Below are 57671 nucleotides of genomic sequence, written 5' to 3'. Positions count from 1 at the left end.
GGATATGTATATCAGTATTCCCTACAATAGGACTTTACTATGTATCAATATACTTTTATCAATCAATTGAAGAAGCAAGAACAAGTTTTATACTTTCAATATATAGACAGTTAATATTATTTATACCTATAGTAATACTTCTAGTAAATTCATTAGGAGTAACAGGAGCTTGGATTACTTATCCAATAACTGATATAATTTCAGCGGTAACTGGATGTTATTATATTAGAAAAGCAATAGCTTTAGTAAATGAAGAAAGAGAAGCTCATATAAAATCTAAAGAGATAGAATCTCTAAATTTCTATTAATAATTTAATATTACAAATTAAGGTGTCTTAAAAAGCTAGTTAATATTCTGGTTATTTTATTTCAGATGCCTAAAATGTGCAATCTATAGTTAGAGTATGTATTTTAATTCTTCCTTTGCAATGTTTGTTTAATATTTAGTAATTTAGCACCTACTAAATATTAACTTAAAATATACTACTGACTATAGTTGCACTTTTTTTATGTACAGACAAATATTATACAATTGAGAACTTAATTTAATTCACAATGCAAAGTTCACAATTATAGATATTTCTTAGCAAAAGCTGAGAAATTTAAAATTGATTATTTTTTAAAGTTACGCAGTAATTTTTTTGAAAAAACTAGCAATATAAAATTGCTAGTCAAAGAAATCTGTTTAAAGAAATTATTTTGCTAAAAAATAATTTCTACCTCAATTGTGAATTATGAACTGTGCATTGTGCATTGATAAATCCCCAGAAGTGAAAAAATAGCAATTATATTTCTAATAAGAAATTTATCTAAAGGGATTAATTTATAAAGTATAGAACTAAATAAAGAATAACTTATAATTAGAGCAAAGGAGTTATATAAAAAATATGAACAGTGTTTTAAAATATATAGGAATGAGAAATATTAAAACAGCGCTAGCAGTAACTTTTAGCGTAGCGGTTTCAGAGCTTTTACACTTAGAATATCCGTTTTTTACAGCTATTGCTGCTGTTCTCGCAATGCAGGGATCTTTTGTCAGAGCTTATGAAGTAGGGCGAGATAGACTATTAGGAACAATAGTAGGTGCAGTAATTGGACTTATTGCAGCTTTAATTGCACCAGGAAACTTAGTTATGATTTTTATAGGCATAGTAACAGTAATATTTTTACTAAACGTACTAAAATGGCAGAATTCTTCTTATGTAGGATGTTTAATGTTTTGTGCCATAATGTTAAATTTAAATGGAGATAACCCGTATATATATGCATTCTACAGAACACTGGATACTTTTATTGGGATAGTAATAGCTTCCTTAGTAAACTATTTTATATGTCCTCCTAAGCATATAAAATTAATAAAGAAACAGTGTATAGAACTTATAGATGAGGCTATTAATATTGTAAGTGAAAATTTATATGATGGTGAACTAGAATTAATTTCTATTGAAAATAAAATAAAGACTTTAGAAAACTATTTAGAACTTTATTTATCAGAACATGAACTTTTAAAAAAAGAAAAGAACAATGTAAAACATATTGAAAGTGTTTTAGAACATAGTAAAAACATACTTTATAATAGTAAAATATTAATGAATTTATCTGTGGATAATTCTACTGATGAAATAGCAGCTGAAGATAAGAAAAGTTATATATCAGAAAATATTAGTGTTAACTTAAATGAAGTTGTCTATAAGCATCATATAGATAACATTATAAAAAATAGGAACAATTTAGCTTCGTTAAAAATGGAATTTGAATAGGATGTGTAAATTAAATATAGTAAAAATTATAATAGTTTGATATAAAAACCAGCAGGTATTCTGCTGGTTTAAAGTTACATATAGGTAAATAATATCATATATATAGGTATAAATATTAAACTAAAGGCAGTAGAAAGTGCAGAGATAGCTGTAGCATACCTGTAATCTCCATTATAATTTTTTGAAACAATAGCTACTTGAGTCATCACAGGAAGGGAAGCTTCAATTATAAATACTTTCTTCATAAGTAAAGGCAAGTCCACAAATTGAAGAAGAGAAATCATTATTAAAGGTGATATAATAAACCTTCCAATTAATATTACAATGGTACTTAAATCTAACTTTAAATCCTTTAATTTAAGCTCACTAAGGGTAATTCCCATAAATAAAGTAGAAAGTGGTGTAGTTAGATTGCCCATATATTTACAACTATCTAATATAGCCTTAGGAAGCTTTATATTTAAGAGTATACAAAACATAGAAAATATGAAAGCAATGAGTGGTGGAGAAAATATATTTTTAAAATTATCTTTGTTTATAAAAGAATTTGTCAGAAAACCACCATCTTTTTTAATTCCATAAACTCCTATGGTCCAAAATGTTAAAGTATTTATTATATAGTATAAAAGTACATAAGTTATTACATTTTCACCAAACAATGATGTGCATATAGGTACTCCTAAAAATATAGTGTTAGAAAGAGAAAACATAACACTAAAAGTACCACGTTTGTTTTTATCAATTTTTAAAAGCTTAATAAATATAAGGCTTAATAGATAGTTTATAAGCATTGTTACTAAAGGTACTAATAAACCTATAAGTGATTGAGAAAGTGTTTCCTTCGTAAAGTTAGTTACCACATTAGAAATCATAAAAGCTGGTAGAGATATTTTTATTACTAATTTAGAGAATAAGTTCGACACTTCATTATTAAACCATTGCTTTTTAGTAAGGTAAAATCCTAATCCCATCATTATAAAAATGGTAAAAACGCTTTGAAGTGCATCAAAAATAACCATTAAAAACCCTTCTTTCTATAATGCATGTTAAAAAATAGCTAGTCAGTGTATAAAATAAAATATCATATACAATTTATTTAATCATTTTCTTTTCTAAGCTTAAGTATGTATTGTAGTCATCTTTTAATTATAATGGAAAAGACAGAATTATGAAATAATTTCATTGTAAGAATATGTTCAGGGAATAAATTCTATTCTTAATAATATTATACTGAATTATTGAAGATGGTGTTATAATTGGAATGTGTTACAGACAGCATACCAAAAAAGCTTGTGGCTACTTAATAGAAAAAATAAATGTATTTTGTGTAGGGGAGAACAATGTTCTCCAGAAAACTTAACTGCATTCCATTATAAGATATTGGATGTCAGTTGATTAATAAATTAATTTTAACTATAATTGTATATTCTTCATTTTCAATTTTCTATTGGCTAACTATTCGCCTCTATAAAAGTACATTGAAAGTGATATTATGATATTATAATGTTATCTTAAAAATAGATATTAATTTATTGGAGGGATTAAAATTGAATATTTATTTGATTGCTTTAAGCGGAATATTAATGATTCTTTTGGTATTAGAAAAGACATCTAATTCTAAGAGTGTTTTAAAAAGAAGGATTGAACAATTAGAAAATGAAATTTTATTACTAAAAAGAGGAGAAAATAATGAATTAGATAGCGAAATTAGAAATTTATTAAGTGCAAATAAAGATGTAAAAGCAGTAAAATTAGTGAGAGAAACGTTAGGTTTTGATTTATTACATGCAAAAAAGTATGTAGATAATATAAAAGCTAATAATGATTTACATATTGGTTAAGTAGTAAAGGTTGGATATAAGATTAAAGATTCAAATATTTTATTAGAATACCGTATTATTCAGTAATGAATTTTACGGTATTTTTTAATAGAAATATAGTTTTATATTAAGCTTAAGTAACTAACGTATTAATGTTATTTTTGTTGCTATAAGAAGAAGGAGAAAAGTATTTTCAACGGAATATAGTAAATGTGAAAAATATATAGATAAAAACTAAGTTGAAAAATAAAAACATATAGGGAGAAGTATATGAGAAATAGATTAGGGATGTCAGGAAGTACAATTTATTCAAATCCAGAATTATATTCGGAATTATTCATAGAGGGTATTGATCATATTGAAATTGGAGAATTCCCTAATGAAGAGGGAGTAAATAAATTTTTAGAAATAAATAAAGTAAAAGGACTTTCATTTGGGATTCATTCACCATTATTACGTGATAGGAGTAAATATGATTTACTTGAAAAAGTTAAATATGAGCCTAGTGATGCATGGGACATGATAGAAGTTGAAGCGAAAAGAATGGCAGATTTAGGTGCAGAATATCTTTTAGTTCACTTTCCATATTTTAAGGATGAGATATCACTTAATACTAATCAGTTAATTGAAGAGGGATTAAAGAAATTAAGTTATATACAAGAAAAGTATGGTATTAAGCTAATATGTGAGCCAAAGCTTGGACTAAATCGTTCTGGAGCAGGCATAAAATACCTTCAAAGTTTTCCAATAGAAGTATGGGAAAAATATAATATACAGATATGTATAGATATTGGTGATTATCTTATTGCTACAGGAGATGAAATTTTAGATTATTTAGAAAAGTGGAAGGATTTTATAATAGAAGTTCATTTACACAATATTCATTATGAAGGAGAGGATTATATTTGGATACCAGTTCATCCAGATCAAGAGCATAATGGATACAGTCATAAAGTTGAACATATAATAAGATTTTTGGCACAATGTAAGGATATAACCTTTATTTTTGAGCATACGCCAGAAACTAATCCAAGCAAAAAGGTTGTGGAAGAAGGATTAAAGTGGGTGAGAGAGATTATAAGGTAGGATATATTAGAAGCTTGGATAAGATATAAATCATAATGACGGTTGTTTTTAGGGGTGAAATTACAATGAATATATTTGTTTTAATGGGCAGTATGAGAAAGAATGGCAATACTGAAATGCTAACACGACCATTTGTAGAGCAACTAAAATCTAAAGATGTAGAAGTTCAATATATATGGCTTTGTGATAAACATATTGAGCCTTGTAAGAGCTGCTTTGTTTGTCAAGATATTGATAATAAGCCAGGTTGTTCTATAAAAGATGAAATGGAACAAATTTATAAATTAATTTTGCAAGCAAACTGCATAGTTTTTGCTACTCCAATTTACTCTTGGTCCTGTACAGCACCAATGAAGGTGGTTATGGACAGACTTTTCTGTATGAATAAATTTTATGGAAATACTAAAAAGCATTATGGATTATGGGAAAACAAAAAGTGCGCAATTATAGCTACCTGCGGTTATGAGATAGAAAGTGGTGCAGATTTGTTTGAGGAAGTATTAAAACGACTTTCAATACACTCACATCTTGATTATTTAGGCATGTTAGCAGTTAGAGATATTAATGGAATTATTGATTTTCAAACTGAAGAGGTTATTGAGGAGGCTAAAGATTTTGCATTAAAAATTTATAATGAATGTAAATAATATAGTGATATAATTTTCTTGGGGCAATTATACATTGTAAGATTATAAGAAGTAATTTAAAGTACAAAGGGGATAATAATATGGAATATAATAATCAAAGTGTACCAACATTAGAAGAAGCAATGAAATTTTTAAAGGAAGCAGAAGAATTAAATTCTGGTCCTTGGGTTAAACATTCAATGAATGTGGCTAAAGGTGCAAAATTAATTGCAGAGCAAACAGACAATCTAGATCCAGAAGTAGCATATATTTTAGGAATGTTGCATGACATAGGAAGAAGAGAAGGTGTATATGCTATGAGACATGGGCTGGATGGATATAACTATGCAATTGAAGTTTAGTAGCAAGAACTTGTTTAAGTCATACAGCATTTAGATATAACAATGAAGTTGTTATTGTAGGAAGATGGGATGGTACAAAAGAAGAATATAATTTTGTAAAAGAATATTTATCAAAAACAGAGGAAACAGACTATGATAAATTAATTAAGTTGTGTGATTATTTGTCATTACCAGAGGGATTCTGTTTAATTGAAAAAAGACTTGTAGATATAGCATTACGAGGTGGAATCAACGAATATACAATACCAAGATGGAAATCAACCTTTGAAAATCAACGTTATTTTGAAGGTAAAATTGGTAAATCAATCTATAGCATATTACCTAATGTAGCGGAAAATACATTTAGATAATATTCCGTTAGATACTACTACGTAATAATTAGAAAAGCGAATAATTTCTTAAGATACCGTATTATTCATAAATGAATGTACGATATTTTTATGTTATTATTCAAAATAGCTTACGACTTTATATTTAGTTTAATAAGTAGTTAGAGACCACGATAGGTGTTAGATTTGTTGAAATAAGAAGAAAAGTATTTCCTAAGAAATATATTACGAATGAAAAGATATTTAGATATGACATAAATTTTACAAAATCAATACAGTATTATTCATTAAAGGTATTATTACTTTATATGATTACACAAATTGATTATATTACGAAGCTTAATAAAAGGAGTGCTGTTACAAAACTTTTGTTTTGCAACAGCTACTTTATTGTTTTTTATTGTTTATACATGACGAGTCTGGCTAAAGCTCTTTAGTAATCTAATATAGTGATTAGCTTCTCTAACGACATGGTCACCGAGCAGTGGATACGCTATGGATCTAATAGTACAGTTAAGTAATCCGTTAGTGCCTTGTTCTTTAAAATCTCTAATTCCAACGGTAGCTCTAAGTGATCTTCGAGTTACATTAGGTAATAAACCAAGACTTTCCGCTAGATTTTGAGATTCAATAGTTAATTCATCAAATTTCTTGCCATAATCATTTGCAATATTAAACAATTTAACTTCTGTTGGGTCTAATAATCCTCTTATAAACTTTGCATGTTCAGCCATAATTCTATTCCAGAATGTTTCTTGGTTTACAGCCTCTTGTACTATGTTAATCTCCTGTCTATTTTGCAGCATAGTTAGCATCCTTAAATAGAATTGAGCCTCTCTAAGTATGTGATCTATAAGCAGTGGGTAATTAGTAGTAAATACTTTACAAGATAGAACATCTTTTAACAGTCTGCTTTTAAATGAGGCAATTTGATTGGCAGCAACCATTGCTCGTTGGTTTAATTCAGTTACACGCGTAACAATGTCAGAATCTTGTCTAGCATTAGTACACTCAATTAAATTAGCCTCCATTTTAGTTATATTAGTATCAATTGGTATTGCAGTATAATATTCAGTTTCCCTTTCAGCATCAAGAGTCATATCAGTAATTAGCTCTCCAGAGTTTGCTACTTCTGGACTTATAATTCCATAAGAAAGCTGAATAGTTTCTACTAAGAGTTGGCTAAATTGGTTTTTTAACATATCTGCTTGGTAAGCTAAGCCAGGATTTTTTTGTGTGAAACCTACCTCAAGAAAAATAGCATGTTCTTTAGCGATTCTCATAAAGAATAGATTTAATTCTAAAGAATGTCTAACAAACTCAATATTAGATAACATTATAAACTCCTTTTGATTTGTTACACTTTATTATATGAATTGAATGTTTAAATAATCACTGTTGACATAATTAAATTTTGTCTAAATATCTATATTTTCAAAGCTTGTTGCAAATATGATGCTAAAGACCTATTGTAATAGAATTAGATAGTATGACAGAATGAAATAGGATAACAATTATAGGTAGGAATAGGGAGAAAAATGATAGCAACAGTAATACCAGAGAAACCAAAAAGAAAGGATAAAAATAAATAAAGAAACTATTAAATTTATTATGACTTTATAGTAAGTTCTAATAAGTAGATTATAGTACTATGTTAGGTAATAGTTTTGTTAAAATGAGAAGGAAAACAATAGTCTCTAGGGAATATATTAGAAATGAAAAATTATGTATTAAAACTAAAAAATAATTTTATATGAAAGTGAGTTGGTTATTTTGAATTATAGATTACTTGAGAAGTCAGAACTTAAATTATTAAGTGAAATTGATAGAAAAGAAATAGTAAATGAGGTTTATTATTTTAGACATAATAAACTTGAAATAGTAAATGAATTTTATAATATTGAAGGTTGGATTTTGGAAGAACTCCATGATTATATTGATAGATTAGAAGATATATATGATAGAAATGGAACTATATATGGTGCATTTGATAATAATACAATTGTAGGATTAGGAGCTTTAGAAAGTAAATTTATTGGCAAAAATAATGACCAACTTAAACTTGATATGCTTTATATAAGTAGTAATTATCGTAAAAAAGGTATAGGCAAAAATTTAGTAAATTTATTGTGTGAAAAGGCAAAAGATTTAGGAGCTAAAAGTCTTTATATATCAGCAACACCATTTAAAAATACAGTAAACTTTTATTTTGCTGTAGGTGCAAAATTAACAGATGAAATAAATAAAGAGCTATATGAACTAGAACCATATGATATACATATGGTATTAGAATTATAATTATTTCATAATTATTTAATATATGTTTATAAACATATAGAAAGGTTGATTTATATGAATGAATATGCTTTTAAGAAAATAAGAGATGTCATTGAGAATAAACAAAAATCTCATCCATTTCGAATATTGATAAATGGAGCTCAAGGTTCTGGAAAAGCTATGTTTGCTTCTGAGCTTGTTGATTTTCTTAACAGTGAAGGTTTTGAAGCTTTTCATGTTACTATTGATGGATTCCATAATCTATCTAACATTAGATATCAGTTTGGTAGAGATTCAGCAAAAGGATATTATAAATTTGCATATAATCTAGACTCATTTTATGAAAAGGTGCTTAAGCCATTAACAGAAGATAAACCATACTATATTCCTGCAATTATGAATCTAAAAGAAGATAAAAAAATAAAATTAGATCATGTTTATGTAAGTTCAATTCAGTATGTGTTGTAGGCAGAGCATTTTTATTAACTCCAAAGTTATATGATGGATGGGATTTAACAATTTATCTACAAGTTCCAATAGAAAAAGCAAAAGAAAGAGGAGTTTTAAGGGATGCTTATGATTTAGGTGGAATGGATGAAGCAAAAAGAAAATTTGAACAACGATATCATAGAGCTTATTCAATGTACATTGAGGAAAATCAACCTGAGAAATTTGCGGATATAGTAATAGATAATTCAGATTATACAAATAGAAATATAAAACTGATAAGGTGTATGGAGAGTAATATAGATTAGTAGGATAATCTATATTAAAATTAGTTTTGATTTTGAGAATAGTTTATATGTGAAAATTAAATAGTTTTCTCATTAGGGGGTAAAAATGCGTGAAAAAACTTTTGGAATAAGATTAGAAAATGAGAAGTATAAAGATAGAATAGGCGTTTATGCAATAATTTTTAATAGCAATGGTAAAGCTGCTACGGTAAAAACAGAAAAAGGTTATTTTCTTATTGGGGGTGGCATAAAAAATGAAGAAACACATGAAAAATGTCTTATAAGAGAATGTCTTGAAGAAACGGGATACGATATAAAGATTAAAGAGTTTATATGTAAAAGTGATAGGTATCACTATTCAGATCCACTTAATTGTTATTTTCATCCTATTGGGTATTTTTATCTTGCAAACTTAAAGAGTAAGGTGCAAGAGCCAATAGAAATAGATCATAAACTTGAATGGATTTCTATCAAGGAATTAGAAGAAAAAATGTATTTAGAGCATCAAATATGGGCTATAGAGCAAGCGATTAATTTATAAAGATTATTTTAATAGGGAAGCAAAGAGAGTAGAGAAGGAAGTAAAAGAATTATTTAATATATAAGTTTTAGAAGAGTTCGCAAGATGATTGGGTATAGATATTTCTAGACTAAATTTAAAATGATCGATTATATTTTGCGGAGTAAATATAGAATTGAACAAAGAATTCCTATAGTAAATGAAATTATAAATAACTAGTATTAGAGTAGGAGTAACAATTAAAATTATTTAAAGATACGCTAATATTTAAAAATATTAGCGTAAAGAATTAGTTATGTTTTAGATTTTAGGAACCCAGGAAGCTACCGCCATCTACATGAATAATTTGTCCAGTAACGTAGCTAGAATCATCAGATGCCAGATATACATAACAAGGAGCTAACTCTACAGGTTGGCCAGGTCTCTTCATGGGAGTATCTGTACCAAAAGTTGTAATATATTCCGCTGGATAGCTTGAAGGTTGAAGTGGAGTCCAAGTAGGTCCCGGAGCAACTCCGTTAACACGTATTCCTTTTGATACAAGTGAAAGAGCTAGTGAACGAGTAAAACTTACAATAGCCCCTTTTGTAGCTGAATAATCTATGAGAATTTTATTGCCTCTATATGCAGTAACTGAGCTAGTATTTATAATTGTACTTCCGCTTTTAAGGTGAGGTAGTGCAGCCTTAGTAACATAAAAAAGTGGAAAAATATTTGTGCGAAATGTATCTTCTAATTGATCAGAAGTAATATCTTCTAAGCCGCATTGTGGAAATTGTACCCCAGCATTATTAACTAGCACATCTAAGCGTCCAAAGGTAGAAATTGTGTCAATAATTATTTTTTTACAGAAAGCTTCTTCTCTCAAATCACCGGAAATTAAAAGACATTTTCTTCCTTGCTCTTCTATAAATTTTTTTGTTTCTCTTGCATCCCTATGCTCATTAAAGTATACGATAACGATATCTGCACCTTCTTTAGCAAAGGCTAAAGATACAGCTCTTCCAATACCACTATCTCCACCAGTAATTAGAGCAACTTTGTTTTTCAATTTACCGATTCCAGTATAATCTGGATTATTAAAGATTGGTCTTGGATGCATAAGTGTTTCTAATCCTGGCTGTACAGGTTGGTGTTGTGGTGGAAATGTTATTGGAATCTTTTTGCATTCCTTTTTGTATCCTAAATATGGATAATAAAGTTTCAAATATATTCCTCCTAAATATTGCTCATTCAAGTATATGTAGATACATAATATAATATTTCATTATTTCATTAAGGCATCATATTATGTAGAAAATGAATTGTATTATAGTATAAATGATAAAGTAAATTTTATTAATTCATATGGTAATAAAATAAGTATAATCAAATTATTTGATTTTTAAATAAAACCAAAGCTGTGTATAGAACATTTTCTTATGATGAAAAATAAAGTTAAAATATTTATCGAACTAAAAATGATAATGAATTAATCAAAAGTATATGATATGATTACTAATAATTGAGTCAGAGTTTTTTATAACATTAAATAAGGATAAAGCTATAATCCTTATAAATAAAGGGCTGCAACTGTCAGTTGCGAACATTCAAGGTTTGTTTGGTAGAGTGCAACCGAGAAGAAATGATAGTATAAAGACATCAAATAAAAGGAGGTCTTTACATGACTTTAGGTGAAAAAATACAACAGCTTAGAAAGACTAAAAACTTATCACAGGAACAATTAGCAGAGAAACTTAATGTTTCAAGACAGGCAGTCTCCAAATGGGAGATAGGAGAATCTCTTCCTGATATTAATAAAATAATTCAATTAAGTAAAATATTTCAGGTTTCAACTGATTATTTGCTTTATGATGAAATTGACAGTGATATGAATATTCCAGCAGTAAAAAACAGCAACGACTCTTTAAAGAACCAATATGGTATGAAAACACTATTTATTGTAACTACTGGTACGATTATAATTGGATTAATTATGTCAATTGTGGCTCAATTCACTTGGCAGACTCCATTTTCTATAAGTATTGGGTTTATTGTTCAAATTATTAGTATTATGATCATTGAGAGCTTAAAAGACCGTTATGCCACTGAAGAAGGAAATCAATTAACGAGAAAAAAATTTTATGCACTTAATGTCTGGTTCATATTACCTTTTCCTATAATAATTTTATCTGATATTATTTTTAGATTTATTCCATGGTCTTATAGTGTTATAGAAAAAGCATTATTTAAAGCAGTTTTTTATTTCATAATTTGTGGAATTACTACATTTATCCTAAAAAAGAACTCTAAAATTGATTAAGATTAATGAACGTAATCATTAGTTATAGCTAAGGCACATGCTTCTTATTTATATAACAGCAATAAAACTAAACAATTAATTAAAACATCATAAAATTCAAATTTGAATTTTACGGTGTTTTTTATTAAAATACATCGTAAATGTAGCGACGAACAGTGTTCACCAGAAAATCTAACTTGCTTTCTAGTTATTATGTATTGAATAGAAAGCCAATATTTCAATGAATTATACTTCAAATTAATATATGATATAATTTCTATAGTATTTCAGTAGTAGTTATTGGATGCTTTGATAATAGTGGCTTTGCAAATTTTCTTGAGCTTTTAAAAGACAATTTAGGTAGTGAAAAATGTAAATCTGCTTCAACTCAATTAGAAGTTCATAGGAAGAAATCAATAATCATAGCTCTACAATTAATGAAGCTCTATAAATAATAAGCTATTTAAATATCTTATTATTTTATAAGGTAGTTTTTGATAATCATCATACTGTTCTTTATAGAAAATATGAAAATCATTAAAATTACAAGTGTAAGGTATATATTAGGTAAAAGGAGGCTTTACTGTGGAGATAAAATATACAATAAATTTACCAACAGAAAGGGAGCTCTATTCCTTATATGAGTGTCTTGGGTGGAATGATTTTTTACAATTAAGCCAAGAACAATTACTAAAAGCAATGGAGCAGAGTTGGTATTCAGTCTATGCATATCACCAAGAAAAACTAGTTGGTACTGGTAGAATAGTTTCCGATGGTATTATAAATGCATATCTATGTGGATTAGGGGTAGACCAAAATTATAGAAATAAAGGAATTGGAACTGAGATTAGCAAGAGATTAGTGGAATATTGTAAAAGTTGCAATTTACATATACAATTTTTTTGTGAAGAAAAATTACTTCCTTATTATAAAAATATGGGTCTTGAAGTTTTTGCAATTGGAATGAAAGTAAAATAAATTTAAGAACAGGAGAAAATATAAAAAAATAAAATTAATTTTAAGTATTAACTAAAAATATATTTTAGCTTAAAAGAAATTAAACCACTATAGGATAAATTTATCCTTATAGTGGTTCTTATTGTTTATGAAAGACTTTTTTATAATAATGTTATAAATAAGTAGTATAATTAGAGGTGTAAATATGAATTCAAACATTAGACCAGTATGGGCTGAAATAGATTTAGATACAATTGCATATAACATGAAGCAACTTAAAAGTTTATTAAAGGATAAAGAAATAATAGCAGTAATAAAAGCAGATGCATATGGACATGGAGCTATTGATGTAGCTCCTGTATTATTAGAAAATGGAGCTACAAAATTAGCGGTAGCAGTTATAACAGAAGCTATGGAACTTAGGAATGCAGAAATTGTTGAGCCAATAATAATCTTAGGATACACACCTATAGATTTTGCAAAGGAAATAATAGAAAATAATATAGAGCAAACAGTATATAGTCTAAGCTACGCAAAAGAATTATCAAAGGAAGCAATAAAAAGAGGGAAAAAAGCTAAGATTCATATTGCAGTTGATACAGGTATGGGTAGATTAGGATTTTTGCCTAATGAAGAAAGTTTTAAAGAAGTTTTAGAAATATGCTCGTTGGAAGGGCTTATAATAGAAGGAATATTCACTCATTTTGCAAGTTCTGATGAAGAGGATAAGGGATATACTTATGAGCAGTTTAGAAAGCTACAAGAATTCTCTAATAGACTTTCTCTTAAGGGAATAAACATACCACTGAAACATGCAGCTAATAGTGGAGCCATAATAGATTTACCAGAGACTTATTTAGATGGAGTTAGAGCTGGCATATTATTATATGGATATTATCCATCTCATGATGTAGATATAAAGAAAATAACTTTAAAACCTTCTCTTACTTTAAAAACTAAGGTTGCACATGTTAAAAAAGTAGAGAAGGATATGTATATAAGCTATGGAAGAACCTTTAAAACAGAAAGAGAAAGCATAATTGCTACTTTACCAATAGGTTATGCAGATGGATATTCAAGGCTTTTAAGTGGAAAGGCTAAGGTTATAATAAATGGGAAGTTAGCAAAAATAGTAGGAAGAATATGTATGGACCAATGTATGATTGATGTAACTGATATAGGAGAAGTCAAAATAGATGATGAGGTTATACTTATTGGACAAGATGGAGATTTAAATATTGATGCAGATTATATAGCAGAGCTTATGGAAACTATTAATTATGAAGTGATTTGTATGATTAAACATAGAGTTCCTAGGGTATATATTAAAAATGGAGAGATTATAAAGATTAGAAATTATTTTTAATTTCTAATCTTTATTAAAATTATCACTTCAGATTCTTAATTTAGATAGATTATTCTTAAATTGTTAATGTTATAAAAGATTTTAACAATACTGTAATGATTTAGTGATACAATAAGAAAAAGATGTATAAGAGAGGAGAGAGGTAGATGAGTTTTACTAAGATTACCGTTAGATATGCAGAGACTGATGCTATGGGAGTAGTACATCATGCCAATTATTATTTATATTTTGAGGTGGCTAGAGAGGACTTAATTAAGGAATTAGGAATTTCTTATAAGGAACTAGAAGAAAGTGGAGTTATGCTGCCACTTGTAGAAACTCAATGTAAATATATGGAAGCCGCTAAATATGATGATAATTTAGTAGTAGAGGCTACTATTAGCCAATTGACACCAGTTAAGGTTAGGGTTGCTTATGTTATTCGAAGAGAAGAAGATAATAAAATATTAGCTAAAGGAAGTACTCTTCAAACCTTTGTAGATAGGAAAACCTTCAGAATAATTAATTTAAAGAATTTCAATAAAGAGCTATGGGATAATCTTATGAGTAATTATCAGTGTCAATAACTTATGCAATTAAGAATTGACGATTGACAATAGAAAATTGTTTATACTTCTCTTTTATAAGAGAAGTTTTAAATTTATATACTTTAAAAGTGAGGAAGTCACTTTTATTAAAAATCTATTAAAGAAATTAGGTTGTAAATTATAATATTTAAAGACATAGGTATATTGGAATATACATTATTTTACCTATAGATTAAAATATCTTAAAATGTTGATATGAAAAACTCCTCCTTAGTGAGATGATTAAATTATAATTAATCATTAATCTCTCTAAGGAAGAGTTTATGGGGTAATTAGGCATCTTAAAGAAAATAATAAACTAAAGATGCCTTATGGAATTTACTATTTAGTGTAATTATCGAAATAACCTTGAATATATATAATAGGTGTACCTTTATCTCCACTTCCTGAAGTTAAATCAGAAAGAGAACCGATAAGGTCAGTAAGTCTTCTAGGAGTAGTACCTTGTGATTCCATAGCACCTACAAGATCTGACTCTTTATTTTTAATATATTCAGAGATAGCTTTTTTAAGTTCTTCTCCTTTTAAATCAGCGAAGTTATTATCAGCAAGATATTTTAATTTAACTTCATTAGGTGTACCTTCAAGTCCTTTAGTGTATGCTGGTGATACAACAGGATCAGCTAGTTCCCAAATTTTTCCCACTGGATCTTTAAATGCACCATCTCCATAAACCATGACTTCAACAGTTTTTCCAGTCTTTTCTTTTAATGCAGCTTGTATACTATCAACAACAGGTTGGCAGTCACGAGGGAAAAGTTTAACACTTTCTTCTGTAGCCTTATTTGAACCTAAAAGACCATAGTTTTCATTATAACCACTACCATCTACTGATGTTGATAAAATATTATCTAGGCTATAAATTTTTTCTCCGCCATTAGCTTTTAAAATTCTTTTAGTTCTAAATCTTGTATGAATATCGCAAGTAAGAACATTTTTTGTATAATCTAAAATTGTTTTTGGATTATTTGAGAATATTATTTCGCACTCAGTACCATATTCTTCAATTAGAGATTTATAATAATCAATATAGTCAACACCAGTAAAAGGATGTTTGTTATATCCAAAATGGTCACGGAATTGTTTTTCAGTTAAAACATCTGTCCAAGGATTCACACCTTTTTCATCAAGCATATCTATATCTACTAAATGATTACCTACTTCATCAGATGGATAGCTAAACATTAATACAATTTTTTTAGCTCCTTTTGCAATACCACGTAAGCAAATTGCAAAACGGTTACGGCTTAAAATTGGAAATATAACACCAACAGTATCATCACCAAATTTTGAATTTACATCTTTTGCAATTGCATCAATGCTTGCATAGTTTCCTTGAGCACGAGCAACTACAGATTCAGTTACAGTAACCACATCTTTATCATTGATAGAAAAACCTTCTATTTCTGAAGCTTTTAATACGCTATCTACAACAATATCTGCTATATTGTCTCCTTTATTTATAATTGGGGCACGAAGACCTCTAACAACAGTTCCAACTATTCTTTCCATTTAGAATCTCTCCTTAAGTATTATTTATTTTAATTAAAAATGTACTTTACTCTTTTACTATATACTATTTTTATGGTATAAGTAAAGTAAATAGATATTATATTAGATATAAGGAGAGCTTATATGATAAACAAATTAGATTTATACAAGATTTTCTGTCAAGTAGCTGAATGTGAAAGTTTTTCTAAAGCTTCTAAAATACTTTATATGACACAACCAGCTGTAAGCCAAGCAATTATGCAACTTGAAAAAGAACTAGATATAAGACTTTTCACTAGAACACCTAAAGGAGTTAATCTTACCAAGGAAGGACAACTGCTATATGAATACACAAGTTCCGCTATTAATTTAATTAGTGTAGGAGAAAAAAAATTAGAAGAGGTTAAAAATTTAATGGTTGGAGATTTACAGATAGGTGTTGGAGATACTATTTCACGATATTTTTTATTACCTTTTTTAGAGAAGTTTCATAGTAAATATCCAAATATTAAGTTAAAAATAATTAATCGAACAACTTTAGAACTTTGTGAAATGCTAAAGTCAGGGGAAATTGACATTGCAATTGGTAATTTGCCTATTAAAGATTCTTCTTTGGAGATAAGAAAATGTATAGATATTAGAGATGTTTTTGTTTGTGGAGAAAAATATAAAGAAAAATTATCTGAACCTATAAGCCTTGAAGAGTTAGCTGAGCTACCACTTATATTACTTGAAACTAATTCAAATTCAAGATTGTATGTAGAAAAGTATATGTTATCAAAGGGAATCAAAATGAAACCAGAAATTGAACTTGGTTCTCATGAATTGTTATTAGAATTTGCAAAAATAAATTTAGGTATATCCTGTGTTATTAAAGAATTTTCACAAGAATATTTAAAAAATGGATTATTATATGAAATAAAGCTCACTGAAGAAATACCTAAAAGAAGTATAGGAATTTGCTTTTTAAAAAATATATCTTTATCACCTTCCTCAACAAAATTTGTTGAAATATTAGAAAGTGAATAGAGTTAAAAGAGTAGAGATTAAAGAAGCTCTAAAGTTATGCTAGGTAAAAATTATTGATGTATTTCTAGAACATAGGGCTTATCATGCAGGACAAGCCCTATGTTATGTCTTATTTAGTTATTATGTTGTTTTTTATATATAATAAAAATTATAAATACTATTATAGTTATTAAAGCTGACAATAACATAAATATATTATTAATTAGGAAAGTCTTTATTGATTTATCTTTATAGTTATTTTGATTTGTGTCTCTATCTTGTATGCTTACATTAGTTGCGGTAGCAGATTGTTTTTTATCTTCATCAATCTTTTTTTGTGCTTCAAAGTACATTCCTTCATTTATATATTGTTGGTAACGAAGTACCATTTCATATGGTTCGCTTATAAGTTCTAAAGTTTTATAATCTTCAGATGTGCATTTAAATATCCAAGTATCATTAATTTTATTATCATCTAATAAAACTGCTACAATAACATCTCCAATTTTAGGATTGTCATTTGTTCCATAATATTTATCGAATTTTTTTACTTGAACTTCTGTTTCTTCAATACTTCCCATCATAATGGTTAATGGCTTAATGTTATATAAGTTAGTATCAATATCAGTGATTTTACCTATAAAAAGTGATTTTTGTTCACCTAACATAATTGATTCTGGCATATCTCCTGCAAAAACGTTTGTACTTATAGATAATAATAAAATAAGAATGATAACAGTAACTTTTTTAATCATCCGAAACCTCCTAAAAATATTCATAATATATAATTGAAATATTAATAAAAGACCTATATTTTACATATATGCAACTAATTATAACATAAAATACTAATTTCTTTATTTATATGAAAATATTCTTATTGTATAAAAGAATACCACAGGTTATACCTGTGGTTCTAAAAAGCTTTTAGCTATGAGTATAAAAAAAGATCCTCCTTTAGTAAAATAAGTATTAGGTTTGCCGACCAATACTTGAAATACAAAGGAGGAGTTCATAATGAACAATAACAGTTTAGCACATAGCAAATGGAATTGTAAATATCACATAGTGTTTGCACCTAAGTATAGAAGACAAATAATATATGGAAAGATAAAAGTTGATATTGGAGTAATATTGAGAAAGTTATGTGAACATAAGGGTGTAGAAATAATAGAAGCAAATGCATGCAAGGACCATATACACATGTTAGTTAGTGTTCCACCTAAATTAAGCATAGCTCAGTTTATGGGATACTTAAAAGGAAAAAGTTCTCTTATGATTTTTGATAGACATGCTAATCTAAAATATAAATATGGAAATAGACAATTTTGGTGCAAGGGATATTATGTTGATACAGTTGGGCGTAATAAAAAAGTAATTGAAGAATATATAAAAAATCAAATACAAGAAGATATAGCATATGAGCAATTGAGTTTAAAAGAATATATTGACCCGTTTACGGGTGAGCCAGTAAAGAAGAGCAGATAAAATAAACCCCTTTAGGGGTAGTTAGTAAAAATTTGCGGTTGGCAAACCGTTCGGCGTGCGAGCAGCACAGCCAGTAATATGCCCTTATAGGGCTAAAGCAAACCACCCGTTTTACGGGTGGTCCTGATTTTAGTAAATATAATCTTTGAATTATATATTTTAAGTAGTAGATTTATGAAATTCATATAAAAGGAGCTACAGAATTTTCAGAGTATTAATTAAAGGTTGACTCTTAAGATAAGGAGAAAATATTAGATGAAGCTTTGAAAAACAAAAGGAATCTTAAATGAAAAAATATTGTTCTTTATGATGGTGGTTGGAATGAATGGAGTGGAAACAACGGAAATCCAGCGGGATCTATAGAAACAGTGTATATGATAAATTATCCTTAAGACTAAAGATAATTTATGGATTAATCTTATTAGTAATAATTTTAATAATTTTAGGTGTTAAAACTTATAAAAAATTTAATAAGCTTAAGTATCCTATTGGAGTTATAGCAATTACTTTATGTTTAATTTTCTTTGGAGTGGTCTTTAATTCAGAAGTCTTATTATCTTGCTATGTAATTTTAATAGGATTTTCAATAGTATTGATCATAGAACTATTAAAGATTATATTTCTTTAATTTTTACTATAGAGCTGTATTTTTGCTGAGTTTCTTTTGAAGCTCAGCCTTTTCTTTTAAACTAAGAAATAAATTATATTTTCTTTACAATATGAAGAAGATTAAAGTATAAAATATATTTTAATAACTTATTGCTTTAAATATGATTGAAGGAGATTGCATAAAATCATATCACATTATATTTATGATACAATCTCCTCTGTTAATAACAATAGATAACAAGTATATATATTTATTTTGTATATATTTTTTGAACAATACTTGGCAAATCATTGTATTGTATTTCCTGCCAATAAGTGACACCACGGAATGGTGCAACATATAATTCTAAATAAGCATTTTCTCCCAGCTCTTTGCTTGCAGTAAATGTTAGAGTTTTCACATTGCCTTTATTATCATATGAATCTAGGGTATATTCATATCTATTATCGTCATTTAGAAATGTATTTTTATTATTTATAACAGTATAGTAAATACTTTTGCCTGCTGGGTTTTCTGGTGTTAATTTATCTGGATTAAGAAATAAAATTAAGAAAGAAACTATCATAAGTATTATTAAGCATATAATAGAAAAAAACTTTTTCATTAAAATCCCCCTTTCTATTTTTTAAGCTATTATGTCAGTCTTAGTAAGTTTAGTGATTGTAAGATAAGAAAATGTACTTATGAAAATTAAGTTCATTAAAATAAATGTAGTATTTTCCACAATAGTTAAGCTTTCTTGGCTTAAAACTCCCATACCAATTGTGAAAAATGAATATGGGAAAAACATACCAAATTTCATGACATATACTCCTAACCCTATAAAAGTTGCACAAACACAAATGCCAATAGGCGCTGCAAAGCTGCGGATACGGATAGATATCCAAAGTTGTATTGAGCCTATAGATATAGATGCTAACCAACCACGAAACATCCAACCAAAAAGTTCTTTTGGAAGTGGTGATGAAAATTCAAAAAGTTTTCCAGAAAGAAGATAAAAGCTAATAAAAAAGGTTTGTACTAAAAAAGTTAGAAATCCAACTATTAATAATTTAGATATAAATATACTTGAGATTGACACAGGAGCTGTCATTACTGTATTCCAATTTTTATTCATATGTTCTAGTCTACAGACATAAGCACAAAGAATAGAAATAAGGATAGGTAGAAAGAATTCACCATAAAATAGACTTACTTGTGTCCAAAGACTATACCATTCATTTTGCAAAATCCCCTGATTAAAATAGAAATTTGCTCCTCCAATCAATATACTGACAATTGGAAGTATAATTAGGATAAGCCATATATGAGAATGGCGAAGTTTAAGTAATTCAGCCTTAATACATTTTTTAATCATTTAAAATCCCTCCTTTATATTTCTTGTTTAGAAACATGAGCGTTTCCAGCAACATAAAAAACTATTCCCATTAATAAAGCTATAGCTATAATTTTAGGGTCAATAGTACGTATTATGTATTCTGCTGACGTACCATTATATATATAGGTTACAGGGGATAACTCTGTGTAATAAGACCAAATAAAGATACGACGTAAAGATGTTGGGAAAAGTGCTGCTGACATTCCTAAAAATCCACCAATCATTCCTAAACATAGAGCAAAAGCTTGATTTTTAATGGAGAAAGATATCCATTGCTGCAATGTAAGTATAGCCATATTGGTAAGCATAGTAGATATTATAAATCTTATTAATAATGCAATAGGTATATAGCCTGGTACGTTTTTTACTATACCAAAGATTGAGATAGCAAGAACTTGAATAATAACTCCGTAACATAGTAGTATGGCAGAACATAAATATTTGGATGCGTAGATGTGACTAATTTTCTTATTTGTGGATAATAAGAGTTTCCATGTATTGCCTTTATGTTCCATATCACAAATACGAGAAGCTACAATTGCTGAAATAATTGGTAAAAATAGTCCATTTATAGAAGATATAGCTGCAATAATTGCTTCCCATTTTACACTTTCTGGATTACGACTCATGGACATACTTATAGCCATAAATGCCCATAATATTTCTGCACCGATGAATATGGTAATCATAGATAATATACGTTTCCGACGTAATTTATAAAATTCTAATATAATTGTTCTCATTATAGGCTTTGCCCCTTTCCTGTTAATTCTAAAAATACACTTTCTAAATTCCTCTTATGCTCTTCAATACGGAAAACATCTATACCAGACTCAATCAAAAGTTTGTTTACTTTTGCTATCTCATTATCTTTCATATCTCCTAAAGTCAGAGAATGATTATTAACAACTGGTGAAAACCCTTTATATTGAAGTAAATTTGCTGCTACTTCATTATTTTGTGTTTTAATAGAGATATAAGGCTTGCTCATATTTTTTAATAAGTCCATGCTGCCTTGAAATAAAAGTTCGCCATGGTTTATGATGCCAACAGATGTAGCTATTTGCTCAATTTCTGATAGCAAGTGGCTAGAAATTAAAACAGTAATTCCATATTGTTGTGGTAAGCATTTAATAAGTTCACGAATTTCTCCTATACCAGCAGGATCAAGGCCATTTGTGGGCTCGTCTAATATAAGCAGTTTAGGAAAATTGATTAATGCCATTGCAATGCCAAGACGCTGTTTCATACCTAATGAATATTGTGATACTTTTTTATCCTTCTGATTTTCTAATCGAACAATTTGTAAAGCTTTGTGAAGATTTTTATCTGGCGCACCACAGAGATGTTGCATAATACGCATATTTTCCATTCCAGTAAGATGACCATAATAGGAAGGAGACTCAATGAGAGAACCTGTATTGCTTAAAATATAGTGACGATTTTTAGAAAGTTCTTTTCCAAAAACGTTAATCTTACCATTAGTAGGTTTTACAAGACCTAATAACATTTTGAGAGTAGTAGATTTTCCAGCTCCATTAGGACCGACAAAACCATAGACATCACCTTCATAAATTGTTAAATTTACATTGTTTACTCCATAGATTTTATCGTAGCATTTTGAAAGATTATGTGTTGACACAATTGTGTTCATTTTTTTCACTCCTTTTATTTTAAAAAATTTTCTCTAGGAGTAGTGTAGCATCACAACCTTTCTTTCCACTTACAAGAACCTTACGACAACCTTAAATTTATGTAATGAGAAGAAGTTTATTAGAAATTACAGAATTTGTATTATATAATAAAGTTGGGTGATGAAATATGGAAGATTTAAAATATAGAAAGATACTCATTGTTGATGATGAGATTGAAATAAGAAATATGGTAGAAATTTTTTTACGTAAAGAAGGATTTTCACGAATATATCATGCATCAAATTGTAAAGAAGCTTTAATGCTATGCCAGACTGAGAAGCCTGATGTTGTTATTTTAGATGTGATGTTACCAGATGGTGATGGTTTTTCTTTGCTTTCCTCCATACGTAAATTTTCACAATTACCTGTTCTCTTTTTATCAGCAAGAGGAGAGGATGAAGATCGTTTGTTAGGACTGGGCTTAGGAGCAGATGATTACATTGTGAAACCTTTTTTACCTAGAGAGCTTACACTTAGGCTTATGGCTATATTAAGACGGGTTTATAACTCATCAATTAAGGAGAGCTTACCTATTTTTACTGTTGGTGATTGTATTGTGGATTTGGAAAGTGCAATGGTACGCAGCGAAAAAGGTGAACAACCATTGACTGCTAAAGAACATGCTTTACTTTTAAAACTCTATGAAAATAAAGGACGTATTACTACAAGTGATGCCCTGTGTCAATCTGTATGGGGAGATGATTATTTTGGTTATGAAAATACTTTAATGGTTCATATAAGGCGTATTAGAGAAAAGATTGAGTCAGAACCATCTAAGCCTAAATATCTAATTACTGTTAGAGGACTTGGGTATAAACTTATAGTAGAGGAAAAAGAAATATGAATGGCGCTTATAAAATTTTAAGGCATTTCATAAGAGCAACCATACTCATATCTATTGCCTTGGTAATTTTAAATTTTATTATGCTTGGAACACTGATATTTAAAGGAATGAGTGAACCAAAAGAACAATCGCCTTTTAATACAGTTAAAATGGTTTCAGAAGGATTAAATAATAATGGATTAAGTTATAACTTGAATAATGAAGCTAAAAAACTATTAGAAGAAAAAAAGGCTTGGGCTATGTTAATTAATAAAGAAGGCAATGTAATATGGAATGAGAGAGCGCCAAAGGAGGTTGCTAATACTTATTCCCTCACAGATGTAGCACAATTTTCACGAAATTATTTAATGGATTATCCTGTTTATGTATGGGAACATAGCGATGGACTTCTTGTTGTTGGATACCCAAAAGATAGTTTTGCTAAATATCAGTTTAATTTTCCTGTAGAGTGGGTAAGTGCTTTGCCTTTAAGAATATTATCTTTAATAATAATAAACATTCTTTTAGCATTGTTATTATCACTTTTGATTGGTTCTCGTTTAATAAAATCTATAAAGTCTATTATTGGTGGCATTCATGCACTAACGGAAGAAAAGCCTGTAGATATTGAGTCTAATGGCGTCTTAAGTGATCTTGCAGAAAGTGTTAGTTATACTTCTAAACTTTTAGAAGAAAAAAATACTGCATTAAAGGCAAGAGATGAAGCACGATTCAATTGGATTGCAGGTATATCTCATGATATACGAACACCACTTTCAATAATGCTTGGCTATGCAAGTAGCCTTGAGGAAAATGAAACCATAACTTTGGAGCAGCGCCAGCAGGCAGGTATTATCCGTCATCAAGGGGAAAAATTACGCTCTCTTGTGGCAGATTTAAATATGGTATCAATGTTAGAGTATGATATGCAACCACTAAATAAAAAGATACTTAAATTATCTTCACTTGCAAGAAAAGTAGCATCAGAGTTTTTAAATAATGGATTAGATGAAAAATATACTATAGAACTAAATATTTCAGAAGAATATATAAAAATAAATGGGGATGAGAAGCTATTAATTCGTGCAATAACCAATCTTGTTCAAAATAGCATTATTCATAATAAAGAAGGATGTAGAATATTATTACAATCAATTTTAGATGAAGATAAAAAAACTTGTTGGTTTATTGTATCAGATAATGGCAGAGGTATTCCACAAAGTGAAATACCAAACTTATTGGAATTACCCTATTCTTCTAAAAGAAAAAACTTTATTCATAATGGACATGGACTAGGTTTACCTATGGTTTCAAGGATTATTAAAGCTCATAATGGTGAATTTATACTTGAAAGTGAGGAAGGAAAAGGATTTAAAGCAATCATTATTCTACCGATTATAGAATATTAAATAAAATTAAGTGTAAGTAAATTAAGCAGGATAAAATTTACTTACACTTTTTATAATTGTTTAGATAATATATTCATAATTTAGCTATTTTTTATTTTTATAAAAGCACTATTTAAGGCAGAATCTACATTTCCATTATTTTTTCCTCCACCCTGTGCTAGGAACTCACTTCCACCACCTCTACCGTCAATTAAAGTTATAGTATCTTTAAGAAGATCATTCATACTTATATTTTGTATATCTTTTGATTTTGCAAATATTAAATTGGCTTTTTCAGAAGATGTAACAGCCATTAGGGCAATGGTTTTAGGATTATCAGTAATTTTTGAAACCAATTTACTTACATATTTCAGATCTTCATTATCATAGATTTCTTTAACTATAGAAATATCACCTATTTTTTCAGCAGAATCTATGATTTCACGGGTTTTATAATTAGTAAGTTCAATTAGGGCTTTTTTATTTTCTTCCGCAGTATTCTTAAGCTCTTCATGTAAGTTTTTTATACCCTTTATAGCTTCTTCTTCATTGGTATTTAAATATCTACATATAAGATTCATATAGTGATCTTTTTTTATATAATCTTCAACAGCTCTGTTTCCTGCTAAAAATTCTATTCTAGTTGCTTTCTTATGCTTTTCCCATCTTTTTATTTTGATTACTTGAAGTTCTAGTGTTGAAGAAGGATGCACACCACAACAAGCATTTATGTCTAAATCTTCTATTTTAACTACTCTTATTTGTTCATCTGTTTTTGGAAGATCTCTTCTTAGATTTAGTTTTTTTATTTCCTTTTTATTTGGCAATAGAAATTCTACCTTTAAGTTGGTATGAATAATTTCATTTGCCATAGCTTCAGCTTTTCTAATGGTTTCCTCATCTAAAATACCTTCTATGTCCACTGTACTAACGAATTGTCCTAAATGAAATCCGCAAGTATTGGCATTGAAAAATTTAAAGAAACAGCCAGAAAGTACGTGTTGGCCTAGGTGCTGCTGCATACCATCAAATCTTCTTATCCAATCTATAGAACATTTAACTCTATGTATTTTTATAGGTTTCTTTTCAGTGACATGATATATAACTCCATTTTCTTCATATACATCTATAACATTTAAGTTTTCTATTAAACCTAAATCGCAAGGCTGACCACCACCACCAGGAAAAAAAACTGTTTTATCTAGTACAATATGAAATTTATCATCAATTTCTTTAACGTCTATAATTTCTGCTATAAAATCTTTAATATATTGATTTTCATAATAAAGTCTCTCCATTTAACATTCTCCTTTATTTAACACTTATACAATTGAAAATTGACTATTGACAATGGCGAATTATGGATACTTCTCTCATAAGAGAGAAGTTTTAAATTTCTTTTAAAAGTAACAAAGTCACTTTTATTGAAAAGCCTATTAAAGAGATTAATTCGTAGAGAATTAATTTCAACTATAATTGTCAATTGTTCACTTTTAATTGTTAATTTCTTTAAGTTTCAAACTGAAATATCTAAAAGAATAGATACTTAGTTATATATTAAATTTTAAAATGGTTTATTTATATTGTATATGGAAAACTGAATTAATTAAAGTATATATAGAAAAGGATAAGCTAAAAGATCTATTATAAGAATTTTATAGAATATACATTTAAATGTATTGTTTATGCAAAAAATTGACAGTTAATTCTGAAAAGTGCTAAAATACCTTTATTGATGGGATAAATCTATAGATTGATAAAAACAAAATTATATAATTATGGATTTATGAATAAAAGGGGGGAATATAAGAAATATGATAAATAAACAAGTCTTAGATAAGATTAGTATAAATATTGATAATTATTTAAATGACCTTGTGGAAAAAGAGAAGTTTAGTGGCGCTATGTTAGTTTCTATAAAAGGTAAAAAAATAATTAGCAAAGGATATGGTATGGCAAACTATGAATTAGATGTTTTAAATACATCTAAAACAAAATTTCGTATTGGCTCTATAACAAAGCAGTTTACGGCAGTAGCAATAATGCAACTTTTTGAAAAGAGGCAATTAAATTTAGATGATACATTGGATAAATATATTCCAGATTATCCTAAAGGAGACAAAGTAACCATTCATCATTTATTGACTCATACATCAGGGATATTTAACAATACTAGTGTTGAAGATTTTATGGAGAGTATTATAAGAAAAAAATATAGTTTAGAGACGTTGGTTGATGATTTTAAATATGTTCCATATGATTTTGAACCTGGAACAAAGCATTCTTATTCAAATTCTGGATATATTTTATTGGTATATATAATTGAAAAAGTATCTAATAAAAGCTATGAAGAATATTTACAAGAGAATGTTTTTGATAAGCTTTTAATGAATGATTCAGGATATGATGATTACTATAAAATAATTAAGAATAGGGCCAGTGGTTATGATTTAAAAGGTGAAGAGAGAAGACTTACAAATTGTGATTTTATAGATATGAGCATACCTTATGCTGCAGGAGCATTATACTCAACTGTTGAAGATTTATATATTTGGAATAGAGCATTAATTGGAGAAAAACTTATTGGTAAAGAAGCGCTAAATCAGATGCTTAGTAAACATATTGAGGTTGAAAAAGATGATTATTATGGCTATGGGATACGTTTAGGCGATGAGGAACTTGGAGGAAAAGCTAGAAAGAAAATATCACATGGTGGAGGAATACCAGGATTTTTTTCATCTAATGAAATTTTTCAAGAGGAAGATGTTCAAGTTATTATGATAACTAATATTGTAGATGAGTATTTTTTTGAGGTAATACCTAAAGTAAAATCAATCATTTTCGAAGAAATATAGTAAAGCAATTGTTAAATTTATTTTATAAATTAAAGGAATGTAGGGAGAATAGTTGAATATTATTCTCCTTTTTATAATAGGTGAGATAAAATGATACAATAAAAAATTAAAACTAAAAGCTATAATAATATTAAAACTTTATTTATGTAGAAAGGGAGGAGTATAAGAAATATGATAAATAAACAAGTTTTAAATAAGATTAGTATAAATATCGATAATTATTTAAATGACCTTGTGGAAAAAGAGAAGTTTAACGGTGCCATATTAGTTTCTATAAAAGGTGAAAAAATAATTAGCAAAGGATATGGTATGGCAAACTATGAATTAGATGTTTTAAATACATCTAAAACAAAATTTCGTATTGGTTCTGTAACAAAGCAGTTTACAGCTGTAGCAATAATGCAACTTTTTGAAAATGGGCAATTAAATTTAAATGATACATTGGATAAATATATTCCAGATTATCCTAAAGGAGACAAGGTAACTATTCATCATTTATTGACTCATACATCAGGGATATTTAATTATACTAATATTAAAGGTTCTATTGAAAATACTATAAGGAAAAAACATAGTTTAGAGATGCTCATTAATGAATTTAAGTATGCTCCATATGATTTTGAACCAGGAGCAAAATACTCTTACTCAAATTCTGGATATGCTTTACTAGGATATATAATTGAAAAAGTATCTAATAAAAGCTATGAGGAATACTTACAGGATAATATCTTTAACAAACTTTTAATGGTTGATACTGGATATGATGATTATTATAAAATAATTAAGAAGAGAGCTAATGGTTATGAGCTGAAAGGTGAAGAAAAAAGGATGATAAATTGTGAATTTATAGATATGAGTATACCTCATGCTGCAGGAGCATTATACTCTACCGTTGAAGATCTATATATTTGGAATAAAGAAGTAATTGGAGGAAAAATTATTAGTGAGGAATTATTAAAGAAAATAACTGAAAAATATATTAAGGTTAAAGAAAATGATTATTATGGATATGGAGTACATTTAATCTCTGAAGAACTTGGAGGCAAAGTTAGAGAAAGGGTAGACCATAGTGGAATAATACCGGGATTTCTTTCATCTAATGAAGTTTTCCTAGGGGAGGACATTCAAATCATAATGATAACAAATGTTCCTGATGAGCATTTTTTCAAGAGAGCGTCTAAGGTAAGAACGATTATTTTCGAAGAAATATAGTTAAGTAATTTTTAAATTATAAATTAAAGAGATGAAGGGAGAATAGTTGATATTATTCTCCTTTTTATAATAGTTTAGATAAATTGATATAATGGAATATTTGTATAATTAAAATAAGAATATCTATAGTAACTTTATTTTAATTATTTATATTCAGCAGGAATTACTTAAAAATCAATTATTTGTTTTGTATAAAAATATTTTTAAGGTTTATGGATAATTTAAAATTCAAGCTTGTATCTTTATAGAACTTTTGTGGTTTAAATTAATGTAGTCTTTAACAAGTCCTTATAGCACCGTGATAGGTGCTTTTTTGTTGTAGAGAAACAGAAATATTAGTATGTTAGATGTAAAATTAAAATTTTGTTTAAAGATAGGGTTACAAAGGTACTATTACATTCTCTTTATATAGTGTAAAACAAATTTTAAATTAAGGAGAGGATGTTATGTTATTAAAAAAGGGTAGTAGAGGAGAAGAAGTAAGAAAACTTCAACAAAAACTTATTTCGCTTGGTTATAGTGTTGGTCAATATGGAGCTGATGGAGTATTTGGACAAGGTACTTACGATGCGGTAATAAAATTTCAAAGAGCCCATGGATTATCAGTAGATGGAATAGTAGGGCAAGCAACTTGGAATGCACTTAATAATTCTTCTAGTAACACTTCTGGTGGAGAACTATTAAGAAAAGGATCAAGAGGAGATAAGGTAAGAGAACTACAGCAAAAATTAATAAATAAAGGATACAGTGTTGGACAATATGGAGCTGATGGAGTATTCGGACAAGGAACTCATGATGCAGTGATAAAATTCCAAAGAGCTAACGGATTATCAGCAGATGGAATAGTAGGACCAGCAACTTGGAAAGCAATTAATAATTCATCTGGTAATAATTCTTCTGGTGGAGAACTATTAAGAAAGGGATCAAGGGGAGATAAAGTAAGAGAACTACAGCAGAAATTAATAAATAAAGGATATAGTGTTGGACAGTATGGAGCTGACGGAGTATTTGGACAAGGTACACATGATGCGGTAGTAAAATTCCAAAGAGCCAATGGGCTATCAGCAGATGGAATAGTAGGACCAGCAACTTGGAAGGCATTAAATAGTTCTTCGAATTCGAATGGTGGTGAAGTTGTAGGTGGATCAGGCGTTAGTAAATTTATTGAAGTAGCAAAACAAGAACTTAAAAAAGGATTTAAAGAAACTAATGGGAATAATATAAATCCTTATGGTGAATGGTACGGAATGAATGGTCAACCATGGTGTGCTATGTTTGTGTCTTGGTGCGCTAATAAAGCTGGAATACTTGGAAGTATTGTACCAAGGTATGCTCTTTGTTCAGATGGAGTAAATTGGTATAAAGCTCGTGGAAGATACAAGACAAGAATTTCAGGATACAATCCAAAACCAGGCGATGTTATTTTCTTTAAAAATTCATCAGGTTCTTATTATCATACTGGCATTGTAGTAGAATATTTACGTTCTGAAGGAGCAATTCGTACTATTGAAGGAAATTCTAGCGATGCTATAAAAATGAACTATTATAAGCTTAATAAAACTATTATAGATGGCTATGGAGTAAATTAAATTCAGAAAGTTTTAAAAGAAGTACAAAGTATTGCAGTAGCTGTATAGAAATAACTTATATAGTTATTTATCCTTAAGAAGTTTTAACAGTTTTACTAAAAATATATTTTAAAAATCAAGGACTATTCAAAATACATTTGAATAGTCCTTAATCTTTTTACAAAAAGGAGGGGAAAAGTATTTGTTAGGGAATATATTAAAAATGAAGGAAATTTTAATATTATATTTTAATGGAGGAAATTAAAAATATGATTAAAGAAATTGAAAATCGTAGAAGTATTAGAAATTACATTGATAAATCTATTGAAGATGAAAAAATAATTCAGATACTTGATAGTGCAAGACTTGCACCATCTGGTAGTAACACACAGCCATGGCATTTTATTGTGGTAAAATCTGAATCTACTAGAAAAAGGTTAGCTGAAACATCCCATAATCAAAAATGGATGCTTTCCGCTCCAGTCTTTATTGTATGTGTTGCAGATATACGCTCTAGAATTAGAGAAGATATAGATATAGTATTAAATGAAGATAGCCCACAGATGGAACTGAAGCAGATAATCAGAGATACATCAATTTCCATAGAACATATGTTACTTGAAGCTACTAGTTTAGGATTAGGCACCTGTTGGGTTGGGTGGTTTATTCAAGAAGAGATTAGACCAATATTAAATATACCATCTGATAAGTATGTAGTAGGTGTTATAACTGTTGGGTATACAAATGAAACTCCAAAAGCTCGTCCACGAAAGAAACTTGAAGAAATAATACACTATGAAGTTTGGTAAAAAATTATATAAAATTAAATTATAAACATACAATAATGAACAATAGTTAGATAGTGTAAACTAAGAATAATATTTAGTATATTAATGGAGACTGGTTATGAGTAGTAAAACTAAAAAAAGATTTTAATTGACTCTGTAATTTTTGCTATTATACTTGTAGTTTTTATGCTTTATATTTCTAATAATTCCCAAGCATTAGAGTTTAGAAGTGGAAAGTATTATTGCAAAATAGATATTTTAAATGAAAACAGTATAGAAATTTTAAAATGGAATGTGGCAATATCTAAAAATAATATTAAAAATAATATTATTGAAAATGATTTTAATAAGGAAACACTTAGGAGCTTTAGAAATAATATTAATGAGATTAGGTTTAAAAGATTTTATTTATTTTTATTTCTACTATATTTAATTTTTATTTTAAAAATTTTTAGAAATTTACGAAAAGATAGTCAACTATGTAAAAGAGAAAACAATAAAAAATCTTTGGAACCATTTATTACAATCATTATGATTTTTCTAATTTACAAGATTATTATTTCCTCTATTGAGCTAAATCAGTTATGTAAAGATATAGTTTATTATTTTAATTTAATTAAATAGATTACAAACTATCTATAGCATGTATGTTTCATTACTAATATGATTAAAGCCTTACATAGCTAATAAGCTTAGATTATCAAAAGCTTTTCAATAAGCTTAAAAAGCTATGGAATACAGCTATGTAACTTGTTTATTGATGTAAGGTTATGTTTAAGAGTGATGAATATTTGACATACTAAAATCTTATATAAAGTAATATACACTCTAGAATGAGCATAATCTTTATCTAGAGATATTATAAGTTGTGTTAGTTTTAAAATATTTATTAAAAAATTATATAATTAGAGGGGAATATGGTTAGATTAGAAAAGATGAATGAATTTGATTTTAGCAACTATATTAATAACGCTATTAAGGAGTATGCTGCTGAAAAAATTAAAGCAGGTGCTTGGGCTCAAGAGGAAGCAGAAAACCTATCTAAAGAAACTTTTGCTAGATTACTTCCAAAGGGTATTTATAGTGAAAATCAATATCTCTTTTCTATAATAGATGCTGATAAACAGATAAAGGTTGGATATCTATGGTTTCAATGTTATGAAAAATTAATTGGAAAAGAAGCCTTTATATATGACTTCATTGTTTTTAAAGAATTTCGTAGTAAGGGATATGGTACTCAAGCACTTAAATCTCTTGATGACGTAGTTAAAGAACTTGGCATTAATAAAATTTTATTGCATGTATTTGCACATAACAAAAGAGCTTTATCATTATATGAAAAGACAGGCTTTATTGCTACTGATATAAATATGTCTAAAAATATTTAATAGGTAGCTTTAATGAACAGCAAATTATTATAAGAATTTATTAATACTAATATAAAAAGTGAATATAAATTGAGATACCGTATTATTCATAAGGGAATTTACGGTGTTTTTTATTTTGTAATATGAATGGTTTACAAAGCAAGCTAATTCATTTGTCAAAGTATATTAGATGTCTTTTTGCTGGAATATGAAGGAAATTGAAGTGTTAAAGAGAATGTATTATAGATATAAGTTTAGGTGGATATAAATATTAGATTATATAAATTAAATTATTATAAATAAATAGAGGAGAGAGTAATTTTGAAAAACAATTATAAAATTATTTCAATAATACAGTGGATATTTAATATTATTACCGCAATTTTAGCTATTTTATATTTTTTACATTTTGTTGAGAAGAATGTTGTTTTTCTATTTTTAGGTGTAAGTAATATTATTAATGGATTAGATCGAATTAATATTATAAAGAGAACAGATTTAAAAGAAGATAAGAATTATTATAAGATTACTGGAATAGGTTGGATTATTTTAGGCATCTTATTTATATTTTTATCTGTTTCTGAATTATTAAATTAGCTGTTTTTAAGTTATAGGATGATTATATTACAATATAGCTATCAACTTTTAAGGTAAGGATTAGGAGGATAATATTTTTTAAGAATATAATTCATAATTATTATATTTTGCGAAGAGTGCATTATAATAGGAGGCTATAATATGGAATTTATTAATTTGTTAATTAGTGCAATTATTCAAGTTATATTATTTTTAATTTTACCATTTATTTGGTGGCTTACAAGAGATAAAAAACAGTCAAACTTCTTAAAATACTTAGGCATAAAAAAGCCAATAGTAAAAAATAAAAGAAATTATATGATAACTTTTTTATTTACTATATTTGTTTTATCTTTTTCAGCATTTATAATTGTGCCATTATTTATAGACAGTTCTAATATGGCAACTTCTAAGTTTGAAGGAAAAGGTATTTCTGCTCTTTTCCTAGCTCTAATCTATGCTTTTTTACAGACAGGCCTTTCTGAAGAACTTTTCTTTAGAGGATTTTTAACAAAAAGATTTGTAAAAAGATTTGGATTTAAAATTGGAAATTCTATTCAAGCACTATTATTTGGACTAATGCATGGAATTATGTTTAGGGAATTATCGGGAATATTAGGAGCACTAATAGTTACTTTAATCACTGCTATGGCAGGTTGGCTGATGGGAGTAATTAATGAAAAACAATCAGAAGGATCTATAATTTCAAGCTGGTTACTTCATGGTTGTGCTAACACTTTAGCATCACTCATGGCAATGTTTAACATAATTTAAAAGCAGAGTATTGCATATTAAAAATGCGCTTTCTGTAGGGGAGAATAGTGTTCTTCAGAAAATCCAAAGTGGTTCTACTATTAGGTGTTAGGTAGATGATTGATGTTTAAATAATATTTTTTTAATGTTATTTACATGAATGAAAACCAGCGAACATTGTTCGCACCTACGACATCATACACTTCATGGGATAGCTGATGGATATGATAAAAAGTATTTATATAGTGAACTCTATAGAAGAGCTTCTGATTTGTGGGTCAATTCACGTTGTTATACACATGGTGTTGCTGTACGTTAATGATAAAAATATAACTGATTCTTGGGTGATGAATAGATTTGGTATGTTGGTTATTGACGCTGTACGTCCACTTGAAGAAATAGCTATACCCAATATAGATAATAGCATATTGATAAGAAAAGCTGATATAACAGACCTTATTAATATGAAACATCTTTTTAAAGGAATAGACAAGCATCTTTCATCATCACCAATATATTTATATAATCATATTAGTGAAAACTATATAGATGAATATAGCGATTGGCTTAAAACAGAAGGTAATAATTTATGGATTGCCGAGATTAATAGCAAAATTATAGGTTATTTAAAAACAAATACAACTGAAATTAATATGGATGAATTAGATGATGGTTATACAATGGCAATAAATGGAGCGTATGTATTACCAGAATATAGAGGACGACATATAATGTCAAGACTATTAAATGTCGCAACTGATTGGGCTATTGAAAAGGGAGTGAAACGCTGTTCTACAGATTTTGAATCTGCTAATATTGAAGGAAGACGCTTCTGGCTTAAACATTTTACCCCATATTGTTATTCAATGATTAGAAGAATTGATGAAAGAAACCATTTAAATTCAATTAGTATTGGAAATAAATAATATGAGCGAAATTATAATTGAAACGGAACGTTTATATATAAAACCTTGGTTATTAGATTATACTGATGAGTTGTATAACTTAATGTCAGACAAGCGAGTTCATATATACACTGGGGACACTGTTTGGACCAAAGAAAGAACTAAGGGATATATCCAATTTAGTATTAATAGAGAAAGTTTATCATTAGATAACTTTCATGGAGCAGTTATATTAAAAGAAAGCAATAAAATTATAGGATTAACAGGGTTGAATCCATATTTGATGAAGCAACCAGAAATTGAATGGCAATTAGGGTGGATTTTTGGAATAAAGGATATGCTACTGAAATTGGAAAAGCTGTTATAGAAACTGCTTTTAAAAATAGTAATATAGCAAAAATATATGGTATGGCTAACCCTAAAAATATTGGATCTATGAGAGCTATGAAGAAAATTGGAATGACTTGTCTTGGAATTAGAGATTTCAGGGGTGAGCAGTATATGTTTTATGAAATATTGTGCTAAATCTAATATATTTATGATAAGAATATGTTATAAATAAAGTTCTAATAACTATAAAACTAAATAATTTTCTAAGATACCGTAGTATTCAGAAATGAATGCTATGGTATTTTTAATATATAATTTGATTATATTACAACTTACATATTAAAATTTAAAATACAAACAATGTTATTTGAAAACTAAACATAAGGTTATTACAAAATGTTACATAGTAAGAGTGTATTTGGAGCAACTAAGTTACAATAATAAATCTCAAACTAATAAATTTTAGATTATTTTAATATATGATATAATCTATAGTTAATATAAAACTTTAGGAGGAAATAGAAATGGAGTTTGTAAGAATAAATTCTAGTGATAATAATTATTTTGGTGATGTAATGAATATATATAAAGTGAGTTTTCCTATATTTGAGCAAAGAACTATAAAAGATCAAATGGACGTTTTAAAAGATGATAAATATAATTGCATGGCCGTTTGTGAAAATAATAAATTAGTTGGAATATTATTATATTGGGATTTAGATAATTGTAAATACATTGAACACTTAGCAATATCGCCTAGTCTACGAGGAAAAAACTATGGTTCTAGAATTTTAAAGGATTTTTGCGAGAATAATGAAACTATAGTTTTAGAAATAGACCCACCAGTAGATGATATATCAATTAAAAGATTAGAGTTTTATTCTAACTTAGGATTTAAGCTTCAAGAATTTGAACATATTCATCCACCATATAGAAAAGAGTATAAAGGTCATAAATTAAAGATTATGAGTTTTAATAGAAATCTATCTTGGGATGAATACAATGAATTTAACGTATTTTTAAAAGAAAGAATTATGAAATACTCAGAGCATAATGATTAAATAGTACTGATTTATAGTTGTTAATTAATTCATAATTTTAATATTAATTGATATGATATATGATTTAATTAACAGAATGCATTATACGTATATATTAGATTTAACAACTTCAAAAGTGAATAAATTTTTAAAACACTGTATTATTCAGAAATGAATTTTACAGTGTTTTTTATAGCTTAATTTAAAATGTTTTACACTTTATACTAACTTTATAAGCAACTTATAGCACTATGTTAGTTACTATTTTTGTTGAAATAAGAAGGAGAATAGTATTTCTTAGGGAATATATTAGGAGGGAAAAATCAAATATGACATAAATGTAAAATATTACAATAAAAAATGATTTATATAATTGGAGGAACATAATGAGTAATGATTTAAAAACATACTTAGAAAATATGAAAAAGCCTTGGAGTGCATTATACTATAGATTGCTTTGGGAACAACTATCACAAGTAACTAATTGTAAAATCCTCGATTTTGGAAGTGGGTTGGGAATTACTGCAAATCATTTAGCAAAGAATAATGATGTGGTAGCAATAGAACCAGATGCTAATATGATAGATATGAGAATATGTGACAACAATTATAAACAGATTATTGGTAATATAGAACAATTAAAAGAGCAAGATGATAATTTCTTTGATGTTGTAATATGCCATAATGTTTTTGAGTATGCGAAAGAACGAAAAGAAATATTTAGAGAATTATGCCGAGTTCTTAAACCAAATGGGATAATATCTATAGTAAAACATAATCATGCAGGAAGAATCATGCAAAAAATTGTTTTTGAAAACAATGTGGATGAAGCAATATCTCTACTTGATGGGGAAGCAGCTAAGGTTATGAATTTTGGACAAGTGGATTATTATGATGTAAATGATGTTAGAGAGTGGATAGGGGATTTAGACGTTAATATTGAAAAGGTTCTTGGAGTTAGAACGTTTTTGGGTTTGCAACAAAATAATGAAATTAAGTATGAGCCAATGTGGCAAGAAAAAATGTTTGAAGTTGAAATGAAAGTGTGTAACATAGATGAGTATATAAATATATCTTTTTATAATCACATTTTGTTAAGGAAATTAAGTTGAATGCATTGAATATTAAATATCATGTGCACTGTGAAAATTTTATAGTGAAAATTTATTATAAAAATAAAATGATTTTTATTTTTAGTATTATATCAAGTCTAGTATTCATAATATTGTTACTATTTATAGGAAAAGTAATTAATTGCTATTAGTTATATGATTTAATGGCTTATATTTAAATGTAGAATAACACTTTGAAGTAATTTTAAATAAAATAGAATAGTGATTCTGGATTTTAATCAACATTATAAGAGTAGTATTTCGCTACTCTTATAATATTATATAATTCTATTTTAGTATATCTTATATACACTTGTACCATTATATAAATATGAATATATACAATAATTGACTTTTCTATTCTTCAAATCTGAGAAAAATATACTTACACATACCTGATTCATCTACTTTATCCATGTTAACACGGGTAGTTTCTTGCCATTTTTTGCTACGTGGAATATCTTTAAAATATGGATAGGAAGCAATTAATTTTATTTTATGTGACCAATCTTCCATTGAAGATGGATCGTCCACGGAAAATGTCATCAATGCATTATGATTACCAGAAGAACGAACAATCTGGTTAGATATTTCAAGACCTTCTTTCGAATTAGCATCAAAAAATATTTCTCCCTTTGGGAAGTGTTTAGCAAGCTTACAGAATAAATCTATAAGCTTTTTTTCTTCAAAATAATGAAAAACACCTCCAGCTATAAATAATATACCATTGTCCTTATTAAATTGAATATCGTCAAACCAACTAGTGTCAAAGACAGATTTTGCAATAAAGTGATTTCTATCCGAGTGCTTAATGATACTTTCGCGAAAGTCAATTGCATCCGGTAAATCCAGATCATACCACTTTATTATACCATTGTCCACCCTGGAAAAGGTGGTATCCAAACCGGCGCCAATATTAACAATTGTAGCTTTAGGATATCGCTTAATAAAATTTTTAATTATTGTGTCAGTATGAATGGCACGTGCAATATAGCTAATTCCTCCGAATTCACCGAAGGCCTTTTCTATACCAGAAAAATCATAGTCTAATCTTTCAATAATCTCTATTGCTTTATCATCTATAAAAATTTCAGGATATAACCTGCTCATTTTTGCCCGTCCCCACAGTGGGATTAACATGGTTGACTGTACACTTTGTAAACTAGTTATATTATTTACTGACATAAATACCATCCCCTCTATAAATCTATAAAAATATTTAAGTTAGTCACAACTAACTATATTAATTATACCATGCTCTTAAGACTCGTCAATATAATTACTATTTACTTTATCCATATAGTTTTGGGATATTCACTCAAATTATTTCTTAAGATATCATATTATTTAGAGATAAATTTGATGGTGTTTTATGTCATAATTTAATTAAAATGATACAGTTATAACCAAAAATATGAACACTGTTCTCTAAAAGTTGAATAATGCGGTATTTAAGAAAAGAAGCAAATTAATGGTTATGTAATGTATAATTGTATTATACGCAACAAGATATATACAGTGTAATTGTGAAGGTATAGATACTTTAAGTTTTAGAAGCGAACTGTCCTATTTTGGTTAACTAAATTATACATTCGGAGGTAAAAATAATGAATTTCAATGAGATGAATATTTCAACAGAAAGATTAGCATTAAGAAGGATTAGAATTTCTGATGCAGAGTCTATATTTAAATATCGCTCAAATCCACAAATATATAAATTTCAAGGCTGGAAACCGCAAACGGTCGAAGAGGTAAAAGAATTTATTAATGAAAAAATTGTTAAAATTCTGAATATACCAGATACTGGTATCAACTTGGAATTTTTATTAAGGAAACTGATGAGTTAGTAGGGGATATAGGAATTCATTTTATAGATTTAGATAACTTACAGGTAGAAATAGGATTTACATTATCTTTAGATCATCAATGCAAAGGATATGCTACCGAAGCTATCATTGCTTTAATAGATTACTTATTTAATAATTTAAAAAAGCATAGAATAATTGCTTCAGTTGATCCCAGAAATATAAAATCTATAGCATTGCTTGAAAGAGTTCAAATGAGAAAAGAGGCACATTTTAAAAAAAGCTTTTGGTTTGATAATGAATGGGCAGATGATGTAATATACGCAATTTTAAAAGAAGAATGGATTAATCAAAAAGCAAAGAGTAACGATGAATAAAATGTAGCAATTTTATATCACTAGGTAATGTTCTTATAAAATAATTATAAACAACGCATTTCATATAATATGTAATATATTGTTTAAAAGATAAGGAGATAAATAGTAATTGAAAGGTGCACTTAAAAGAAAATAGGTTAGAGAATCATGATTATTCACAGTTTAGATATTATTTTATAAGTATATATGTTTAAAATAGGATATATATTTTATGTAGCAACATGTAGTGGTGAACTGTGTTTGTCAGAAAATTTAAACTAGTTTCTACTATCATATATTGGATATAAATTTAATATTTTAATAAATAATACTTAAACATGTTGTAATAGTACTGAATTTCATAAATATATTATTATGTAAAAGTACATTCATGCAATCATGTGGTTTAATTAAATGATACCAATGTGGAAAGGAAAGCTGGCGGACAATGTTCGCCTCTACGATATTATAAATAGTAAAGCAGAAAAGATATTATTACCTTATATAATGATACAAATTAATTAGATTAAAATCTAAATATTGAACTTCAAAACATGAATAGTGTAGTTTAAAAATTAAATAGTATGATTTTAGAAATATTTACTACCAAATTTATGAAATATATAGATATATATTTGGCATAATATGGTGAAATTCTCTTAAGATTAATCTTTTATTGTAATAAATGATATATAAATCAAGGAGGGATAATAATGGGAGAAAAAATAGTTTATTTATTGATAGGATTTATAACATTTTGGATAGTAGAATTTTTAGCTACAAATGTGGGTTCAGCAATTGGGTCTGGTGCTTATGAGATAGGTCTTGTAGTTACTGCAATTTCAATATTATGTGCAATAGTAGTAGTATGCACATTTATAATTGTTGATGAAATAAAAAAACATACCAATACGAAATAATTAATATTAGACATAATATTCTTATAAGGCATAACAACTACAAAATTCAATACTATTACCCCAAAAAGTAAATTTTGTAATATTATTCCAAATTCTAATGTTAATAGCTCTTTAATGTCCATTATTAAATTCAATGCTGAAATATTAATAAATAGGTATTATTCCTTTGATATTTCTTATTTCTCAAGACTAAATGCTCTATATGGTTGCATAATAAAGAAGGTCAGTAATCAAGAAATGATAGATGATATTTTATTTTGTGATTTACAATCCTTTGAAAACTGAATGCACAGTATTAAAGATTATATATAATTAACAAATATAGTGATGTGTAATGTAAGAAATTGTGTAATAAAGGTTATTTATATGACACACAGACAAAATAAATTTGTAAAAATGGAGCTTTAAAAAATGAAAGAGGATATATTTAATTATTTAGAGAATTTTGATGAACAAACAAAGCAAAGATTTTATATGTTTTATGAACTTATTTACAAAAGTACATCTCGAAGTATTGATGAGAAATTGTGGGCTAAATTACCGTCATTTTATGTAGGTAATAATTTTATTCGTCTTATTCCCTTTAAAGATCATATTAATATTGAAGCAAAAGCAGTTATTTTTCATAAAGATGAGTTATCAGGATATAAGATAACGCCAAAAGGGATGCTGCAAATTTTTCATAATCAACAAGTTCCAAGTGAATTATTGAAAATAATATTTGTGGAAAGTTTTGAGTAAGTTACAATTTATAACCTTTAATTGGTATTATTCTTAAAAGACGAATTAGTTGATGAATTTTAAGATATAAAAATTAATTTCTTTGAAAACTAAATAATACGGCGTTGAAATAATTTATTTTAATAGAGAATCCATATTATAATTTGGATGTAAATTAAGTTATAATATTAGAATATTATAAACCTAGGCATAAGGATATTAAATAGCAAATATAATAGTAGAAGGTATATACATGTAATATTTAATTATACTCATAACAATCATTTACTACTCGCTTTACTATTGTTATTATTTGTGATATTATTTATTGTAAAAATATTTTATTTTTGGAGGAATTAATAATGGAAACAGATCCTGAACCCGCGAATTTAACTTCACAATTAATTTTAATAGTCATTTTAACATTGATAAATGCATTTTTTGCATCAGCTGAGATGGCTATAGTATCTTTAAATAAGAACAAGATGAAAATTCTTGCAGAAGAGGGAAACAAGAAAGCAAAACTACTATTAAAACTTATGGAGGAGCCAACGAAATTCTTATCTACTATTCAAGTAGGAATAACTCTTGCTGGTTTTTTTTCTAGTGCTTCTGCTGCTACTGGATTATCAGGTGATTTAGCACAATATCTAAATAGATTTAATATTCCTTATAGTGGACAAATAGCCTTAATAGTAGTAACTATTATACTTTCTTATATAACATTAGTATTTGGTGAATTATTTCCTAAGAGAGTAGCACTACAAAAATCAGAGACAATAGCGATGATTTCCGTAATACCTATACTATATATATCTAAAATAACTGTGCCATTTGTAAAACTGCTTTCAGCATCAACTAATATTTTGATTAAATTATTTGGTCTTGAAATAGACGGTTTAGATGAAAAGGTATCAAAAGAAGAGATTAAGTCTTTGGTAGAAGTTGGACAAGAGCATGGAGTTATAAATGAAACTGAGAAAGAAATGATAAATAGTATATTTGATTTTGATGATAAATTAGCAGATGAAGTAATGACACCAAGAACTGAAGTATACTTAATTAATATAGATACTCCTTTAAGTGAAATCTTAGATGAGTTATTAGAAGAAAGATATTCAAGAATTCCTGTGTATGAGGGACAGATTGATAATATTATTGGTATTCTTTATATGAAAGATTTCTTCATTGAAGCAAGAAAGTATGGTTTTGAAAATGTAGATATTAGAAGTATATTACAACAACCATATTTTGTTCCAGAAACAAAAAATATTGATGAATTATTTAAAGAATTACAAGCCTCTAGAAAGCATATGGCAGTATTAATTGATGAATATGGAGGGTTCTCAGGAATAGTATCCATAGAGGATCTTATTGAAGAAGTTATGGGTAACATAGAGGATGAATATGATGAAGATGAACCATCTATAAATAAAATTGATAACAATACTTTTATAATAGATGGTATGTTTTCTCTAGATGATTTTAGTGATTATTTTCATATAGATATTGAAAATGACAATTATGATACAGTAAGTGGATTTGTTATTGACCTTCTTGGACGTATTCCTGAGACTACTGAGGAAGAAAATATTGAATATGAGAATTTAATATTTAAGTTAGAAGAAATAAAAGAAAAAAGAATTGAAAAAATAAAGGTTTATGTTCAAGCAAAAGCTTAGTTTTGTATTAATTATATAAAATTATAATCTTATATAATTAATTATTTAATATAAAAAATAAATAGTAATAACTAATACCGTATTATTCAAACTTGAATTTTACGGTATTTTTACATTATAACTCAAATATTTTATGTAGTAACATGTAAGGGTAAACAATGTTCGTCAGTTCTTTTTAATACCTCTTATAGTTTAATATTTATTCAATAATATATGGCGAACACTGTTCGCCGCTACGGTTAATTAATTTTAAATTTCTCAGTAATAATTTAATAGCACAATTTTATGAATTCATAGATTAAATTTGGAACTGATATATCTATATATACATTGCATACTCATTTTCATTGGCGGCTGTTAAGCAAATTATGAATCATTGATAAGTGAAGTAACACGATGTTTTAAAATAGAAAAATTTATATTCTTATACAAAGGATATAAGTAATAATGAGTAACTTCGTATAATATTCTAATAATAATGAAACGAAGTTTTAGTAATTCCACAAGTCTAAACTTCCTGTCCGTGGGGGAGGATAGATATAAATAGCGACAAGGAGTAGTTTTTACGGAATTGTAAGATTATATATTATTAAGTTATTTAGAAGGTGAATGAGTATGGCAACGAGACCACAAATTTTACGTGAAGGAGATACAATCGGAATAGTTACTTTAGGGAGTCCATTATCTGCGAATGCCATTAATGCTGGTATACAGACTCTTAATAATATGGGATTTAATGTAGTTTTAGGAAAATACGTATATTCTTCTAATGGATATCTTGCAGCCACAGAAGAAGAGAGGGCCTCTGATTTAATGGATATGTTTAAAAACCCTGATGTGAGGGCTATCATACCCTCAAGGGGTGGAGTAGGTGTTGCAGGTATTATACCATATCTTGATTACTCTGTCATTGCACAGAATCCTAAAATTATCACAGGGTACAGTGATATAACAATTTTATTAAATGTTTTATATGAATGGTCTGACTTAATTACTTTTCATAGTCTTCTTTTAATAGACTTTAGACCGACTACTCCTGCATACAACTTCAATCAGTTTTTCACTGCTACGTCTACACTTACCTCACCAAGGGAGCTTGAAAATCCTCCTGGAATGCCTCTAATAAGTAGAATCCCTGGAAATGTAACAGGGCCTATAGTAGGAGGTAACCTTACATCCTTTGTAGATAATCTTGGCACTCCATTTGAAGTTGATACCAGAGGAAAGATAATATTAATTGAAGAAGTTCATGAGCCTATTAACACAGTTTACAGGTATATAAACCATCTAATATTAGCAGGTAAATTTAGGGATTGTGCAGGTATCATTATGGGTGAATGTACGAGTTGTACAATTGCATATGGTAAGTCATATGAAGATTTAATTAATGAAGTTATAATGCCATTGAATAAACCTCTTATGACAAATTTAGCATCAGGACATGGCAGATACAAGATGGCTATACCTATAGGTGCTCAAGCTAACCTTAACACTTATAACAATACATTGACAATACTTGAGCCAACAGTGAGTATATAAAAACACAGAACGTCTTTGGATTCTTCTGGAATAAGCTAACTATTTTATTCCAGAAGATTATTTATGTCTATTCACGGAATAAATAATTTAATCCTGCATATCAAATTCTGATGGACGTCACTATAGACACATCAATGCTCACGATTCTGATTTAGCGCCACAACTAAAAAAACGAAGTATTTATAAAAGGCCGTATTATTCATAACTGAATTTTACGGTTTCTTTACGTTATATTTCATACTAACTTTAATAAGTAGATTGTAATAATATGATAGATAATGTTATTAATAAAATAAGGAGAGTAATTATTTTTATTAAGATAGGAAGAAGGAGAACAGTACTTTCTAGTGAATATATTACAATTAAATATTGAAATTAGACCTAAATTTATAGAAATAAGCTTTGAGTAGAATTTAGCACAATAAAAATAAAACTTGCATTATAGTAGAATTTTTATGGAAGGATGAATTTTATGGACATAATGCTAAAAACAAGAGGGAAGAATCATGTAGTGACCTTCTGGGAAAAAACTCAAGATGAAGAAATAAAAAAATTATTTCCTTTTAGTATTAAATCTTTAGAAGAAGCATTAAGATTATTTGAGGAGTCTCTAAAAGAAGATGCTTTAAGCTACGGCAAAGTAATATATTTTGAAGGAAAATATATTGGAGATATTTGGTGTTATGGTATAGATGAAAATAATGAAAAAATGTCTATGCTAAGTGTTGTCATCTTTGAAAAGGAGTTATGGGGTAAGGAGATAGCAACAGAGGTTACAAAAGCTTTTGTTAAAGAAGTATTCAATAAGTTTAATATAGAAAAAGTTGGAGCCTTTACATATTCCAATAATTATAGATCAATAGGATTATTAGAGAAGGTTGGATTTATAAAAATTGAAACATTTGTTGAAGATGGAATTGAATCAATATATTTTGAAATACAGAATAAAAGAGAAAAGTAGAATATTTTAAATAAAGCTAAGAAAGTTGTTATTAATAAAGTATAATAATGAGATATTGTATTCAAATAATTTATGATTTAATTATTTATCAATCAAAAAATCTGAAAATAGATAATTTTGCATGAATTGTTGCGAAGTGGGAGGAGAAATGAAAGATAATAATTTAATTCTAAAGCAAGCTTTTAAACTTTTCCAATTAAATATACTGGAAGTTAATATTAATAAAATTGGCAATTCAGCTAATCTTATTTACGAGTTACAAAATGAAAACAATGCATATATTTTAAGAATTTCAAAACAAAATTCCTGTAATTTATCACGTTATGAGGCTGAAATGGATTATATAAATTATCTATTTCATATGAAAGTAAATGTATCAAAAACTATACCATCTATAAATAATAAATTTGTAGATGTTATATATGATAATGACCAATGCTATTTTGTTTCAGTGTTTGAAAAAGCTAATGGACACTCTCCAAGAGTGGATAATGTTAATGGATGGAACGAATCATTATTTTATCAATGGGGAAAGACAATGGGAAAGATTCATTGTTTGACAAAAGATTATACGCCAAAAGAAGGAATAATTGCAAGGGAACAGTGGAATGAAGACATCAATTTTAGAGAAGGATATAGAATTACTAAAGAGGATTTTGCTATTTATAACATATGGACAGAAATAATAAATGAAATGAATATTTTGCCTAAAGATAAGGATTCTTATGGATTGATACATAATGATTTCCATCAATATAATTTTTTTATTCATGATGGTAGTATAATAGTCTTTGATTTTGATGATTGTTTATATCATTGGTATGTTTGTGATATTGCAATTGCTCTTTATCATTCTTTACAAACAGTTCCTATAAGGAACGTACAAGAGCGTATAGAGTTTGGAGTTAAGTTTATTGAAAGCTTTTTAAAAGGATATTTAGAAGAAAATAAAATTGAAGAAGAATGGATAGAGAGAATACCATTATTTTTAGAATATAGAAGGATTTGCTCATATAACTTTATTTTAAAATTATGGGCAAATTATGAGATTAATGATTCATAGAAAGAGTATTTAAAAGATATGAAATATAATATTGAGAATCGACTACCTTATATTGATATAGATTTTAAAAAAATGAGGAAATTTGAATGATTTAGGGTGTTATGTTTTGCTTCATAATTTGATTATATTGCGAACTAAATTGTTCTTTGAAAATTGAATAATACGGTATTTACAAAATATGTTATAATTAATTCATGATAGTAAGATATGACGGACCAGAATGGAGGATATTGTTATGGATTATGGTACAATTTTATTTTTTATTATCATAGGAATATATTTTATAATTAAGTTTAGCAAAGATAAAAAGGGTTCTAATTTACTTATAGTTTTGATGGCTATTACAGGAATTTTTTACAGAAAATCTTTTGGCATATATAGCAATGTAGGTAAAACAGCACAAATAATCATTAATATAATATATTGGACTTCTTTATTGATTTTATTGGTAGTTTATTTTATTAATGAAAAGAATAAGAGAAAAAAGCAGACCAATAACCTTTGAAGTTAATATACAAATGAGATAAAAACATCTGACATATGTAGACATTAGGACATACTATTCATATTTAACAACTAAACTGTAAAATCAAATAAATTATTCATAATACCGTATTATTCAAAAGAATAACCAGTATTTTTGTTTCATAATTCAAATATTTTGCCACTTTATATTAATTTTAATAATTGACTTATATTATATAAGTGAGAAGAAATCTAGATGTGCAAAAAAAAACGGTGAGCACTTTTCGCACCTACGACATCATAGATAGTAAAGTAGAATATTATTTCTAAATCTAATACAGAATATACACATTATATATGAAGATAGTAAGGTGTTAGAGATATGTATAATGTATTAATACGTATTTAATAAAATATTAAGAAGCAAATAATGGGGGGAGTATGAGAGGCTTAATTATTAGAGAATGTACATATGAAGATTTAGACAGAATTATTTTTCTGCAGCAACAATGGTGTAATGCAGATATAACTTATGGGTTTATTCCTGCTGATAAAAAATATCTACAAGCGAAACTTGGTAAATATTTTTTTGTTGCTGAGTTAAATGATGAGATTGTAGGATTTGTCTATGGGACAGTTCATAAAGCCGAAAACATGAGTGTAATTGATTGTGGACAGCTTTATATAGAAATAGATGATGTTTATACAGCAACAAATAACAGGGGATTAGGTATAGGGAGTATTTTATTAGAAAAAATATTAGAAGTTGCTAAAAATAATGGAATTGAGAGGTCTTTAATTTATTCATCAACAAAGGATATTGATAGTATTATAAATTTTTATAAAAAGCATGATTATAAGACATGGTATGTTCAAATGTTTAGATAATGTATTAAATAAGAAAATATTGTATTATTTAAAATTGAATAATGTGATCTAGTGATATGAATTAACCAACATATGAAGTATATAAATGAATATCTGATATGATATAGTATAGTTTTTCAAAAATTGTTTCTATATTGTAGCATATTAAACATTAAAAAGGTGAATAAAATGATTAGATTGGAGAAGATATCAAAAGATAATTATAGAGAATGTTTAAGGTTACAAGTAGCAGAATATCAAACAAAATTTGTGACACCAAATTCAAAATCTTTAGCAAAAGCATATGTTTATTATGATGATGCAATACCACTTGCAGTTTATTATGAAGATTTAATGGTGGGATTTATATTATTACGGCACTATGATGAAGAAAAGTCATATCTTATTGATCAATTTATGATTGATGCTCGTTATCAAGGAAAAGGGTATGGAAAACAGGCGATGGAGTTGGTAATTGAACAAATAAAAAGTGAAAGAAAATATCCAAAGATTATTCTATGTTATATTGATGGAGATGAAGCTGCAAAAAGATTATATAGTGGATTAGGGTTCTATCATACTGGAGAAGTTGACGAGAATGAAATAATAATGTGTTTTGATCTTTAATTTTTTTATTAAATTTTTCTCATAAATTCTTAGAATTTATCTGAATATAAAGTAAATTACTTTTAAACAATTAAAAAATATGTTATGCAAGTAGGAGGAAATATGAAATATATTAATTTTGATACTTGGGAAAGAAAAGAACATTATCAATTCTTTAGCAATGCTGATTATCCCCAATTCAATATTTGTATGAATCTTGATATTACTAATTTTTTATCATTTGTTAAAGTGAAAAAGATATCCTTTTATTATGGAATGATTTATGCGTCTACTGTTGTTATGAATGAACTTGAAGATTTTCGTTATAAAATTAGAGATGGTAAGATTATTTTACATGATGTACTTAAACCATCTTTTACTGATATGTCGCCAGAAAATAACTTATTTAAAATTGTGACATTAGATATAGAGGATGATATTATAACTTTCTCTAATAATGCAAAGAAAAAATCAGAAGAACAAAAAGAATATTTTCCAAAGACAAGTGAAGTAAGAGATGATTTAATATACTATTCTTGTATTCCATGGATATCATTTACACATATATCTAATGAAATAATAATGAATAAAGAAGACTCTATTCCTAAAATATCTTGGGGAAAATATTTTAAGGATGGGGACAAGATGTTACTACCTTATTCTATACAAGTGAATCATATGCTATTAGATGGTATGCATGTAGGAAAATTCATTGAAAGATTGCAAGAGTTTATAAATTCTATATAAATTCATTTTTGTAGTGGTGAACAGTGTTCGCCACTACGATATCATAGATAATAAAGTAGAATATTATTAAGAGAATTGATAAGTATTTTATACAATGGTATTATCGTTATAAATTTAATAAATAAAAGCGAAGAAAAGAAGTAGTAGTTACATAACACTGGCTAAAGAGAGTAGGTGATGGTGGAATACCTACGCTAAGAGTGTAATGAATAACATCTTGGAGTTTCCAATGGAAATCTATATTAGAGTGTACATTCGGACGGAGCCAAACCGTTAGTAATTGGACAGTATCGAATTTAGAAATAGTTCTGTACTGATATTGAGTGAGCATATGTAAGCTAACATAGGTGGTACCACGGAAGTTATACCTTTCGTCCTATTTCTTTAGGATGAAGGGTTTTTTTATATTTAATAATAGTACACTAAATTTTTAAAATAACAATAAGTATATAAAAATAGAATAAAAAAGGAGGCTATAGTATGTTTGATGAAAGGATTTTTAGATTAGGAACAAATTCAATAAAATGGGATAGATACAAGAATGAAGAAATTATAGCTATGGGTACAGCTGATATGGATTTTATGTCGCCGCAGTGTGTTACTGAAGCGTTAATCAATCGCGCCAAATTAGGGATATTTGCCTATGAATTAAAATCAGATTCATATTATAATGCTATAATTGACTGGTATGCTCAAAGATATAATTGGAGAGTAAAAAAAGAATGGTTGTCTAATTCTCCAGGTATTTGGGCAGGAGTTAGAATATGCATTGATTCATTTACAGAGCCTGGAGATAAGACAATGGCACATTCACCAACATTCCATCCAGTCATTGATATAGTGAAAAAAAGTGGACGCGATTTGGTAACAAACTCATTAGTACTTAAAGATGGGCATTACAGCATAGATTTTGAAGATTTTGAAAGTAAGATTGCTGACAATGTGAAAATATTTATATTAGTCAACCCTCACAATCCAAGTGGCAGAGTATTTACAAGTGAAGAGCTTACACGAATAGGTAAAATTTGTAATAAGTATAAGGTTTTAATCCTTTCTGATGAGGTACATGGTGGGGTAATATTTAAAGGCCATAAACATATACCCTATGGATCTATTTCAGAAGAATTTGCAATGAATTCCATTATTATTACAGCTGTAAGTAAATCTTTTAATTTACAGGGGTTGATTCATGGCATATTGATTATACCTAATAAACAATTATGCGATATTTATGAATCTGCATTGATAGGATATGATTTTGATTTCGCAACAAATGTATTTAGTTTAGCTGCTGTTGAGGCTGCATACAGACATGGCGGACCTTGGTTAGATGAATTAATCACATATTTACAAAGCAATTTGCATTATCTAATTGATTATTTTGAAGTAAATATACCCCAAATTAAAGTAATTAAGCCTGAAGGTTCATATATGGTCTGGTTAGATTGCAGAGAATTAAAAATGAATGAAGATGAACTTGAAAATTTCTTTATGACCAAGGCAAAGGTTGCCTTAACATTTGGATCGGGATTTGGAAAATGTGGTGAAGGGTTCGCTAGAATTAATATTGCCTGTTCTCAAAACTTATTGAATGAGGCTCTTGAAAGAATTAAAGAAGCAGTAAATAGTATTACGTAATATTCTAATTTAATGTAACAAATATAAAAATTAAATAATCATTAAAATACCATGTTATTCAGAAATAGATTTTACGGTATTTCTTATTATTCAATTTAAATATTTTTTAATAAATAGATTATAGTACTATAATCTATTTATTATTTTTATTAGAATAAGTAGAAGGGAAACAGTATTTTCTAGGGAATATATTATGAATAAAACTAATTTTAGGCATGGTATAAATCTACAAAAATATAAATTATTACAATTAAAGGGAGAATGTTATTTTATAATTATATATTAAAAATGCATTTTGTGTAGGGGAGAACAGTGTTCTCCAGAAAGTTCAAAATCACCTCATAATCATATTATTCACAATCAGTATCATTTATTAAAGATGTTATTGATTTATTATAATGACGTAAATTGATTAAAATGCGTACTAACTATTGAAAGTACAGAAATGAATGATGTTCTTTGATAAGTGAATAATACAGTGTTTTAAATTTGTATGTTTTATATTTGAATATAAAATATAGTGTAATTTTAATGTTAATAAAGTCATGCTCGTAAGATATTATATAAAACAATAGTAGCTTTACCAATAGATTAAATACTTTTATAAATGTCTATTAATTTAAAAAATGTTGAATTGAGATTAAAAGTATGATACATTGGTGTAATGCCTAATTATATGTATTTAATTTGGCTATAAAAAAAGGGGATGACTTGCATGGTACCAAGTATACACAGTGACTTTATTAATCACTCAATCGAGATACTAAAAGATGATCTAAGAATTTTAGGTATAGCTATAGGAGGGTCGTACATTTCAAATGAAATGGATGAGTTCTCAGATATTGACCTTATTATAGCTGTAGATTCTGATCATTATGAGTCTGTAATGGATGAAAGGTTTAAAATAGTAGAGAGTTTAGGAAGGGTACTATCAGCATTTACTGGTGAACATGTTGGTGAACCTAGACTAGTTATATGCTTATATGGGCCACCATTACTACATGTGGATTTTAAGTTCGTATCAGTAAAAGATATTGTTATTAGGGTTGAAGATCCAATTGTTTTGTGGGAAAGAGATAATGCAATTACAAATAGCTTAAGATTAGGTAAAGCAAAATTCCCAACACCTAATTTGCAATGGATTGAAGATAGATTTTGGGTTTGGATACATTATGGTGCAACAAAAATAGGAAGAAATGAGATATTTGAAGCAATAGATTTTATATCGTTCATGCGACAGATTGTAATAGGTCCGTTATTATTAATGAAAAATGGAAAACTTCCTCGTGGTGTAAGAAAAATTGAATATGACGCACCTCATGATTTACCATTATTATTAAAGACACTACCTACCTATGATGCTCAAGATTGTATCGAAGCGTTACAAGTAATAATTAAACTTTATTTAGAGCTAAGAGAGCATCACGCAACAACTGAACTAATAAAACATACTGAAGCTGAAAAATATTCAAAAGAGTATTTAGTTGAAATACTTGAAAAGGTGAAAAGAAAATAATTCATTATTCCACAACATTCATATTTAACGTTACAACTGAAAAGACGAGCAATTTACTATAACACTGTATTATTCATATCTGAATTTTACGGTGTTTTTTCGTCGCAATTCAAATATTTTGCGACTTTATATTAACTTTAATAAGTAACTTATAGTATATAAGTGAAAAGAAATCTAAATATGCAAAGGAAAACTGGCGAACACTGTTTGCCCCTACGATATCATAGATAATAAAACAGATGAAAGAATATGTTATAAAATAAATTGGTTCTCTAATTTGGTGAAGATTATATCATGATAATAATATTTGCAAAGTTAATACTATTATCTATAAATATTAAATATGAAAAGAATGTTATTTAAAAGTTGAATAATACGGTAAATAAAATTAAAATTTTCATCTATCTAAAAATAATAATAAACACTATTATATGCTATAATTACTAATTAATTTAGCTGGAATTGTAATTTATAACGAGTAAGAGATGGTGATAAAATGGAAAAATATAACATATTAATTAATTTAGAAATCCAAAATCATGAGATTCCAGATCTTCGGCAAGCTGTAGGGTGGCAACGAAGAGATAGCGACTATCCTGTTTTATTTGAGCATTGTTTATTTTGGGCAGGGTTACGGGATAAGAATTATAATCTGATTGCATTTGGATATATGGTAGGTCCAGGCATAGAACACGGATATCTTGAGGATATTATTGTTCATCCAAGTTATCAAGGAAAAGGTATTGGTAATGCACTTGTAAAAAGGTTAATGCAAGAGGCGGAAGATATGGGAATTTCTATTGTAACAGTAACATTTGAAGAAAATAATCGCGATTTTTATCAAGGTTGTGGTTTTACTTCATGTCATGGAGGAGTATGGAGAAAAAAATGATTAAGTTTTAAATAAATCAATTTGGAATCTGAGTATTAGGCGACGTAACTTTTGAAAATTCAGATACGGATAATGTTATTTGAAAATTGAATAATGCGATGTTTTAAAACTATTATTTTTCTATACTGGGTTTACACATAGGAGGTAATTTAATTGGAGATTATAGGTAGTAAAATATATATTAGATATTTTAAAGATGTTGATGTAGAAACATTATTTGATTTAAATTTAAGGAACAAAGAGTTTTTTCAAAAATATTCACCGACTCATGACGATAACTTTTATACGCTTGATTCACAACGTAAATTTATTAGTGATATGACAAAACAGAGAGAAAATGATGATCAATATTGCTTCGGTATATTCGTAAAAGATAGCAATGAACTAATAGGATATGTGAATTTGTTTCAAATACTTCGTGGTCCACTTCAAAGTTGTTTAATTGGTTATTCATTAGACAAACAACAGAATGGGAATGGATATGCTACGGAAGCAGTTTCTTTAGCAGTAAGATTTGCATTTAATGAGTTAAAGTTACATCGAATCGAAGCAGGTGTTATGCTAACAAATACTGGTTCAATGAGAGTTTTAGAAAAAGTAGGCTTTCATAAAGAAGGAATAGCACAAAAAAATGTAAAAATAAATGGTCAGTGGCAAGACCATCAAGTATTTGCTATTATATCTGATAAAGATTAAATATATTTACTACAGAATATGATTATATTATGAATTAACTTTTCAATCTAAAAATACGAATAATGTTCTTTGAAAATTGAATAATGTGGTGAAAAAATACGTAGTAATAACTAATAGCTCTATATCAGGAGGGATTGGTTAATGAATACTGAAAAATTTATTCGTAGGTGGAGAAATATAGAAAGAAAGGTCAGGGAAGATATGTATTCATTAATGGTATCCTAATGGGGATGGGGGTTTCTGTGGACTCTATAACTAGCATATTGATTACCCGAAAATCCTTTGACCCTTATAACCATTTTGGATATTTTATTGGAGGTTTTATAGGAGGAGTAATTGGAGCACTTATAAGCTGGGAGAGAAATGAAAAAAATATTATAAATTATTACAAGATAAATAGTACAAATCTTTATATTTAACATTGCACAATATTAAGTATAAGTAAAGGAGGAAAAAAGGGTGAAACTAAAAGTTTTAGTAGACAATAATACATACATTGACCAATATTATTGTGGCGAACCTGCTGTTTCCTATTATATTGAAGATGAGGATACTAGCTTACTACTGGATGCAGGATACTCTGATTTATTTCTAAGAAACTTAACTGCATTAGGTATAGATTTAGAAAATGTAAGCACTATTGTTATTTCCCATGGTCACGATGACCACACAAGAGGATTAAAATACTACTTTGAACAAAATAATAAAAATAATATTTCTATTGTTGCTCATCCAGATGCATTTAAAGAAAAATTCATAGACAATTTAAAAATTTGTTCTCCTATTCTAGAGGAAGAATTAAAAGAAAAATGCAATCTAATTCTTTCAAAAGAGCCTATTAAAGTTAGTGAACATATAACTTTTTTAGGGGAAATACCTCAAATAAACCACTTCGAAAATAGAAAACCCATTGGTAAACAAATTGTTGGACAAACTTCAGTTGATGATTATGTAATAGATGACACAGCTCTTGCATATAAGAATGAAAAGGGCATTTATATTATTACAGGATGCTCTCATAGTGGGATATGCAATATAATCGAATATGCAAAAGAAGTATGTAAAGATAATCGAGTATTAGGAGTTATAGGAGGATTTCATTTATTTGAAGTAACTGAACAGGTTAATAAAACTATCGATTATCTAAAACAGAACAATATAAAGGAGTTATATCCTTGCCATTGTACTTCATTTGCTGTTAGAGCAGAAATACATAAAACTTTGCCTGTAAAAGAAGTTGGAGTAGGTTTGGAAATAAACTGGTAAAAATATAAGAAATGAACTTATATTATAGCTATAGTGATACATAATATTCTTTTTTAGTATCACAACAATAAAAACCGAATAATTATTCTAAACACCGCATTATTTAGAATTGAATTTTGTGGTGTTTTTACGTAGCAATTCAAATATATTGTAAATAAGCAAAATAACTAAATGATAAAGGAAACATATAAATATTAAATATGAAAATAATATTCTTTTATTATTAAATTTGTAAAATATATTAATGTATATTTGGTGAAATATGGTATAATCTCGTTAAAGCTAATTCTACATTGTATTAGAAGGTAACACGAATATTATTTATATAACATAACTCAGTAGAAAAGGAGGCAACTATTATAAAGATAGGTAAAAATGTGAGTGTAAGCATTGTAACAATTGTTGGTATTTTACTAATAATTATTTTGATTAGCTTTATTAATCATAAAATTAAGTTAAATCAAGAGTCGAAGTTATTTCAACCATTAGGTACAATGGTTACGGTCAATGAACATCTTATGCATGTTTATAGTGAAGGTAAGGGTGATTTTACTTTAGTATTTATGTAAGGAGGGGAGACTTGTTCTCCAACATTGGATTTTAAGAGTCTCTATTCTCGATTAAGTGATGATTATCGTATTGCAGTTATAGAGAAAGAAGGATATGGATTTAGTGAAGTTGTAGATGTTCCGAGAGATATAGATACAGTTCTAGAAGAAACGAGAAAAGCCTTAACTCTAGCTGGAGAAAAAGCTCCATATGTATTATTTCCTCATTCTATGTCTGGAATAGAAACATTTTATTGGGCAAGAAAGTATCCAAATGAAATTGGAGCTATTGTAGGACTAGACCCAGTTGTTCCAGATGCATATGAGAACTATCCAATGCCAAATAAAGTTGTTTTAAACTTGCCTGCATTTGCAGCTAGGATTGGATTAACTCGATTTATCCCATCTATTTATGACAATTCAGCAGCAATCCAATATGGTTCCCTAACTGATGATGAAAAACAAATATATAGAACAATTTTCTATAGAAGAACGGCTACGAAGACAATGTTACAGGAACTAGAACATATTAAAGAGAGTGCAAAGAAAATCGATGAAATGGGTTCACCGAGAGTACCTATGTTATTCTTTATTTCAAATGGTGATGATACAGGTTGGGAGAAAGGACAGTGGCAAAAATATTTAATAGAGTATGTTTCAAGGATACCTGAAAATCAACAGATTTTATTAGATTGTGGTCACTATGTTCATGATTACGAATATGAAACTATTGCACACCAAAGTAAAGAATTTTTAAACAAAGTTATAGGAGGAGAAAGAGCAAATTAAGCAGTTAAGCTGCTTTTTCTTAAATAATATAATAACTGTAAAACCAAAGAATTTCTTAAGGTAATTTATTATTCAGTAATAAATTTTACAGTGTTTATTAAAGATATTACTGATTTATATGATGAGGGAAATTGATGAACTTTAGTATAAGAATAATCTTCTTTAAAACCTGAATAATACTATACTAAAAATAATGTACTGATACATATTTAAAGAAATATAGTGCAATTCTCCTAAAGATAATTCTGCATTATAAAAAAGTATGAATTATGTAGAAAAATTAATTAAAAGATAAAAAGGAGTTTAATTATGGATAACACTTTAGTTTATGTTACAGGGAATGATACTAAGTTTGATGTTGCTTTAAAAACATTTACTAATACAGGAATTGCTCTATTACAAAAGATTCTAAGCACTCCTGAAATTCAGAGTAAAAGTGTTCAAGAAGTAGCTATGTATTCAGCTAGTTGGGCAAGTAAAGAATTAAATCAACCAGTTATGGTAACAGATGCTGGTTTTTATATTGAATCTTTAAATGGATTTCCTGGACCTTTTATCAAGTTTGTAAATGAATGGTTTTCCGTAGATGATTATATTAATTTAATGAAAGGCAAAACTAATCGTACTATTATCATCCAAGATTGTTTGGCATATTGTCATCCAGATGAAAAACTAGTTGTTTTTACTGGAACATACAGAGGAAAATTAGCAACTAAGCCTGGTAAAAAATGTGGTACTTCAATTGAGCAGCTTTTTATTCCAGAAGATTTTGATGTTCCTATTTCAGATATACCTGAGGAGGAAATGGTAGCCTATTGGAGTAATGGTGAAATAATGAGTAATTTTAAAGAATATATTTTGACTAAATATGGTTTCGCTAATAAGAAATTATAATAAATTTTACAAAAGATTAAACTGGACTTATCTAATTATATGAAAAGAGGGTATTCATGTTTAAAAGTAGAAAAAGAGAAAATTCACAAGTCATAGAAATAAGGACAAACTTTGAATTAAAACTTCTTGAGAAAGCAAAGCTAATGGAAGTAAAATCATTACCTACTCCTTGGACTAATAAAGTAATCCTCTCTGGAACTGGAATCATCGCAGGTGGCTGGGATTCACAGGATAATTTTTTCTTAATTTCAGATTTTGCATATAGTATAAATAATCCATCAACTGGTGAGATGATTAACATAATTTATGATATTGAAATTATAAATAATAATCTTACGGATGATTATTTAAGGTTCATTAATCCAGTTACTAGGGAAGTTATTGATATTTTTGGACTGAATGCAGGAGATGGGGTTCATATAAGCTATGATGGATGGTGTTTGGAAGTAATATATCCTTGGTGGCCACGGGCGTCAGTTGTTATTAACAATGTTTTTCAGCCTGGAGTTTCATCAAGAGAATATTTAGATGATACATATATGATTGATACTGAACAATTAGATGGATGGATTAAATGTGGATTTTCTAAATCAGGTAATCATTTTGTAAT

At 27.8% G+C, this 57671-nt stretch carries 61 protein-coding genes, 2 pseudogenes and 1 other annotated feature (1 of these 64 running past the window's edge); of the genes and pseudogenes, 52 read left to right on the top strand and 11 right to left on the bottom strand.

Annotated elements, in window-relative coordinates; translation table 11 throughout:
• Positions 1 to 308 carry the end of an MATE family efflux transporter gene (locus tag ACY1IQ_RS16560; protein WP_461615008.1) on the top strand. The gene continues 1078 nt to the left of window position 1, outside the view, so 308 of the gene's 1386 nt are visible here — the last part of the coding sequence; its start codon lies off the left edge, out of view; its stop codon occupies positions 306 to 308.
• 579 nt (positions 309 to 887) lie between these two features.
• On the top strand, positions 888 to 1760 hold the full coding sequence (locus ACY1IQ_RS16555; protein WP_461615007.1) for an FUSC family protein: 873 nt from the start codon (positions 888 to 890) through the stop codon (positions 1758 to 1760).
• Positions 1761 to 1834: 74 nt separating this feature from the next.
• On the opposite strand, the gene ACY1IQ_RS16550 is transcribed toward ACY1IQ_RS16555, so the two are convergent.
• Positions 1835 to 2779, bottom strand: coding sequence for an AEC family transporter (locus ACY1IQ_RS16550; protein WP_461615006.1), 945 nt, complete (start codon positions 2777 to 2779; stop codon positions 1835 to 1837).
• Positions 2780 to 3307: 528 nt separating this feature from the next.
• Here ACY1IQ_RS16550 and ACY1IQ_RS16545 point away from each other — a divergent pair.
• The 5 genes from ACY1IQ_RS16545 (at position 3308) to ACY1IQ_RS16525 (ending at position 6004) form a co-directional block, all read left to right on the top strand.
• Positions 3308 to 3601: a hypothetical protein gene (locus ACY1IQ_RS16545; protein WP_461615005.1), complete on the top strand. Its 294-nt coding sequence runs from the start codon at positions 3308 to 3310 to the stop codon at positions 3599 to 3601.
• Positions 3602 to 3850: 249 nt separating this feature from the next.
• A complete protein-coding gene (locus ACY1IQ_RS16540) occupies positions 3851 to 4666 on the top strand; it encodes a TIM barrel protein (RefSeq protein WP_461615004.1) in 816 nt (271 codons plus the stop codon).
• Between the two features lie 65 nt (positions 4667 to 4731).
• Entirely contained in the window at positions 4732 to 5313 is a 582-nt protein-coding gene (locus ACY1IQ_RS16535; protein ID WP_461615003.1) for a flavodoxin family protein, read from the top strand.
• An 80-nt stretch (positions 5314 to 5393) separates the two neighbouring features.
• Positions 5394 to 5654: an HD domain-containing protein gene (locus tag ACY1IQ_RS16530; RefSeq protein WP_461615002.1), complete on the top strand. Its 261-nt coding sequence runs from the start codon at positions 5394 to 5396 to the stop codon at positions 5652 to 5654.
• Positions 5655 to 5803: 149 nt separating this feature from the next.
• Positions 5804 to 6004 carry a hypothetical protein gene (locus tag ACY1IQ_RS16525; RefSeq protein WP_461615001.1) on the top strand — a complete coding sequence of 67 codons (201 nt, stop codon included), beginning with the start codon at positions 5804 to 5806 and terminating at the stop codon, positions 6002 to 6004.
• 383 nt (positions 6005 to 6387) lie between these two features.
• Here ACY1IQ_RS16525 and ACY1IQ_RS16520 read toward each other — a convergent pair whose 3' ends face one another.
• The gene (locus ACY1IQ_RS16520) at positions 6388 to 7320 is read right to left on the bottom strand and encodes a DUF2935 domain-containing protein (protein ID WP_461615000.1); all 933 of its coding nucleotides are present in this window, start codon (positions 7318 to 7320) and stop codon (positions 6388 to 6390) included.
• A gap of 436 nt (positions 7321 to 7756) precedes the next feature.
• Between ACY1IQ_RS16520 and ACY1IQ_RS16515 the strand changes: the two genes are divergently transcribed.
• From ACY1IQ_RS16515 to ACY1IQ_RS16500, 4 genes are all read left to right on the top strand, one after another.
• Positions 7757 to 8281 (top strand): GNAT family N-acetyltransferase, encoded by a 525-nt coding sequence (locus ACY1IQ_RS16515; protein WP_461614999.1) that lies wholly within the window; start codon positions 7757 to 7759, stop codon positions 8279 to 8281.
• 54 nt (positions 8282 to 8335) lie between these two features.
• Positions 8336 to 8728, top strand: coding sequence for a nucleoside/nucleotide kinase family protein (locus tag ACY1IQ_RS16510; RefSeq protein ID WP_461614998.1), 393 nt, complete (start codon positions 8336 to 8338; stop codon positions 8726 to 8728).
• Positions 8729 to 8850: 122 nt separating this feature from the next.
• Complete coding sequence (locus ACY1IQ_RS16505; RefSeq protein WP_461614997.1) at positions 8851 to 9015, top strand: hypothetical protein; 165 nt, start codon at positions 8851 to 8853, stop codon at positions 9013 to 9015.
• Positions 9016 to 9100: 85 nt separating this feature from the next.
• On the top strand, positions 9101 to 9535 hold the full coding sequence (locus ACY1IQ_RS16500; RefSeq protein ID WP_461614996.1) for an NUDIX hydrolase: 435 nt from the start codon (positions 9101 to 9103) through the stop codon (positions 9533 to 9535).
• A 286-nt stretch (positions 9536 to 9821) separates the two neighbouring features.
• Here the strand turns inward: ACY1IQ_RS16500 and ACY1IQ_RS16495 are convergent, their stop codons facing one another.
• Positions 9822 to 10721 carry an SDR family oxidoreductase gene (locus ACY1IQ_RS16495; protein WP_461614995.1) on the bottom strand — a complete coding sequence of 300 codons (900 nt, stop codon included), beginning with the start codon at positions 10719 to 10721 and terminating at the stop codon, positions 9822 to 9824.
• Between the two features lie 456 nt (positions 10722 to 11177).
• On the opposite strand from ACY1IQ_RS16495, the gene ACY1IQ_RS16490 reads away from it, so the two are divergent.
• The 4 genes from ACY1IQ_RS16490 to ACY1IQ_RS16475 all read left to right on the top strand — a co-directional run bounded on the left by ACY1IQ_RS16490 (position 11178) and on the right by ACY1IQ_RS16475 (position 14684).
• Positions 11178 to 11816 carry a helix-turn-helix domain-containing protein gene (locus ACY1IQ_RS16490; protein WP_461614994.1) on the top strand — a complete coding sequence of 213 codons (639 nt, stop codon included), beginning with the start codon at positions 11178 to 11180 and terminating at the stop codon, positions 11814 to 11816.
• Positions 11817 to 12380: 564 nt separating this feature from the next.
• Complete coding sequence (locus ACY1IQ_RS16485; protein ID WP_461614993.1) at positions 12381 to 12773, top strand: GNAT family N-acetyltransferase; 393 nt, start codon at positions 12381 to 12383, stop codon at positions 12771 to 12773.
• 184 nt (positions 12774 to 12957) lie between these two features.
• Complete coding sequence (gene alr / locus ACY1IQ_RS16480) at positions 12958 to 14118, top strand: alanine racemase (RefSeq protein ID WP_461614992.1); 1161 nt, start codon at positions 12958 to 12960, stop codon at positions 14116 to 14118.
• Between the two features lie 146 nt (positions 14119 to 14264).
• Complete coding sequence (locus tag ACY1IQ_RS16475; RefSeq protein ID WP_461614991.1) at positions 14265 to 14684, top strand: acyl-CoA thioesterase; 420 nt, start codon at positions 14265 to 14267, stop codon at positions 14682 to 14684.
• A 342-nt stretch (positions 14685 to 15026) separates the two neighbouring features.
• Here ACY1IQ_RS16475 and ACY1IQ_RS16470 read toward each other — a convergent pair whose 3' ends face one another.
• Positions 15027 to 16217, bottom strand: a complete 1191-nt coding sequence (locus tag ACY1IQ_RS16470; RefSeq protein WP_461614990.1) for a coenzyme F420-0:L-glutamate ligase — start codon at positions 16215 to 16217, stop codon at positions 15027 to 15029.
• A gap of 123 nt (positions 16218 to 16340) precedes the next feature.
• Between ACY1IQ_RS16470 and ACY1IQ_RS16465 the strand changes: the two genes are divergently transcribed.
• Complete coding sequence (locus tag ACY1IQ_RS16465) at positions 16341 to 17225, top strand: LysR family transcriptional regulator (protein ID WP_461614989.1); 885 nt, start codon at positions 16341 to 16343, stop codon at positions 17223 to 17225.
• A gap of 113 nt (positions 17226 to 17338) precedes the next feature.
• Here the strand turns inward: ACY1IQ_RS16465 and ACY1IQ_RS16460 are convergent, their stop codons facing one another.
• On the bottom strand, positions 17339 to 17959 hold the full coding sequence (locus tag ACY1IQ_RS16460) for a hypothetical protein (RefSeq protein WP_461614988.1): 621 nt from the start codon (positions 17957 to 17959) through the stop codon (positions 17339 to 17341).
• Positions 17960 to 18221: 262 nt separating this feature from the next.
• Between ACY1IQ_RS16460 and tnpA the strand changes: the two genes are divergently transcribed.
• Together tnpA and ACY1IQ_RS16450 are read left to right on the top strand one after the other, a co-directional pair.
• Complete coding sequence (gene tnpA, locus ACY1IQ_RS16455; RefSeq protein ID WP_461612632.1) at positions 18222 to 18692, top strand: IS200/IS605 family transposase; 471 nt, start codon at positions 18222 to 18224, stop codon at positions 18690 to 18692.
• Between the two features lie 325 nt (positions 18693 to 19017).
• Complete coding sequence (locus ACY1IQ_RS16450; protein ID WP_461614987.1) at positions 19018 to 19320, top strand: hypothetical protein; 303 nt, start codon at positions 19018 to 19020, stop codon at positions 19318 to 19320.
• 232 nt (positions 19321 to 19552) lie between these two features.
• Here ACY1IQ_RS16450 and ACY1IQ_RS16445 read toward each other — a convergent pair whose 3' ends face one another.
• From ACY1IQ_RS16445 to ACY1IQ_RS16430, 4 genes are read right to left on the bottom strand one after another with little or no spacing between them, the layout of a single operon-like run.
• Positions 19553 to 19906 (bottom strand): YxeA family protein, encoded by a 354-nt coding sequence (locus ACY1IQ_RS16445; protein ID WP_461614986.1) that lies wholly within the window; start codon positions 19904 to 19906, stop codon positions 19553 to 19555.
• 21 nt (positions 19907 to 19927) lie between these two features.
• Positions 19928 to 20659 carry an ABC transporter permease gene (locus ACY1IQ_RS16440; RefSeq protein WP_461614985.1) on the bottom strand — a complete coding sequence of 244 codons (732 nt, stop codon included), beginning with the start codon at positions 20657 to 20659 and terminating at the stop codon, positions 19928 to 19930.
• 14 nt (positions 20660 to 20673) lie between these two features.
• Entirely contained in the window at positions 20674 to 21423 is a 750-nt protein-coding gene (locus tag ACY1IQ_RS16435) for an ABC transporter permease (RefSeq protein WP_461614984.1), read from the bottom strand.
• Positions 21423 to 22334, bottom strand: coding sequence for an ABC transporter ATP-binding protein (locus ACY1IQ_RS16430; RefSeq protein ID WP_461614983.1), 912 nt, complete (start codon positions 22332 to 22334; stop codon positions 21423 to 21425). Before ACY1IQ_RS16430 ends, ACY1IQ_RS16435 begins: the two co-directional genes overlap by 1 nt.
• Positions 22335 to 22501: 167 nt before the next feature.
• Between ACY1IQ_RS16430 and ACY1IQ_RS16425 the strand changes: the two genes are divergently transcribed.
• Positions 22502 to 23218: a response regulator transcription factor gene (locus ACY1IQ_RS16425; protein WP_461614982.1), complete on the top strand. Its 717-nt coding sequence runs from the start codon at positions 22502 to 22504 to the stop codon at positions 23216 to 23218.
• Complete coding sequence (locus ACY1IQ_RS16420; protein WP_461614981.1) at positions 23215 to 24606, top strand: sensor histidine kinase; 1392 nt, start codon at positions 23215 to 23217, stop codon at positions 24604 to 24606. The genes ACY1IQ_RS16425 and ACY1IQ_RS16420 overlap by 4 nt, the downstream gene beginning before the upstream one ends.
• Before the next feature lie 80 nt (positions 24607 to 24686).
• Here ACY1IQ_RS16420 and ACY1IQ_RS16415 read toward each other — a convergent pair whose 3' ends face one another.
• On the bottom strand, positions 24687 to 25883 hold the full coding sequence (locus ACY1IQ_RS16415; RefSeq protein ID WP_461614980.1) for an alanyl-tRNA editing protein: 1197 nt from the start codon (positions 25881 to 25883) through the stop codon (positions 24687 to 24689).
• A 516-nt stretch (positions 25884 to 26399) separates the two neighbouring features.
• On the opposite strand from ACY1IQ_RS16415, the gene ACY1IQ_RS16410 reads away from it, so the two are divergent.
• The 11 genes and pseudogenes from ACY1IQ_RS16410 to ACY1IQ_RS16360 all read left to right on the top strand — a co-directional run bounded on the left by ACY1IQ_RS16410 (position 26400) and on the right by ACY1IQ_RS16360 (position 37091).
• A complete protein-coding gene (locus tag ACY1IQ_RS16410; protein WP_461614979.1) occupies positions 26400 to 27440 on the top strand; it encodes a serine hydrolase domain-containing protein in 1041 nt (346 codons plus the stop codon).
• A 171-nt stretch (positions 27441 to 27611) separates the two neighbouring features.
• The gene (locus ACY1IQ_RS16405) at positions 27612 to 28652 is read left to right on the top strand and encodes a serine hydrolase domain-containing protein (RefSeq protein ID WP_461614978.1); all 1041 of its coding nucleotides are present in this window, start codon (positions 27612 to 27614) and stop codon (positions 28650 to 28652) included.
• Positions 28653 to 29098: 446 nt separating this feature from the next.
• On the top strand, positions 29099 to 30241 hold the full coding sequence (locus tag ACY1IQ_RS16400; RefSeq protein ID WP_461614977.1) for a peptidoglycan-binding protein: 1143 nt from the start codon (positions 29099 to 29101) through the stop codon (positions 30239 to 30241).
• Positions 30242 to 30489: 248 nt separating this feature from the next.
• Entirely contained in the window at positions 30490 to 31029 is a 540-nt protein-coding gene (locus ACY1IQ_RS16395) for a nitroreductase family protein (protein ID WP_461614976.1), read from the top strand.
• An 896-nt stretch (positions 31030 to 31925) separates the two neighbouring features.
• A complete protein-coding gene (locus ACY1IQ_RS16390) occupies positions 31926 to 32396 on the top strand; it encodes a GNAT family N-acetyltransferase (RefSeq protein WP_461614975.1) in 471 nt (156 codons plus the stop codon).
• A 300-nt stretch (positions 32397 to 32696) separates the two neighbouring features.
• Complete coding sequence (locus ACY1IQ_RS16385) at positions 32697 to 32972, top strand: hypothetical protein (protein WP_461614974.1); 276 nt, start codon at positions 32697 to 32699, stop codon at positions 32970 to 32972.
• Positions 32973 to 33113: 141 nt separating this feature from the next.
• Entirely contained in the window at positions 33114 to 33725 is a 612-nt protein-coding gene (locus tag ACY1IQ_RS16380) for a CPBP family intramembrane glutamic endopeptidase (protein ID WP_461614973.1), read from the top strand.
• Between the two features lie 197 nt (positions 33726 to 33922).
• Positions 33923 to 34630 (top strand): GNAT family N-acetyltransferase, encoded by a 708-nt coding sequence (locus ACY1IQ_RS16375; RefSeq protein WP_461614972.1) that lies wholly within the window; start codon positions 33923 to 33925, stop codon positions 34628 to 34630.
• 1 nt (position 34631) lies between these two features.
• A pseudogene (locus tag ACY1IQ_RS16370) lies at positions 34632 to 35134 on the top strand (GNAT family N-acetyltransferase).
• A 329-nt stretch (positions 35135 to 35463) separates the two neighbouring features.
• Positions 35464 to 36000 carry a GNAT family N-acetyltransferase gene (locus ACY1IQ_RS16365; RefSeq protein ID WP_461614971.1) on the top strand — a complete coding sequence of 179 codons (537 nt, stop codon included), beginning with the start codon at positions 35464 to 35466 and terminating at the stop codon, positions 35998 to 36000.
• A gap of 365 nt (positions 36001 to 36365) precedes the next feature.
• Positions 36366 to 37091: a class I SAM-dependent methyltransferase gene (locus ACY1IQ_RS16360; RefSeq protein ID WP_461614970.1), complete on the top strand. Its 726-nt coding sequence runs from the start codon at positions 36366 to 36368 to the stop codon at positions 37089 to 37091.
• Positions 37092 to 37448: 357 nt separating this feature from the next.
• Here ACY1IQ_RS16360 and ACY1IQ_RS16355 read toward each other — a convergent pair whose 3' ends face one another.
• On the bottom strand, positions 37449 to 38276 hold the full coding sequence (locus ACY1IQ_RS16355) for a class I SAM-dependent methyltransferase (protein ID WP_461614969.1): 828 nt from the start codon (positions 38274 to 38276) through the stop codon (positions 37449 to 37451).
• 422 nt (positions 38277 to 38698) lie between these two features.
• Between ACY1IQ_RS16355 and ACY1IQ_RS16350 the strand changes: the two are divergent.
• From ACY1IQ_RS16350 to ACY1IQ_RS16250, 21 genes and pseudogenes are all read left to right on the top strand, one after another.
• Positions 38699 to 39273 (top strand): annotated as a pseudogene (locus ACY1IQ_RS16350) (GNAT family N-acetyltransferase).
• Between the two features lie 692 nt (positions 39274 to 39965).
• Positions 39966 to 40172: a hypothetical protein gene (locus ACY1IQ_RS16345; RefSeq protein WP_461614968.1), complete on the top strand. Its 207-nt coding sequence runs from the start codon at positions 39966 to 39968 to the stop codon at positions 40170 to 40172.
• Between the two features lie 411 nt (positions 40173 to 40583).
• On the top strand, positions 40584 to 40913 hold the full coding sequence (locus tag ACY1IQ_RS16340; protein ID WP_461614967.1) for a DUF1801 domain-containing protein: 330 nt from the start codon (positions 40584 to 40586) through the stop codon (positions 40911 to 40913).
• 341 nt (positions 40914 to 41254) lie between these two features.
• Entirely contained in the window at positions 41255 to 42574 is a 1320-nt protein-coding gene (locus ACY1IQ_RS16335; protein ID WP_461614966.1) for a hemolysin family protein, read from the top strand.
• A gap of 609 nt (positions 42575 to 43183) precedes the next feature.
• Entirely contained in the window at positions 43184 to 44113 is a 930-nt protein-coding gene (locus tag ACY1IQ_RS16330) for a S66 peptidase family protein (protein WP_461614965.1), read from the top strand.
• 472 nt (positions 44114 to 44585) lie between these two features.
• Positions 44586 to 45074, top strand: coding sequence for a GNAT family N-acetyltransferase (locus ACY1IQ_RS16325; RefSeq protein WP_461614964.1), 489 nt, complete (start codon positions 44586 to 44588; stop codon positions 45072 to 45074).
• A gap of 148 nt (positions 45075 to 45222) precedes the next feature.
• On the top strand, positions 45223 to 46137 hold the full coding sequence (locus tag ACY1IQ_RS16320; RefSeq protein ID WP_461614963.1) for a phosphotransferase enzyme family protein: 915 nt from the start codon (positions 45223 to 45225) through the stop codon (positions 46135 to 46137).
• A gap of 235 nt (positions 46138 to 46372) precedes the next feature.
• On the top strand, positions 46373 to 46642 hold the full coding sequence (locus tag ACY1IQ_RS16315) for a hypothetical protein (protein WP_454055199.1): 270 nt from the start codon (positions 46373 to 46375) through the stop codon (positions 46640 to 46642).
• A gap of 401 nt (positions 46643 to 47043) precedes the next feature.
• The gene (locus ACY1IQ_RS16310; protein WP_461614962.1) at positions 47044 to 47490 is read left to right on the top strand and encodes a GNAT family N-acetyltransferase; all 447 of its coding nucleotides are present in this window, start codon (positions 47044 to 47046) and stop codon (positions 47488 to 47490) included.
• Between the two features lie 168 nt (positions 47491 to 47658).
• Positions 47659 to 48096: a GNAT family N-acetyltransferase gene (locus ACY1IQ_RS16305; RefSeq protein WP_461614961.1), complete on the top strand. Its 438-nt coding sequence runs from the start codon at positions 47659 to 47661 to the stop codon at positions 48094 to 48096.
• 102 nt (positions 48097 to 48198) lie between these two features.
• Positions 48199 to 48822, top strand: coding sequence for a CatA-like O-acetyltransferase (locus ACY1IQ_RS16300; RefSeq protein WP_461614960.1), 624 nt, complete (start codon positions 48199 to 48201; stop codon positions 48820 to 48822).
• Between the two features lie 121 nt (positions 48823 to 48943).
• Positions 48944 to 49204: a binding site (T-box leader), on the top strand.
• A 98-nt stretch (positions 49205 to 49302) separates the two neighbouring features.
• On the top strand, positions 49303 to 50460 hold the full coding sequence (locus ACY1IQ_RS16295) for a MalY/PatB family protein (protein WP_461614959.1): 1158 nt from the start codon (positions 49303 to 49305) through the stop codon (positions 50458 to 50460).
• 715 nt (positions 50461 to 51175) lie between these two features.
• The gene (locus ACY1IQ_RS16290; protein WP_461614958.1) at positions 51176 to 51976 is read left to right on the top strand and encodes a nucleotidyltransferase domain-containing protein; all 801 of its coding nucleotides are present in this window, start codon (positions 51176 to 51178) and stop codon (positions 51974 to 51976) included.
• Between the two features lie 496 nt (positions 51977 to 52472).
• A complete protein-coding gene (locus tag ACY1IQ_RS16285) occupies positions 52473 to 52868 on the top strand; it encodes a GNAT family N-acetyltransferase (RefSeq protein WP_461614957.1) in 396 nt (131 codons plus the stop codon).
• Positions 52869 to 53021: 153 nt separating this feature from the next.
• On the top strand, positions 53022 to 53564 hold the full coding sequence (locus ACY1IQ_RS16280) for a GNAT family N-acetyltransferase (RefSeq protein WP_461614956.1): 543 nt from the start codon (positions 53022 to 53024) through the stop codon (positions 53562 to 53564).
• Positions 53565 to 53806: 242 nt separating this feature from the next.
• A complete protein-coding gene (locus ACY1IQ_RS16275) occupies positions 53807 to 53983 on the top strand; it encodes a hypothetical protein (protein ID WP_461614955.1) in 177 nt (58 codons plus the stop codon).
• A gap of 40 nt (positions 53984 to 54023) precedes the next feature.
• Positions 54024 to 54830, top strand: coding sequence for an MBL fold metallo-hydrolase (locus ACY1IQ_RS16270; RefSeq protein ID WP_461614954.1), 807 nt, complete (start codon positions 54024 to 54026; stop codon positions 54828 to 54830).
• A gap of 377 nt (positions 54831 to 55207) precedes the next feature.
• On the top strand, positions 55208 to 55399 hold the full coding sequence (locus ACY1IQ_RS16265; RefSeq protein WP_461614953.1) for a radical SAM protein: 192 nt from the start codon (positions 55208 to 55210) through the stop codon (positions 55397 to 55399).
• Between the two features lie 24 nt (positions 55400 to 55423).
• The gene (locus tag ACY1IQ_RS16260; protein ID WP_461614952.1) at positions 55424 to 56167 is read left to right on the top strand and encodes an alpha/beta fold hydrolase; all 744 of its coding nucleotides are present in this window, start codon (positions 55424 to 55426) and stop codon (positions 56165 to 56167) included.
• Positions 56168 to 56476: 309 nt separating this feature from the next.
• Positions 56477 to 57061 (top strand): non-canonical purine NTP pyrophosphatase, encoded by a 585-nt coding sequence (locus tag ACY1IQ_RS16255; protein ID WP_461614951.1) that lies wholly within the window; start codon positions 56477 to 56479, stop codon positions 57059 to 57061.
• Positions 57062 to 57117: 56 nt separating this feature from the next.
• On the top strand, positions 57118 to 57671 hold a 554-nt coding region (locus tag ACY1IQ_RS16250; protein WP_461614950.1), incomplete at its 3' end, for a hypothetical protein.

Source organism: Clostridium sp. Marseille-QA1073 (assembly GCF_054863625.1).
The sequence above is the reverse complement of the archived record's forward strand: the minus strand, read 5'-3'. Positions and strand labels throughout refer to the sequence as shown.

Bases quoted from the DNA above. Each gene is read 5' to 3' on its own strand.
- ACY1IQ_RS16555 (WP_461615007.1), top strand. From the start codon at position 888: ATGAACAGTGTTTTAAAATATATAGGAATGAGAAATATTAAAACAGCG.
- ACY1IQ_RS16550 (WP_461615006.1), bottom strand. From the start codon at position 2,779: ATGGTTATTTTTGATGCACTTCAAAGCGTTTTTACCATTTTTATAATG.
- ACY1IQ_RS16540 (WP_461615004.1), top strand. From the start codon at position 3,851: ATGAGAAATAGATTAGGGATGTCAGGAAGTACAATTTATTCAAATCCA.
- ACY1IQ_RS16535 (WP_461615003.1), top strand. From the start codon at position 4,732: ATGAATATATTTGTTTTAATGGGCAGTATGAGAAAGAATGGCAATACT.
- ACY1IQ_RS16530 (WP_461615002.1), top strand. From the start codon at position 5,394: ATGGAATATAATAATCAAAGTGTACCAACATTAGAAGAAGCAATGAAA.
- ACY1IQ_RS16520 (WP_461615000.1), bottom strand. From the start codon at position 7,320: ATGTTATCTAATATTGAGTTTGTTAGACATTCTTTAGAATTAAATCTA.
- ACY1IQ_RS16510 (WP_461614998.1), top strand. From the start codon at position 8,336: ATGAATGAATATGCTTTTAAGAAAATAAGAGATGTCATTGAGAATAAA.
- ACY1IQ_RS16505 (WP_461614997.1), top strand. From the start codon at position 8,851: ATGGATGAAGCAAAAAGAAAATTTGAACAACGATATCATAGAGCTTAT.
- ACY1IQ_RS16500 (WP_461614996.1), top strand. From the start codon at position 9,101: ATGCGTGAAAAAACTTTTGGAATAAGATTAGAAAATGAGAAGTATAAA.
- ACY1IQ_RS16490 (WP_461614994.1), top strand. From the start codon at position 11,178: ATGACTTTAGGTGAAAAAATACAACAGCTTAGAAAGACTAAAAACTTA.
- alr (WP_461614992.1), top strand. From the start codon at position 12,958: ATGAATTCAAACATTAGACCAGTATGGGCTGAAATAGATTTAGATACA.
- ACY1IQ_RS16475 (WP_461614991.1), top strand. From the start codon at position 14,265: ATGAGTTTTACTAAGATTACCGTTAGATATGCAGAGACTGATGCTATG.
- ACY1IQ_RS16470 (WP_461614990.1), bottom strand. From the start codon at position 16,217: ATGGAAAGAATAGTTGGAACTGTTGTTAGAGGTCTTCGTGCCCCAATT.
- ACY1IQ_RS16465 (WP_461614989.1), top strand. From the start codon at position 16,341: ATGATAAACAAATTAGATTTATACAAGATTTTCTGTCAAGTAGCTGAA.
- ACY1IQ_RS16460 (WP_461614988.1), bottom strand. From the start codon at position 17,959: ATGATTAAAAAAGTTACTGTTATCATTCTTATTTTATTATTATCTATA.
- tnpA (WP_461612632.1), top strand. From the start codon at position 18,222: ATGAACAATAACAGTTTAGCACATAGCAAATGGAATTGTAAATATCAC.
- ACY1IQ_RS16450 (WP_461614987.1), top strand. From the start codon at position 19,018: ATGGAGTGGAAACAACGGAAATCCAGCGGGATCTATAGAAACAGTGTA.
- ACY1IQ_RS16445 (WP_461614986.1), bottom strand. From the start codon at position 19,906: ATGAAAAAGTTTTTTTCTATTATATGCTTAATAATACTTATGATAGTT.
- ACY1IQ_RS16440 (WP_461614985.1), bottom strand. From the start codon at position 20,659: ATGATTAAAAAATGTATTAAGGCTGAATTACTTAAACTTCGCCATTCT.
- ACY1IQ_RS16435 (WP_461614984.1), bottom strand. From the start codon at position 21,423: ATGAGAACAATTATATTAGAATTTTATAAATTACGTCGGAAACGTATA.
- ACY1IQ_RS16430 (WP_461614983.1), bottom strand. From the start codon at position 22,334: ATGAACACAATTGTGTCAACACATAATCTTTCAAAATGCTACGATAAA.
- ACY1IQ_RS16425 (WP_461614982.1), top strand. From the start codon at position 22,502: ATGGAAGATTTAAAATATAGAAAGATACTCATTGTTGATGATGAGATT.
- ACY1IQ_RS16420 (WP_461614981.1), top strand. From the start codon at position 23,215: ATGAATGGCGCTTATAAAATTTTAAGGCATTTCATAAGAGCAACCATA.
- ACY1IQ_RS16415 (WP_461614980.1), bottom strand. From the start codon at position 25,883: ATGGAGAGACTTTATTATGAAAATCAATATATTAAAGATTTTATAGCA.
- ACY1IQ_RS16410 (WP_461614979.1), top strand. From the start codon at position 26,400: ATGATAAATAAACAAGTCTTAGATAAGATTAGTATAAATATTGATAAT.
- ACY1IQ_RS16405 (WP_461614978.1), top strand. From the start codon at position 27,612: ATGATAAATAAACAAGTTTTAAATAAGATTAGTATAAATATCGATAAT.
- ACY1IQ_RS16400 (WP_461614977.1), top strand. From the start codon at position 29,099: ATGTTATTAAAAAAGGGTAGTAGAGGAGAAGAAGTAAGAAAACTTCAA.
- ACY1IQ_RS16395 (WP_461614976.1), top strand. From the start codon at position 30,490: ATGATTAAAGAAATTGAAAATCGTAGAAGTATTAGAAATTACATTGAT.
- ACY1IQ_RS16390 (WP_461614975.1), top strand. From the start codon at position 31,926: ATGGTTAGATTAGAAAAGATGAATGAATTTGATTTTAGCAACTATATT.
- ACY1IQ_RS16380 (WP_461614973.1), top strand. From the start codon at position 33,114: ATGGAATTTATTAATTTGTTAATTAGTGCAATTATTCAAGTTATATTA.
- ACY1IQ_RS16375 (WP_461614972.1), top strand. From the start codon at position 33,923: ATGGATATGATAAAAAGTATTTATATAGTGAACTCTATAGAAGAGCTT.
- ACY1IQ_RS16365 (WP_461614971.1), top strand. From the start codon at position 35,464: ATGGAGTTTGTAAGAATAAATTCTAGTGATAATAATTATTTTGGTGAT.
- ACY1IQ_RS16360 (WP_461614970.1), top strand. From the start codon at position 36,366: ATGAGTAATGATTTAAAAACATACTTAGAAAATATGAAAAAGCCTTGG.
- ACY1IQ_RS16355 (WP_461614969.1), bottom strand. From the start codon at position 38,276: ATGTCAGTAAATAATATAACTAGTTTACAAAGTGTACAGTCAACCATG.
- ACY1IQ_RS16345 (WP_461614968.1), top strand. From the start codon at position 39,966: ATGGGAGAAAAAATAGTTTATTTATTGATAGGATTTATAACATTTTGG.
- ACY1IQ_RS16340 (WP_461614967.1), top strand. From the start codon at position 40,584: ATGAAAGAGGATATATTTAATTATTTAGAGAATTTTGATGAACAAACA.
- ACY1IQ_RS16335 (WP_461614966.1), top strand. From the start codon at position 41,255: ATGGAAACAGATCCTGAACCCGCGAATTTAACTTCACAATTAATTTTA.
- ACY1IQ_RS16330 (WP_461614965.1), top strand. From the start codon at position 43,184: ATGAGTATGGCAACGAGACCACAAATTTTACGTGAAGGAGATACAATC.
- ACY1IQ_RS16325 (WP_461614964.1), top strand. From the start codon at position 44,586: ATGGACATAATGCTAAAAACAAGAGGGAAGAATCATGTAGTGACCTTC.
- ACY1IQ_RS16320 (WP_461614963.1), top strand. From the start codon at position 45,223: ATGAAAGATAATAATTTAATTCTAAAGCAAGCTTTTAAACTTTTCCAA.
- ACY1IQ_RS16315 (WP_454055199.1), top strand. From the start codon at position 46,373: ATGGATTATGGTACAATTTTATTTTTTATTATCATAGGAATATATTTT.
- ACY1IQ_RS16310 (WP_461614962.1), top strand. From the start codon at position 47,044: ATGAGAGGCTTAATTATTAGAGAATGTACATATGAAGATTTAGACAGA.
- ACY1IQ_RS16305 (WP_461614961.1), top strand. From the start codon at position 47,659: ATGATTAGATTGGAGAAGATATCAAAAGATAATTATAGAGAATGTTTA.
- ACY1IQ_RS16300 (WP_461614960.1), top strand. From the start codon at position 48,199: ATGAAATATATTAATTTTGATACTTGGGAAAGAAAAGAACATTATCAA.
- ACY1IQ_RS16295 (WP_461614959.1), top strand. From the start codon at position 49,303: ATGTTTGATGAAAGGATTTTTAGATTAGGAACAAATTCAATAAAATGG.
- ACY1IQ_RS16290 (WP_461614958.1), top strand. From the start codon at position 51,176: ATGGTACCAAGTATACACAGTGACTTTATTAATCACTCAATCGAGATA.
- ACY1IQ_RS16285 (WP_461614957.1), top strand. From the start codon at position 52,473: ATGGAAAAATATAACATATTAATTAATTTAGAAATCCAAAATCATGAG.
- ACY1IQ_RS16255 (WP_461614951.1), top strand. From the start codon at position 56,477: ATGGATAACACTTTAGTTTATGTTACAGGGAATGATACTAAGTTTGAT.